The sequence below is a fragment of the Stenotrophomonas sp. SMYL20 genome (assembly GCF_036320045.1).
Lineage (GTDB): Bacteria > Pseudomonadota > Gammaproteobacteria > Xanthomonadales > Xanthomonadaceae > Stenotrophomonas > Stenotrophomonas maltophilia_A.
This window is the reverse complement of record NZ_JAWIRT010000010.1, coordinates 55,622-113,292: the sequence shown is the minus strand read 5'-3', so window position 1 is coordinate 113,292 and position 57,671 is coordinate 55,622. Positions and strand designations below refer to the sequence as shown.

At 67.6% G+C, this 57,671-nt stretch carries 48 protein-coding genes (2 of these 48 running past the window's edge); 14 read left to right on the top strand and 34 right to left on the bottom strand.

The annotated features are described in order from the left end of the window. The 4 genes from V3B48_RS09690 to V3B48_RS09675 all read right to left on the bottom strand — a co-directional run. Positions 1 to 1,857, bottom strand: the 5' portion of a protein-coding gene (locus V3B48_RS09690) for a TonB-dependent receptor (RefSeq protein ID WP_329893630.1). 1,266 nt of this gene lie to the left of the window's left edge; 1,857 of the gene's 3,123 nt are visible here — the first part of the coding sequence; it begins with the start codon at positions 1,855 to 1,857; its stop codon lies off the left edge, out of view. 182 nt (positions 1,858 to 2,039) lie between these two features. Beyond that, positions 2,040 to 2,996 (bottom strand): FecR domain-containing protein, encoded by a 957-nt coding sequence (locus V3B48_RS09685; RefSeq protein WP_329893629.1) that lies wholly within the window; start codon positions 2,994 to 2,996, stop codon positions 2,040 to 2,042. Positions 2,997 to 3,078: 82 nt separating this feature from the next. After that, positions 3,079 to 3,582 carry an RNA polymerase sigma factor gene (locus V3B48_RS09680; RefSeq protein WP_049462496.1) on the bottom strand — a complete coding sequence of 168 codons (504 nt, stop codon included), beginning with the start codon at positions 3,580 to 3,582 and terminating at the stop codon, positions 3,079 to 3,081. Positions 3,583 to 3,773: 191 nt separating this feature from the next. Next, complete coding sequence (locus V3B48_RS09675) at positions 3,774 to 4,700, bottom strand: LysR family transcriptional regulator (protein WP_071227968.1); 927 nt, start codon at positions 4,698 to 4,700, stop codon at positions 3,774 to 3,776. A gap of 151 nt (positions 4,701 to 4,851) precedes the next feature. Here V3B48_RS09675 and V3B48_RS09670 point away from each other — a divergent pair, with 151 nt between their 5' ends. The 5 genes from V3B48_RS09670 (at position 4,852) to V3B48_RS09650 (ending at position 9,222) form a co-directional block, all read left to right on the top strand. Beyond that, positions 4,852 to 5,718: a pirin family protein gene (locus tag V3B48_RS09670; protein WP_329893628.1), complete on the top strand. Its 867-nt coding sequence runs from the start codon at positions 4,852 to 4,854 to the stop codon at positions 5,716 to 5,718. A 71-nt stretch (positions 5,719 to 5,789) separates the two neighbouring features. After that, on the top strand, positions 5,790 to 6,470 hold the full coding sequence (locus tag V3B48_RS09665) for a hydrolase (protein WP_071227966.1): 681 nt from the start codon (positions 5,790 to 5,792) through the stop codon (positions 6,468 to 6,470). A 53-nt stretch (positions 6,471 to 6,523) separates the two neighbouring features. Then, on the top strand, positions 6,524 to 7,165 hold the full coding sequence (locus V3B48_RS09660; protein WP_329893627.1) for a hydrolase: 642 nt from the start codon (positions 6,524 to 6,526) through the stop codon (positions 7,163 to 7,165). Positions 7,166 to 7,311: 146 nt separating this feature from the next. Continuing rightward, positions 7,312 to 7,701 carry an OsmC family protein gene (locus tag V3B48_RS09655; RefSeq protein ID WP_032129425.1) on the top strand — a complete coding sequence of 130 codons (390 nt, stop codon included), beginning with the start codon at positions 7,312 to 7,314 and terminating at the stop codon, positions 7,699 to 7,701. A 126-nt stretch (positions 7,702 to 7,827) separates the two neighbouring features. Beyond that, on the top strand, positions 7,828 to 9,222 hold the full coding sequence (locus V3B48_RS09650) for an ATP-binding cassette domain-containing protein (protein WP_329893626.1): 1,395 nt from the start codon (positions 7,828 to 7,830) through the stop codon (positions 9,220 to 9,222). A 131-nt stretch (positions 9,223 to 9,353) separates the two neighbouring features. Here V3B48_RS09650 and V3B48_RS09645 read toward each other — a convergent pair whose 3' ends face one another. The 6 genes from V3B48_RS09645 to V3B48_RS09620 form a co-directional block, all read right to left on the bottom strand. Beyond that, positions 9,354 to 9,683 (bottom strand): hypothetical protein, encoded by a 330-nt coding sequence (locus V3B48_RS09645; protein ID WP_005409871.1) that lies wholly within the window; start codon positions 9,681 to 9,683, stop codon positions 9,354 to 9,356. 97 nt (positions 9,684 to 9,780) lie between these two features. Continuing rightward, positions 9,781 to 11,526, bottom strand: coding sequence for a putative porin (locus V3B48_RS09640; RefSeq protein WP_049462487.1), 1,746 nt, complete (start codon positions 11,524 to 11,526; stop codon positions 9,781 to 9,783). 41 nt (positions 11,527 to 11,567) lie between these two features. After that, a complete protein-coding gene (locus V3B48_RS09635) occupies positions 11,568 to 12,233 on the bottom strand; it encodes a cell envelope integrity protein TolA (protein WP_329893625.1) in 666 nt (221 codons plus the stop codon). A 39-nt stretch (positions 12,234 to 12,272) separates the two neighbouring features. Next, a complete protein-coding gene (locus V3B48_RS09630; protein ID WP_005409874.1) occupies positions 12,273 to 12,686 on the bottom strand; it encodes a biopolymer transporter ExbD in 414 nt (137 codons plus the stop codon). Positions 12,687 to 12,696: 10 nt separating this feature from the next. Then, positions 12,697 to 14,481, bottom strand: a complete 1,785-nt coding sequence (locus tag V3B48_RS09625) for a MotA/TolQ/ExbB proton channel family protein (RefSeq protein ID WP_201116339.1) — start codon at positions 14,479 to 14,481, stop codon at positions 12,697 to 12,699. A 38-nt stretch (positions 14,482 to 14,519) separates the two neighbouring features. Further along, positions 14,520 to 16,136 (bottom strand): ShlB/FhaC/HecB family hemolysin secretion/activation protein, encoded by a 1,617-nt coding sequence (locus V3B48_RS09620; RefSeq protein ID WP_329893623.1) that lies wholly within the window; start codon positions 16,134 to 16,136, stop codon positions 14,520 to 14,522. Positions 16,137 to 16,337: 201 nt separating this feature from the next. Between V3B48_RS09620 and V3B48_RS09615 the strand changes: the two genes are divergently transcribed. Then, positions 16,338 to 16,673 carry a hypothetical protein gene (locus V3B48_RS09615; RefSeq protein ID WP_329893622.1) on the top strand — a complete coding sequence of 112 codons (336 nt, stop codon included), beginning with the start codon at positions 16,338 to 16,340 and terminating at the stop codon, positions 16,671 to 16,673. Between the two features lie 130 nt (positions 16,674 to 16,803). Here V3B48_RS09615 and V3B48_RS09610 read toward each other — a convergent pair whose 3' ends face one another. Next, positions 16,804 to 17,268 (bottom strand): general secretion pathway protein, encoded by a 465-nt coding sequence (locus tag V3B48_RS09610; protein ID WP_183080173.1) that lies wholly within the window; start codon positions 17,266 to 17,268, stop codon positions 16,804 to 16,806. A 104-nt stretch (positions 17,269 to 17,372) separates the two neighbouring features. Here V3B48_RS09610 and gspH point away from each other — a divergent pair, with 104 nt between their 5' ends. Genes gspH through V3B48_RS09595 form a run of 3 tightly spaced genes read left to right on the top strand, consistent with a single transcriptional unit; the run spans position 17,373 to position 18,789 of the window. Continuing rightward, positions 17,373 to 17,819: a type II secretion system minor pseudopilin GspH gene (gene gspH / locus V3B48_RS09605; RefSeq protein WP_121503635.1), complete on the top strand. Its 447-nt coding sequence runs from the start codon at positions 17,373 to 17,375 to the stop codon at positions 17,817 to 17,819. Between the two features lie 8 nt (positions 17,820 to 17,827). Beyond that, positions 17,828 to 18,178: a type II secretion system minor pseudopilin GspI gene (gene gspI, locus V3B48_RS09600; protein ID WP_285303020.1), complete on the top strand. Its 351-nt coding sequence runs from the start codon at positions 17,828 to 17,830 to the stop codon at positions 18,176 to 18,178. After that, entirely contained in the window at positions 18,175 to 18,789 is a 615-nt protein-coding gene (locus V3B48_RS09595; protein WP_329893621.1) for a prepilin-type N-terminal cleavage/methylation domain-containing protein, read from the top strand. Before gspI ends, V3B48_RS09595 begins: the two co-directional genes overlap by 4 nt. 380 nt (positions 18,790 to 19,169) lie before the next feature. Here the strand turns inward: V3B48_RS09595 and V3B48_RS09590 are convergent, their stop codons facing one another. The 15 genes from V3B48_RS09590 to V3B48_RS09520 form a co-directional block, all read right to left on the bottom strand. Continuing rightward, complete coding sequence (locus tag V3B48_RS09590) at positions 19,170 to 31,568, bottom strand: filamentous haemagglutinin family protein (RefSeq protein WP_329893620.1); 12,399 nt, start codon at positions 31,566 to 31,568, stop codon at positions 19,170 to 19,172. 204 nt (positions 31,569 to 31,772) lie between these two features. After that, complete coding sequence (locus V3B48_RS09585) at positions 31,773 to 32,966, bottom strand: substrate-binding domain-containing protein (RefSeq protein WP_329893619.1); 1,194 nt, start codon at positions 32,964 to 32,966, stop codon at positions 31,773 to 31,775. A gap of 217 nt (positions 32,967 to 33,183) precedes the next feature. Further along, complete coding sequence (gene gspF, locus V3B48_RS09580; RefSeq protein ID WP_180838029.1) at positions 33,184 to 34,383, bottom strand: type II secretion system inner membrane protein GspF; 1,200 nt, start codon at positions 34,381 to 34,383, stop codon at positions 33,184 to 33,186. A gap of 7 nt (positions 34,384 to 34,390) precedes the next feature. Further along, positions 34,391 to 35,824, bottom strand: coding sequence for a type II secretion system ATPase GspE (gene gspE, locus V3B48_RS09575; protein ID WP_329893618.1), 1,434 nt, complete (start codon positions 35,822 to 35,824; stop codon positions 34,391 to 34,393). Continuing rightward, positions 35,821 to 38,202, bottom strand: a complete 2,382-nt coding sequence (gene gspD, locus V3B48_RS09570) for a type II secretion system secretin GspD (RefSeq protein ID WP_329893617.1) — start codon at positions 38,200 to 38,202, stop codon at positions 35,821 to 35,823. The genes gspE and gspD overlap by 4 nt, the downstream gene beginning before the upstream one ends. After that, positions 38,199 to 38,726, bottom strand: a complete 528-nt coding sequence (gene gspM / locus V3B48_RS09565) for a type II secretion system protein GspM (protein ID WP_329893616.1) — start codon at positions 38,724 to 38,726, stop codon at positions 38,199 to 38,201. The genes gspD and gspM overlap by 4 nt, the downstream gene beginning before the upstream one ends. After that, a complete protein-coding gene (gene gspL / locus V3B48_RS09560; RefSeq protein WP_329893615.1) occupies positions 38,723 to 39,886 on the bottom strand; it encodes a type II secretion system protein GspL in 1,164 nt (387 codons plus the stop codon). The genes gspM and gspL overlap by 4 nt, the downstream gene beginning before the upstream one ends. Continuing rightward, complete coding sequence (gspK, locus tag V3B48_RS09555; protein ID WP_329893614.1) at positions 39,883 to 40,788, bottom strand: type II secretion system minor pseudopilin GspK; 906 nt, start codon at positions 40,786 to 40,788, stop codon at positions 39,883 to 39,885. Before gspK ends, gspL begins: the two co-directional genes overlap by 4 nt. A gap of 9 nt (positions 40,789 to 40,797) precedes the next feature. Next, positions 40,798 to 41,235 (bottom strand): type II secretion system major pseudopilin GspG, encoded by a 438-nt coding sequence (gspG, locus tag V3B48_RS09550; RefSeq protein WP_110712520.1) that lies wholly within the window; start codon positions 41,233 to 41,235, stop codon positions 40,798 to 40,800. A gap of 57 nt (positions 41,236 to 41,292) precedes the next feature. After that, a complete protein-coding gene (locus V3B48_RS09545) occupies positions 41,293 to 41,853 on the bottom strand; it encodes a hypothetical protein (RefSeq protein WP_329893613.1) in 561 nt (186 codons plus the stop codon). A 144-nt stretch (positions 41,854 to 41,997) separates the two neighbouring features. After that, a complete protein-coding gene (locus tag V3B48_RS09540) occupies positions 41,998 to 42,549 on the bottom strand; it encodes a hypothetical protein (RefSeq protein ID WP_329893612.1) in 552 nt (183 codons plus the stop codon). A 58-nt stretch (positions 42,550 to 42,607) separates the two neighbouring features. Then, positions 42,608 to 43,588 (bottom strand): DUF4880 domain-containing protein, encoded by a 981-nt coding sequence (locus V3B48_RS09535; protein WP_107433708.1) that lies wholly within the window; start codon positions 43,586 to 43,588, stop codon positions 42,608 to 42,610. A 69-nt stretch (positions 43,589 to 43,657) separates the two neighbouring features. Continuing rightward, positions 43,658 to 44,188, bottom strand: a complete 531-nt coding sequence (locus tag V3B48_RS09530; RefSeq protein ID WP_032128154.1) for a sigma-70 family RNA polymerase sigma factor — start codon at positions 44,186 to 44,188, stop codon at positions 43,658 to 43,660. Between the two features lie 16 nt (positions 44,189 to 44,204). Then, a complete protein-coding gene (locus tag V3B48_RS09525) occupies positions 44,205 to 44,885 on the bottom strand; it encodes an STN domain-containing protein (protein WP_125893671.1) in 681 nt (226 codons plus the stop codon). A gap of 480 nt (positions 44,886 to 45,365) precedes the next feature. Further along, on the bottom strand, positions 45,366 to 45,830 hold the full coding sequence (locus V3B48_RS09520) for an Lrp/AsnC family transcriptional regulator (protein ID WP_005413654.1): 465 nt from the start codon (positions 45,828 to 45,830) through the stop codon (positions 45,366 to 45,368). Between the two features lie 127 nt (positions 45,831 to 45,957). On the opposite strand from V3B48_RS09520, the gene V3B48_RS09515 reads away from it, so the two are divergent. The 5 genes from V3B48_RS09515 (at position 45,958) to V3B48_RS09495 (ending at position 50,236) form a co-directional block, all read left to right on the top strand. Beyond that, positions 45,958 to 46,689 carry an AzlC family ABC transporter permease gene (locus tag V3B48_RS09515; protein WP_049400393.1) on the top strand — a complete coding sequence of 244 codons (732 nt, stop codon included), beginning with the start codon at positions 45,958 to 45,960 and terminating at the stop codon, positions 46,687 to 46,689. Next, the gene (locus tag V3B48_RS09510) at positions 46,686 to 47,000 is read left to right on the top strand and encodes an AzlD family protein (protein ID WP_065723444.1); all 315 of its coding nucleotides are present in this window, start codon (positions 46,686 to 46,688) and stop codon (positions 46,998 to 47,000) included. Before V3B48_RS09515 ends, V3B48_RS09510 begins: the two co-directional genes overlap by 4 nt. 673 nt (positions 47,001 to 47,673) lie before the next feature. Next, positions 47,674 to 48,147, top strand: a complete 474-nt coding sequence (locus V3B48_RS09505) for a hypothetical protein (protein WP_329893611.1) — start codon at positions 47,674 to 47,676, stop codon at positions 48,145 to 48,147. A gap of 134 nt (positions 48,148 to 48,281) precedes the next feature. After that, positions 48,282 to 48,710, top strand: coding sequence for a PAS domain-containing protein (locus tag V3B48_RS09500; protein WP_125893679.1), 429 nt, complete (start codon positions 48,282 to 48,284; stop codon positions 48,708 to 48,710). Further along, a complete protein-coding gene (locus V3B48_RS09495; RefSeq protein WP_329893610.1) occupies positions 48,707 to 50,236 on the top strand; it encodes a sulfite reductase flavoprotein subunit alpha in 1,530 nt (509 codons plus the stop codon). The genes V3B48_RS09500 and V3B48_RS09495 overlap by 4 nt, the downstream gene beginning before the upstream one ends. 361 nt (positions 50,237 to 50,597) lie before the next feature. Here the strand turns inward: V3B48_RS09495 and V3B48_RS09490 are convergent, their stop codons facing one another. The 8 genes from V3B48_RS09490 to narI form a co-directional block, all read right to left on the bottom strand. After that, positions 50,598 to 51,266 (bottom strand): ATP-binding cassette domain-containing protein, encoded by a 669-nt coding sequence (locus V3B48_RS09490; RefSeq protein ID WP_329893609.1) that lies wholly within the window; start codon positions 51,264 to 51,266, stop codon positions 50,598 to 50,600. Beyond that, entirely contained in the window at positions 51,256 to 51,939 is a 684-nt protein-coding gene (gene modB / locus V3B48_RS09485) for a molybdate ABC transporter permease subunit (protein ID WP_049459011.1), read from the bottom strand. The genes V3B48_RS09490 and modB overlap by 11 nt, the downstream gene beginning before the upstream one ends. Positions 51,940 to 51,942: 3 nt before the next feature. Further along, a complete protein-coding gene (modA, locus tag V3B48_RS09480; protein ID WP_329893608.1) occupies positions 51,943 to 52,686 on the bottom strand; it encodes a molybdate ABC transporter substrate-binding protein in 744 nt (247 codons plus the stop codon). 19 nt (positions 52,687 to 52,705) lie between these two features. Then, the gene (locus tag V3B48_RS09475) at positions 52,706 to 53,482 is read right to left on the bottom strand and encodes a helix-turn-helix domain-containing protein (RefSeq protein WP_049401325.1); all 777 of its coding nucleotides are present in this window, start codon (positions 53,480 to 53,482) and stop codon (positions 52,706 to 52,708) included. An 11-nt stretch (positions 53,483 to 53,493) separates the two neighbouring features. After that, entirely contained in the window at positions 53,494 to 54,708 is a 1,215-nt protein-coding gene (locus V3B48_RS09470; protein ID WP_329893607.1) for a coproporphyrinogen III oxidase, read from the bottom strand. 244 nt (positions 54,709 to 54,952) lie between these two features. Then, complete coding sequence (locus V3B48_RS09465; RefSeq protein WP_014037437.1) at positions 54,953 to 56,284, bottom strand: nitrate/nitrite transporter; 1,332 nt, start codon at positions 56,282 to 56,284, stop codon at positions 54,953 to 54,955. Between the two features lie 23 nt (positions 56,285 to 56,307). Further along, positions 56,308 to 57,207, bottom strand: a complete 900-nt coding sequence (locus V3B48_RS09460) for a peptidylprolyl isomerase (protein ID WP_329893606.1) — start codon at positions 57,205 to 57,207, stop codon at positions 56,308 to 56,310. Between the two features lie 3 nt (positions 57,208 to 57,210). After that, a protein-coding gene (gene narI, locus V3B48_RS09455) for a respiratory nitrate reductase subunit gamma (protein WP_329893605.1) crosses the window boundary here: on the bottom strand, positions 57,211 to 57,671 show its 3' portion. 247 nt of this gene lie beyond the right edge of the window; the window shows 461 of its 708 coding nt (coding positions 248-708); its start codon lies off the right edge, out of view; its stop codon occupies positions 57,211 to 57,213.

Here is a 57,671-nt window from a genome sequence, read left to right as displayed (position 1 = left end):
CCAGTAGCGGCTGTAGCGCACGCCTGCATTGAGGGTAAGGAAGTCGACCGGCCGCCACTCCAGGGTGAGGTAGCCCTCGCCCTCCTGTCGGCGCCCGGCACGCGGGAACATACGCCAGCCATCGGTGGTACCGAAGTACGGATCGCTCGAGCCGAGCTTCTCGTATTGCCAGTTGCCGCCCACGGTCAGGTCCAGGGTCGAATGCAGCGCGAAACGGTTGCTCAGGATCAGGCCGGTGCGGTCGTTGCGCGCGTTGGCCAGCGCGGTGTTGCGCAGGATCGGGCTGGCGTCCGGGTTCCATGCCGGATTACCCACTGCGAAGTTCGGGAAGCCGCCAGCACTGTAGGTATCGCTGTCCGTCTCCGTGCGCCACAGGTTGGCGTAGAGGTCCAGCCAGCGGCTGCCGGCCGGTTGGGAGCGGTATTCCAGGTTCCAGGCATCGGACGCAACCCGGCTGAGCGGCCACTGGATGCGCCCGTAGTCGGGCGCGGACAGGATGCGCGACGGCATGATCTCGCCGTAGTGCGACAGCGTGCGCCGCCAGGTGGCCTTCAGCTGCTGGTCGTCGTTGATCTGCCAGGTTCCCTTGACCAGCCAGGACTCCTGTTCGCTGGAGGTGTTGGGCACCTCATCGCCGGGCTTGAAATAGCGCGCCAGCGTGGTGATGTAGTCGATGCCCTGGTACTCGTACTGCTCGCGCCGGTCCTGGTCGTAGTACGCGCTTCCCTTGCTGCCGGAGAAGTAGTTGCCGCGCTTGCGCCAGGCGTAGGCGGCCATCAGGTCGACGTTGTCGCCGCGTACGCCCAGTGCCAACCGCCAGGCCTGGTCTTCGCCATCGAAGGGGTTGTTGCCGCTGCGCGACTTCACCGGCACCACCAGGGTGCGGTCGTCATAGGGTGAGTTCGGCGAGCCCTGCGGGAACCCCGGCACAGTGCGGTAATCCTCGCCGGTGTGCAGGCGCGGCAGGCGCGGTGCCACCGCATTGCTGCTGCCTTCGATCTTCAGCTCCCCGCCGAAGCGCTCGCCGGCAGCAACAATGTCGTCAACGTCGATGGTCTTGATCACCAGCGCACCGCCGATCCCGCTGTGCACATCGCGCACCAGCCCTGGCCCCTTGATGACCTGGATGCCACCAATCAGGTTGGGATCGATGTAGTTGCGGTTGCTGACGCCGTTGTAGCCGCGCCAGACCGTGAGCGCCTGTTCGCCACCGTCGATGCTGACCGGCACCCGCCCGGGCCCCTGGATGCCACGGATGTTGACGTCCAGCGCGCCGCTGTTGCGCGCATCGCCGCTGAACACGCCGACCAGATCCTTGACCACGTCGGCCGGATTGGAACCACGATAGCGCTCCACCCGGTCGCGCCCCGAATACGCCGTGGTCAGGTCCAGCGCGAACACATCATCGTAGCCGCGCCGATCGCGCGCCTCACCCCCTTCCGACTGAAGGCGACCGGCCACGTCCAGTGTTTCGGTCACCCGCACCCCTTCCCCTTCGCCCGCCTCCGCTGCGGCCCGCAGGCTCCAGGTACCGTCCATGCCGCGCTGTGCGCGCACGCCGCTGCCGCGCAGCAGCTGCTGCAGGGCCTGCATCTGGCTGTACTCGCCACTCACCGCACTGGAGCGGCGGCCCTCCACCAGGTCACTGCGGAACACCACCTGCACATCGGCCTGGCGGCCAAAGGCACGTACGGCATCAGCCAGTGGCTGCTCCGGGATGGCGTACTGGCGCACCGGCGCGACGATCGCCGGTTGTGCCTGCACGGCCGGCACCCAGGCCAGCGGCAGCAATGCGGTGGAAACGGCCAGGGCCAGAACGGTGGCGCGACGATGACAGGCGGATGCCGTGGACGGCATGGACAGGAACTCCTCAAGCGTGGCTGGACCACGGGCACATCCGGTGCCGGTGGTGTGTCTGGCTTGAGGAAAAACGGTGTTTCGCTCTGGCTATACCTCTATAGACAGCGGGACACTGCAGGTGCCCACGGTTTTTTCATGTTTTTTTCATGCGGCCCGTTCATCCAGGTGCTGCGCGGGCCTCACCACACCACCAGCGCGCCGCCGGGCAAGCGCTGTACGCGCAGTCCTGCCTGCGCGGCCACCGCAGCGATGGCCGTCTCCGGCTGCTGCAGGTGGAACAAGCCACTGACCCGTACGCCTGCACCCTGCCCACCCAGTACCCAGACCGGTGCACGCCGATAGCGGGCTAGACCGGCGATGGCCTGCGCGGCCGGCCGATCATCGATCACTACCTCGCCACGCCGCCACGGCGCCACGGCCTCGGGATCTTCCAGCTGCACCGGCTGCAGCCAGCGGCCGTCACGGAACGCCCGTGACTGCCCGGCATGCAGGCGCTGCACACTGCCATCGCCCGGCCGCACTTCGACCACACCCTCACTGACCTGGGTGGTGACCGTGGCGTCCTGCATCGACACACTGAAGGCGGTGCCGATATCACGGACCCGGCCGCCCGCGGCCTCGACCTGGAACGGGCGAGCTTCGTGCGCCACCTGGAACCAGGCCTGCCCGCGCAGAAGGCGCAGGCGACGCTGCTGGCCGTCGAACTCGAGCGCCAGCGCGGTTCCCGCATCGAGCACGGCGGTGCTGCCGTCTTCCAGTTGCACCACGCGTGGCGCATCGCTGCTGCGCAGGTCACTGCGTGCCAGCAGCAGCGCGTGCGGTGCCGCCGTCACCATCAGTGCGACGGCGGCGGCACTGGCCAGCAGCCATGGCAGGCGACGGCGCGGCGCGATCGGGCGCAGGCCCTCGCGATCGGTGGTGAGCTCGGGCAGCGCCGCCAGCACGTCGGGCCCGGCGGCATCCAACCCCTGCCAGAAGGCCTGCTGCTGGCGCCAGGCCAGCGCATGGCGCGGATCGGCCCGCAGCCAGCGCTGCAGGGCTCGTTGCTGGCGTTCCGGCAGCGGGCCTGCACTGCACTGGATCACCCAGCGCAACGCCTGCCTGGCCTGACGCGGCGAGGGTTCGGACGTGGTCATGGTTGTGGCCTGCCGCACCACGAACGGGTGCGCTTTCCTGTTGTGACAACGGCGGGCGCGATCTGCCCACGGCAATCGCCGCTCATCGATGCATTCCCTGCTGGTGCTGCTGGATCAACAGTGCCGCGCGCAGCACATGCTTGCCGACCAGGCTCTTGGAAATACCCAGCCGTGTGGCGATCTCGCGCTCGCTCAGGCCCAGGTAGCGGTTGAGCACGAAGCACTCGCGGACCTGCGCTGGCAGCGCGAGGATGGTCTGGGTGATCTCGCGCAGCTGTGCCTGGTCCAGTGCCTGCGCCTCGCCGTCGTGGCCCGCCTCGGCCATGTCGGCGGCGTACTCGGCCATCGCGCGCCGCTCGCGGGCGTCGGCCTGGCTGCGGTTGAGCGCATGGTGATAGGCCATCCGGTACAGATAGCCGCGCGGCTCCAGGATCGGTGGATCACCGGGCACGCTGCTGGCCTTCAGGTACAGGTTCTGCAGGGTATCCTCGGTACTGGCCGGGTCGAGATAGCGCGCGATGAAGCGAGACAACGCACGGCGCTCGCGGATCAGCAGCTCGACCAGCGCCAGGGCATTGGGAGACATAGGTGCCAAGGCCGGACCGGGGAATGATGGGCGTGATGGCGACGGTCCGGACATGGATTGTGGGCTGCGCGGCCGCAGGCGGCAAGCGAAGGCCCGTCGCGCGGCACCAGGATCATCCACGCATGGCGTGGATCTCCCAGGCGGCGCCGGATCCAGTAGATCCACGCCATGCGTGGATGTGGATGCGGAGCCTACGGTTCGTCCAACGCCTCGAAACGCTCGGCGAGGTAATCGATCAACGCGCGTACCGCCGGCAGCAGCCCACGCCGCGAAGGGAACACCGCATGCACGATGCCGTGTTTCGGCACCCACTCGGGGAGCACCGGCAGCAGCGCCCCGCTCTCCAGCTCATCGGTGATCATCATCCGCGGCAGCATCAACAGCCCGACCCCGGCCACCGCGGCTGCGCGCAACGCGATCATGTCATCACTGACCAGGCGCGGGCGGTGATGCACGCTGGCCTGGATCTCGCCGGGCCCACTGTATTCCCACACATGCTGCTGACTGGGCGAGGCCAGATCGACGGTCGGCATCATCGCCAGGTCGGCCGGCACCTGCGGCGTGCCCAACCGTTGCAGCAGCGCCGGGCTGGCACTGGTGCACCAGACCCGGCGTGCCAGCACGCGCACCACCAGGTCGCTGTCTTCCAATGGCGGCGGCCGTACCCGGATCGCCACGTCCACACCCTCGCCCACCACGTCCACGCGGCGGTTGGTGGCGTCCAGCTGCACCGTCACCTGGGGGTGCAGGGCCAGGAAGTCGGCCAGCATCGGGCCGATGCGCGCGTGCAGGATCGCGATCGGGCACGCCAGGCGGATGGTGCCGCGCGGCTCAGCGCGTGACATCGCAATCGCTTCTTCGGCCGCCTCGGCCTCGACCAGCATTGCCTTGCAATGGCGGTAGTAGTCCTGGCCGACCTCGGTGACCGAGAAACGCCGGGTCGAGCGCTGGATCAGGCGCACGCCCAACCGTTCTTCCAGCAGCGCGATGCGCCGGCTCAGTTTCGACTTCGGCATGGCCAGCGCCCGCCCGGCCTGCGAGAAGCCGCCGTGCTCGACCACCATGGCGAAATAGAACAGGTCGTTGAGGTCACAACGGCGGATATCTGCGATGAACACGGGGCGATCTCCTGCGGCCCACGGCCTGCCGCCATTGTTCACCAGATAGGACTATGACGGCAAATGTTGGCGTCTACCGGCCAAATTGTCGCGGCGATATCGTCTCCTGCAACGAAGAACAGCGGCCGGCAGCCCCGGCCAGGAGATCGCCATGAAGCGTGTCACCGGTACCTACAGCGCCCCCCGCCCGCACTGGGTGGGAGATGGATTCCCCGCCCGCTCGATGTTTTCCTACAACACCCACGGCCAGCACCTGAGCCCGTTCCTGCTGCTGGACTATGCCGGCCCGTACAGCTTCGCCCCCAGCGATGCCCCGCGTGGGGTCGGCCAGCATCCGCACCGCGGTTTCGAGACGGTCACCATCGTCTATGAGGGCGAGGTCGCCCACCGCGATTCGACCGGGGCCGGCGGCACCATCGGCCCGGGTGACGTGCAGTGGATGACGGCTGCCTCCGGCATCCTCCACGAGGAATTCCACACGCCGGAATTCAGCAAGCGCGGCGGCACGCTGGACATGGTGCAGCTGTGGGTCAACCTGCCGGCGCGGGACAAGATGGGCGCACCGGGCTACCAGACCCTGCTTGACGCAGAGATCCCCTCGGTGGATCTGCCTGAGGGCGCCGGCCGCGTGCGTGTCATCGCGGGCCGCTTCGACGGCCACGCCGGTCCGGCACGTACCCACACGCCGATGGATGTCTGGGACATCCGCCTGCAGCAGGGCCACAACGCCGAACTGCCGGTGGCCGATGGCCGCACGCTGGCGCTGGTGGTGTTGAAGGGCTCGGTCCGGATCAACGGCGGCCAGCCGGTCGGCGAGGCGCAGCTGGTCACCTTCGATCGCAGCGGCGAGGACGTGTTCGTCGACGCCGACAGCGACGCCACTGTGCTGCTGCTCAGCGGCGAGCCGATCGACGAGCCGGTGGTGGGCTACGGCCCGTTCGTGATGAACAGCCAGGCCGAGATCAGCCAGGCGGTCAACGATTTCAACAGCGGCCGCTTCGGCCAGATCGCGCACTGAGCGCTTCCGCGCGGCGGGCGATGACCCGCCGCGCCAATGGGCCATCGCCCACCTTCCCCAGGAGACTGACCATGAGTACCCCCGCCAACTTCAACGGTGCCCGCCCGGTGATCGATCCGGACAACGCCGCGATGCTGCTGATCGACCACCAGAGCGGCCTGTTCCAGACCATCGGTGACATGCCATTCACCAGCGTGCGCGCCCACGCCACTGCGCTGGCGAAGATGGCCACGCTGGCAAAGATGCCGGTGATCACCACCGCCTCGGTCCCGCAGGGCCCGAACGGCCCGCTGATCCCGGAGATCCACGACGCGGCCCCGCATGCTCAGTACGTGGCGCGCAAGGGTGAGATCAACGCTTGGGACAACCCGGAATTCGTTGCTGCAGTGAAGGCCACCGGCCGCAAGCAGCTGATCATTGCCGGCACCATCACCAGCGTGTGCATGGCCTTCCCGTCGATCGCCGCCGTGGCCGATGGCTACCAGGTGTTCGCGGTGATCGATGCGTCGGGTACCTATTCGAAGATGGCCGAAGAGATCACCCTGGCCCGCGTGGTGCAGGCCGGCGTGGTGCCGATGGACACCGCCGCGGTGGCCTCGGAAATCCAGCGCAGCTGGAACCGCGACGATGCCCAGCAGTGGGCCGAGGTCTACACGAAGATCTTCCCGAACTACCAGCTGCTGATCGAAAGCTACCTGAAGGCGCAGGACGTGCAGAAGAACCAGGAGCAGCTGGATTCGCAGCGCAGCTGAGCTGCCCCCGGGGTGCCGGCAGCCGCCGGCCCCCTCCCAACCGGAGACCCACCATGTCCAGTGAACCGATCCGCGACCCGGCCAGCGACCACCTGCTGACCCCGCAGAATTCCGCCTTCATCATCATCGACTACCAGCCGGTGCAGGTGAACTCCATCGCCTCGATGGACCGCCAGCTGCTGGTCAACAACATCGTCGGCACCGCCAAGGCCGCTGTGGCTTACGGTCTTCCGATCGTGCATTCGACGGTCAACGTCAAGACCGGCCTGAACAAGCCGCCGATTCCGCAGCTGCGCAAGGTGCTGGGCGACTACCCCACCTACGACCGCACCACCATCAATTCCTGGGAAGACGTCGAGTTCCGCAAGGCAGTGGAGGCCACCGGCCGCCGCAAGCTGATCATGACCGCACTGTGGACCGAAGCCTGCCTGACTTTCCCGGCCCTGGATGCGTTGAAGGAAGGCTATGAGGTGTACGTGGTGGTCGATGCCGTTGGCGGCACTTCGCTGGCGGCGCATGATGCCGCGTTGCGCCGCATCGAACAGGCCGGGGGCCAGCTGATCAGCGTGCCGCAGTTGTTCTGCGAGCTGCAGCGCGACTGGGTCCGTTCGGAAACGGTGCCGGCGTTCATGAACCTCTTCATCGAAACCGGTGGTACCGCCGGCATCCAGTTCTCGTACGATCGCACCGAGTGATTTCGTGGCGGCGCTGGCCTTGGCTGGCGCCGCCTTTTGGAGCAGTCGAGCACGGCTCGACGCTACAGTGGGTTGGTCGAGCATGGCTCGACGCTACAGTGGGTTGGTCGAGCATGGCTCGACGCTATAGACAGATGGAGACTCCGATGGCCTACGCACGCATTGTTTCGACCGGCGACAACTACCTGCACCACATCAGCAATGGAAGCTTTGATGTGGATGCGGACGAGCCCGCCTCGCTGGGCGGCCAGGGCAAGGGCTTCGCGCCCTTCGATCTGTACCTGGCCTCGCTGGCGGCCTGCACCGCCATCACTCTGCGCATGTATGCGCAGCGCAAGGGCTGGGAACTGGGCGAGTTCCATGCCGAGCTGCGCTCGGAACGCGACGAAGATGGACGCTTCCACGTGCACCGCGTGCTGCATGCCAGCGCCGAGCTGAGCGATGCGCAGTGGCAGCGGTTGCTGGAGGTGGTGGAAAAGACCCCGGTGACGCTGGTGATGCGCGAAGGTGCGCGCATCACCAGTGAGCGCGGCTGAAGGAGGTCTGGCCCACCTGCGGCGGATCTTGGCCGGTTCCTCGCTTGTTCCGGCCTCGCCCCTGTTCCAAGCTGCGCGTCCGCGTTCGGATGCAGTGAGCGCGCAGCAACAGGAGGACCGCACGCGATGTTACGTGCCCATGCTTTGGATCTGGATTTCAACGGCCGCGCCCTGCTGGCCGACGTCAACCTGCACCTGCCCTCAGGTGCCCGCATCGCCCTGATCGGCGACAACGGCAGCGGCAAGAGCTGCCTGTTGCAGATGTTGGCCGGTACTCTGGTGCCCAGTGGCGGGACCATCATCCGGCGCGATGGCGCACGCATCGCCTACGTGCCGCAGCACGTACTGGATGACTCCTCTCGCAGCGGCGGCGAGCAGATGCGCCATGCGCTCGCCCGCGCGCTCGATGCCGTCCCCGACGTACTGCTGCTCGATGAACCCAGCAATCACCTGGACCGCAGTGCTCGCCGCTCGCTGATCGCGCGCCTGCGCCAGTTCCATGGCGCGCTGTTGGTGGCCACCCACGATGAAGCCCTGATCGATGCGCTCTGTAATGAGCTCTGGCACATACGTTGCGGGCGCGTGAGCCACTTCGGCGGTCGCTACCGCGACTATCAGGCGGACCTGCAGCAGCGACGCGAGGCCAGCGACCGGCAGCTGCGCCAGCTGGATCAGGAGCGCGGCCAGGCCCATGAGGCGTTGATGCGCGAACAGCAGCGCGCCGCGAGCTCGCGGGAACGCGGCGTGCGCAAGGTCGAACAGCGCAAGTGGGGCGGCGTCCGTTCAGCCACCAAGCTCGGCCGTGGCAATACCACCGCCGGCAGCAAGCAACTGCAGATCCGTGAGCAGCAGGAAGACATCGAGGCTCGTCGCAATGACCTGCAGCGCGAGACCATCATCGAGCCTGCCTTCGCCTTGCCGGCCGGCTGGCGACGTGAGGGAGTGGTGGTGCAGCTGACCGACGCCAGCGTGGCGCATGCCACGGAAACGGTGCTGGGTGGACTGCATCTGCGCCTGGATGTCGGCGATCGCCTGGCGATCACCGGTGACAACGGCAGCGGCAAGTCCACGCTGGCCCGCGCGCTGTGCGGCGACCCAAGCATCCACCGTGATGGTGACTGGTTGCTGCCGCCAGCTGCTCAGATCGCCCTGCTTGACCAGCACTACCGGGACCTGCCGATGCAGGTCACGCCTCTCCAGGCGCTGTCTGCCCAGATGCCGGACTGGAGCCAGACCCAGTGCCGGCTGCACCTGGCCGACTTCCTGTTCCGCGGCGACGCCACGGCGCAGACGCACGTGTCCGCATTGTCCGGTGGCGAACGGGCGCGGCTTTCATTGGCATTGATGGCGGCCAAACCCCCGACGCTGCTGGTTCTGGACGAACCCACCAACAACCTGGACATGACGCTGCGGATGCACTTGCTGCAGGTGCTGCGGGTGTTCCCGGGCACTTTGGTGGTGGTGTCGCATGACGACGCATTTCTGCAGGCGCTGGAACCGGGACAGGTGCTGGCGTTGTAGCTGCGGCCGGGCGTGTGCAATCCACGCATGGCGTGGATCTACTGTAGAGGCGAAGACAACGACAGGGGCTGTTGCCAACGTCGCGTGCAACCGCCCGAAAAGCCGAGCATGGGCCCGGCTCTACGGAAGGCTCAGCGCCGTGAATGCAGCACGGTGCGCTGGCGCATCGCGTTGAATTCCTGTTCGACCTGCTGGATGTCCTCGGCCTGGAAACCGGCCGCATCCAGCAGCTGGTCGGCGGCAGCCGCCGCCAGCGGATCATCGTCACGCTGGCGCCAGCAGCGCGCCGGCAGGAAGTAGCCCACTTCGCTGCGCCCGCGCATGATCACCACCGGCCGGCCTGCGTACAGCAGGAACTCGGCCAGGTGCTGGCGCAGGCCCTCCACTGAAACATAGGCCGGTCCAACACCCAGCATCTGGCTGGACGGTTCGGGACTTTCGAACAGCTTGCGACGGCTCATCCATTCCTCCTTTGTGCAACGCGTGGTCTCCTTTCCTTAGACGGGTGCATCGCTGCGCCCCCGCCACGCACTACGTGATCCGCATCACGCCCGCCACTCAGAACCCGGTGTTGAACTCCAGCTGGAACACGTCGATCGACAGCGGCGCGCCGGACACTTCCTTGGCCGCCATCCACTTGCCGCTGATCCAGCTGCGTGCATCCAGCGCGTAAGCGCCGCCCACGTAGTAGCCGCGGGCGTTGGTGCCGCCCAGGTGGAAGTTCGGATCGTTGTAGGCATCGGGCAGTGCGTCGGCCTCGATGTGCTTGTAGCCCAGCAGCGCCTGCCACTGGCCCTTCTCCTTCAGCTCGGTAGCACCGAAGGTGGCCTGCAGCATCCAGGCGGTGTCGCCGCTGCGGAAGGTATCGATGCCGACAGTATCGCCGGCGCCGTAGTTGTTGACGATGCCGTTCTGGGCACGACTGAACATGGCCTGCTTGTCGTAGGCCAGGTTGCGGATGTAGTCGCCATCCAGGCGCAGACCGATGCCCTGCGCCAGCTGTGTATCCCAGCGCAGGTTCAGCGTGGCCAGGCGGAAGGCCGAGGCCAGGCCGACATACTGCGGGGTCGGCGTACCGGCCGGATCCACCGGATTGCGCGCGATGTTGCGGATCAGCATCAGGGTGTTGCCCTTCTGCATGAACGCCGGGCGCGACCAGTCGGTGTCGCAGCCTACCGCGCCCGAATACAGCGAGCACGTTGAGGACAGGCGGCCGCTGATGTTCTTGAAGTCGTAGTAGCCCAGCGCGGCACGCAGCGCGTTGTCATCGTTGAAGCGCCAGTTCACGCCTACCTGGGCACCGGACAGCCACTTGTTCTCGTTCGGAGTCTTGACCTTGCTCTGGCTCGGCGAGCTGTCGGAGGTGTACTCCAGCGGCACCACCGCGAGGTTGCCGAACAGGTCGAGGTCGCCACCATCGAAGTCATACTTCAGGTTCGCGGCCAGGCCATCGAAGTTGAGATCGCTGGAGAACAGCGTGTCGCTGGTCCAGAACGGATTGCCGAAGCGGCCGCCACGCACCGTCACCCAGTCCGCCGGGCTGTAGGCCAGCCAGGCCTGGTCCAGCCACACGTCCTTCTTGCTCAGGCCGCCCCCCAGCTGCTCGGTGGTCGACACCGGGCCATTGCTGCTGCCGCTGGCCAGGCGCACGCCCGCCGTGGTGTGCTGGCCAATGGTTGCCTCGATGCCCAGGCGGGCACGGATGCGCCACAGGTTACGGCGGTCCTGGCGGGTGTTCAGCAGCGGCGGCAACTGCAGGTTGGTATTGGTGTTGGTGTCGAAGCCGTTGCCGGCGTTGATCGACGACCAGTTGCTCACGATGTCGCTGTTGCGCTCGGAGTAGAAGCGCGACTCGCTGCGCACACGCATGTCACCGGTGACCTTGATGCGCTTGGTCCACTCGGCCACTTCGTTGGGTGCCGCCCAGCCTTCCGACTTCGCCTGCGCCATCACGTCCTGGCGCACTTCGTCACGGATACCGTCGCGCACGCTCTGCGGTACGTACGGCACGCGCACGTCACCGGCCTCCAGGGCCACGCCACCGCTCGCCGCGGTGCTGCCCGTGGCTGCAGTGCGCTGTGCGGCCGCCGCTTCGGCTTCGGCCTGTACCAGCAGTGCCTGGCCGTCTTCGGGTTTCAATGCACCGCTGGCGATCAGGCCTTTGATCAGCTTGACCATGGTGGTTTCGGCCGCCATCGCACCGGCCGGGGCGGCCAGGCTGAGCAGCACGGCGCAGCACAGCAGCGCCCGTCGGGCCGGCCGCGGGCGGCGGGAGTCGGTTCGTGCGCGGACGTGGTCGTTCATCACGGTTCTCATCGAAAGAAGGGAAATCACGGAAGTCGGAGTCAGGCCCCGGGCCGGCGGCCCTGGATCAGGACGCGGGCGGGGAAATCGAGTGACGGCGGCGGTGCCTGGTCAACCTTGCCGATGCGACGCAGGGCATCGAGCACGGCCGCGTCGGCCTCCTCGTTGCCACTGCCGCGTACCAGTTCGACCTTTTCCAGGCGGCCGTCGTTGGCCAGCCACACATTCACCTGCAGCTGGAACGCCAGGCGCTTGACCTTGTCGTCGCGCGAGATCGCCTGCTGCATCAGGTAGCCCAGGTAGCGGCCGTAGGTAGCGTTGCCGGCGCCACCACGGCCAACGCCGGACGAACCGCCACCACTGCCGGACTGGATACCGAAGTTGTCACCACCGGCCTGCGCGTCGGCATTCATCGTCACCGGATCGCTGTTATCCGGCGTCGGCGTCGGCTCTTCAGCGGGCGTCGGCTGATCCAGCGGCTCCGGTTCGGGCATCGTCTCTTCCGGCGGTATCTCCGGCTCCGGTGGTTTTTCCGGGGGCGGCGGCGGCGGCGGCGGAGGGGGTGGCAGCGCCAGCATCGGCGGCTGCACCACCGGCCGACGGGTGCTGGCGGTGTCCTTGAACAACAGCCACCACACCGCGATGCCGAGCACCAGCAACGCGGCCAGCACCAGTGCCACGGTCACCAGCAACTGGCGACCGCGCATGCCGGGCTCCGGCCGAGGGGGTTGATGGGCCGTCATGCCTCAGCCCTGCGCCTTGCCGGTGACCAGGCCGACCTGGGCCAGCTCCAGGCGCCGCAGCAGGTCCAGCACCTCGACCACGCGGGCGTACTGCACCTGCGCATCACCGCGCACGATCACCGGGAAATCCGGCGTGGTCGCGCGTTCGGTACGCAGCCGGTCTTCCAGCTCGGCCATCGTCACCGGGTAGGCATCCAGGAACACCTGGCCACTGGGGTCGATGGTGATCGCCTTGGTCTTCGGCTTTTCCAGGGCCACGCTGTTGCTGGCCTTCGGCAGGTTGACCTCGATGCCGGGGATGGAGGCGTTGCTGGTCAGGATGAAGATCACCAGCACCACCAGCAGCACGTCGACGAAGGGCGTTACGTTGATGCCCTTCTCGCGCTTCTTGATGCCGAACTTCGCCTTCTGGCCCATGGCGCGCCCCTCAGCCCTGGACCGCGGCCGGGCCGCGCCCGTCCTGCTCTTCGGCCAGGCGCGCGGCGAACTCGTCGATGAACACCGCCATGTCCGCGCCGATCGCTTCGGCACGCGCACCCAGGTAGTTGTAGCCGAACAGTGCCGGGATGGCGACGCCGAGGCCGGCAGCGGTACACAGCAGCGCCGCGGCCATGCCCGGCGCCACCGAGTTGATGTCCACTGCGCCGGCCATCGCCGCCACCACGAACACCAGCATGATGCCGATCACGGTGCCGAACAGGCCCACGTAGGGCGCACCTTCGATGGTGGTCGACAGCCAGTTCATGCGCCGCGCCATCGCCTCCTGCTCGCGCACCATCACCGCATCCATCGAGGCACGGATCGCGGCGATGGTGGCGCCACTCAGGTAGCCACTGTTGCCGTCGCGCTGGTGGCGCTGCTGCATTTCATCGATGGCCACCTGGTAGATGCGCCACAACGAGCCATCGTGCATCGCAGTCGGCGCCTTGCCCTGGCGGTCCATCTCGGACAGAGTGCGCAGCGGCACACCGGACAACTTGCCGAAGCTCTCGGTGAATACCGCGTTGGCCTTGCTGGTGCGGCCGAAGTGGCGGCTCTTGGCAATCATGATCGCCCATGACATCAGCATCATCAGGCCGAGGATGGCGACCACCACCCAGGCATCGAACGGCATCGCCTTGAGAATGAAGCCGAAGTGGCTCTGCCCGGCGGATTGCTCGTCGGCGCCGTAGCTGATCAGGCGCGAGTCGGCGCCCTGAGCGGTGGCATCGGCCAGCAGCAGCGCCGCCGGACGTGCAACCCGCGAGATGCGCAGCTCATCCAGAGCGCCTTCGAAGTTGGCCAAAGGCTGTGCAGCACCCGGGGCATCGGCGCCCACCACCGGCGCGGTACCCAGCGCCGGCAGCTCGCCGCTCAGCTGGGCCACTACACGGCCGTTGAGGTACAGCTGCAGCGCACCCTTCTCCGCGGTCAGTGCCACGTGCGCCCACTGCCCTTCCGGAATCGGCTGTGCCGGCGTACTGCGCTGGCCATTGAGTTGCACGAACGGCACCCGGTTCTCGATACCGACCACCAGCTCGGAGGCGCCATCGCGACGGGCATAGATTGCCTGCGCCGCATTGTTGCTGCCCGGCTTGATCCAGGCCGAGAGGGTCAACGGCGCCCCCGCTTCCTGTGCCAGCGAGGCGCTGGCCGGCAACGGCAGCGGGCCTGCGCCCAACTGCACGCCACGGCCGATCACCGAACCTTCGGACGGCGGCACCACAGCACCGGCATTGTTGCCGTAGGCGGTGGTGTCGCGTGCAGGCGCATTGGCTTCGGCGAAGTGGTAGACCAGCGTGTAGTCCGGGTCGAACACCTGCTGGCCGTTGCCGCTGGCCGGTGCCTTCTCATTGCCGTAGTACATCCAGATCGTCTGCGGCGCGGCGGCGCTGACTGCCGGCACGTCCACCCAGACCAGGGCCAGGCCCAGCTTGGGATCGAACTGTTCGATCTGATGGGCCAGCACGGTGCGGCCATCGCCCGACACGAAGCGCAGGTCGTTGCCCGCGTCCTGGGTACCGTCGAAACCGAAGTTGCCGGTATGCAGGCGCAGCAGCAGCGGCGTGCGGCCCGGGTCACCGGCCAGGCCCGCGCCCTGCGGACCGGCGTCGACGGTGATCGGCTTGCGGTACTTCCATTCGGCCTGCCACCAATTGGCATCGGCCGCAGCAGCAGGCAGCGCAACCAGCGCGGCCAGCAGCAACAACACTCGGGAAAGCAAACGGTCCATGCGAAGGGTCTCCGGAGAACGCATGTTCAAGGGAAGGGTCAGTAACTGGTGCTGATGTTGAAATGCAGGCGCGGGTCGTCCTTGCGCGTGACCGGGCCATCGGCATAAGGCCAGGCGTAGTCCAGGCGCAGCTGCAGGTGCTCACCCAGGCGCAGCTGCGCGCCCAGGCCGACCGAGGCCAGGTTGTACTTGTCACGCTGCTCGGGCAGCGGCTGGCGCAGGCGCAGGTAGGCGGCGTCGGCAAAGCTGTAGACGCGCAGATCCGTGCCGCTCCACAGCGACCACGCCGGGGTACGCCATTCCAGGCTGGCCAGGCCGCCGTAGTCGCCGATCGCCTCGGCCGACAGATAGCCGCGCACGGTGTACATGCCACCGGCGGCGAACTGCTCGGCCGACACCAGCGGTGCGTCGGTCACCTGCAGCGAGCCGCGCGCGTACCACTGCCAATCGCTGCCGAAGGTGTGGGTGTTGGCCACATCGGCCTTGAACGCGATGAAACTGGGGTCCGCCCAGTAGCGCTTCTGCCCGAATCCGATGGCATCGCTGCCATAGCCGAACAGGCGGCGGGTACCGGCCACCAGCTGGGTATTGATGCTCAACTGATCCTGCTCGCCCTGGCGCACACCGACAAACGCCAGGGTGATCGGCGCGTACTTCAGCGGCGTCTTCAGGCTCTCCTTGCCCATCTGCGTGTCTTCCTCGGTGTCCTTGAAGTCCACGCCGAGGCTGAGCTGGCGCCACCACTGGCTGCTGCCGGCCAGTCGATAGTTGAGCTTGAGACCGATCGAATGGCCGTTGCCGATTACATTGGTTCCGGTGCCGGTACCCACCTGCCCACCCGCGTTCAGCACGCGGCTGTCGGACTTGTAGCCGGACGCTTCCAGGCTCCACGGCGTGCCTTCGAACGGCATCATGTACGAGGCCGAGAACACCTTGGCCTGCTTTGTATCTTCCGGCGCCAGGTACACGCCGATGTTGGCGCTGTGCCCGCGCTTCCACAGGTTGTCGTAGGCCAGCGATGCACTCAGGCGCAGCTTCTCGGTGTCGGCGCTGTGGTCGTTGTTGAGTGACGCGCTGGCACGCCACGGCGACTTCTCTTCGACCTGCAGGTCCACATCCATCGTGCCCGGCACCTGGCCCTCGCGCACCAGCGGCATCACCTGGCGACGTCCGCCTTCATTCAGCGCGGTCAGTTCCTTCTGCGCCTGGTCGAAGTCCGGCACCTTGCCCTCGGCAAGTGCCGGCACGCGTTCGCGGATGCGTTCGGGCGATTCGTGCTTCGTGCCTACGACCCGCAGCTTCCCGATCGGCGTCTGCTGCACCTTCAGCAGCACGACGCCGCCACTGACCTGCTGCTCGGGCAGCTCGACGTAGACCGACTGGTAGCCTGCCTGTTGGTACAGCGCATTGACGGCATCGCGCGCCTTCTCGACATCGGCCAGGGTCTTGCCCGGGCCGAGGAACGGCTCCACCGCACGTTCGATCTGGCGCGGATCGAGCACGGTGTTGCCGCGCACGATGTATTCATTGATGTTCACGCTGGGCGCAGGCGCCGCGTCCTGCGCGAACAATGGCAGCGGCATCGCGGCCAGAGCCAGCACCAGCGGATGCAGGCGCAGCGGAAGGCGGACGGCTCGGCACGGAACAGGAGTCATCGAAGGCATCGCGTCGTATCGAAGGGAGTGGCCAGGGAGCGGCGCGTGGGTCTACCAACAGGACGTGTACGTCGCGTCAAAACCGCCAATAGTTTTGTGACAGCACTGTCATCTTTTGACAGCGCCGGAACAGTTGCAGGCGGACACTGTCTTCGCCATACGTCTTCATTGCTGAGCGTCGGTTTTCGCAGGAGATTCAAGATGAGTGAGTCGTTGGAGGCGGGCCTTCGCCCTGCCCTCGCCCTTACCTTGTTGCTGGCGTTGCCATCGGCCTGGGCCGGAGAGGCGAAGAAACAGGACGATGCCGCACCCTGCATCGAAGTACAGGTCAACGGCGAGCGCATTCCCGCCTGGGAGTGCCTGCAACGCAAACTGGCCCCGGCGCCGAAATCGGCGAAGTCACCGGCGCTGCCTGAAGCCGAACGCCTGATGCGGCAGCCGGGCAACCAGCTGATGCAGTACAACCTGGAAGGCACACGACAGCGCATGGGCGATGCCTTTGGTCGTTCGGTGGAACCGCAGCGTCCGGCGCGCTGAGCCTGCGCAGCTGTGGAGCCGGGCCCGCGCTCGGCAGGATTTTGTGGAGTCGAGCCATGCTCCACTGGATTTTGTAGAGTCGAGCCTTGCTCGACTGTTCTTCCAGACGCAGCCGAGCGCGGGCTCGGCTCTACAGGGACCCGCCCGGCACGATGCCATCGGTCGGCACCGGCGGCAGCTCAGGCACCGGCAGGCTGCGCGTTTGCCCGGCCTGGTTCAGTTCCACAGCGCTGGCGCTGATGCTGGCCAGTACCGTACAGGGTCCGAGTCGTTGGCCGGGCGCATACGCTTCCGCTGGGCGTCCATCTACCGAGAGCAGGGCCAATGGCGCATGGTCACCCGCCATCACGCCCAGCACGACCACCTCGGTCTGCACCGCACCGGGCGACAGTAGTCGCACCAGTGGCAGGCTGGCCACTGCATCGAACATCGGCCGTACCGGCGCCTCGGCATGCGCTTCGCTCGCGGCCGCCGCTGGTGCCACCGCAGACAAGGTGACGCTCCAATAAGCCACCACGGCCAGCAGCAGCGTCGCCGCCAGCAGGGTCAACATCCGATTCCGATCCCAGCGCCTGCCGTCCATGTTCCACATCATCGCCACGTTCGTGTCCGCCTACGCTAGCAGGTGCGGCTGACGCTTTTGTTTCATCATGCGGGCCTACGCTGGCACGCATCGGCAAGGGACAGGAGGCAATGTCGATGCGACGCATCCCGCGTGGTTTCACCCTGCTGGAACTGATGGTGGTGCTGGTGATCATCGGCATCTGCACGGCAGGCATCGGCCTGGGCCTGGGCAGTCTGCTAGACCCCGCGCGCCAGCTGCGGCAGGAAGGCGAACGACTGGCGCAGCGCCTGCAGGTGGCGCGCGACGAGGCCCGCATCGATGGCCGCCCCCTGCGTTGGCAGGCCGACGCAGCCGGCTATCGTTTCAGCCGCCTCGAAGGCAGCCGCTGGGTCACCGTTGAACGCGATGATCTGCTGCGTCCACAGAAGTGGCAGGCTGCAGGCATCGTGGTGCAGCCCACCAACGCCATCGAGCTGAGCCCGGAGTGGATCGGTACCGCCTGGGAGCTTGGACTGTCGCTGGACGGCCGCGCACTGCGTCTTCGTGATGATGGCAGCGGACAGTTGCAGGTCGTGCAGTGAAGCGGAATATGCGCGGATTCACCCTGATCGAAGTGCTGATCGCACTGGCGATCGTTTCGATTGCGCTGGCTGCGGTGATGCGCTCGGTGGCAGTGGCGACCGACGATCAGTCACGGCTGCGCGACCGTCGCCTGGCGCTGTTGTGCGCGCAGGACCGCTGGCAGGAGCTGCGCCTCGCCGGGCAGCCACCGCAGGATGCGCGGCAGCGCTGTGTGCAGGGACGCGGCAGCTTCCTGGTCCTGCAGCATCTGGGCACTGGCAGCGACGGGCAGCCGCAACTGGAATTGACCGTGGTGGCCGAAGATGCACCGCGACAGTCGCTGGCGCGGATGCAGCTGCCGTGGACGGCGGCGCAATGAGGCGCGCCGCACGCGGCTTCACCCTGATCGAGGTGATGATCGCGATCACCATCATGGGCGTGCTGGCGCTGATCTGCTGGCGTGCGCTGGACAGCGTGGCCAACAGCGACCAGCGCCTGCGCCAGGCCGATGCCGGGACCACGACGGCGCTGCGCGTGCTGCAGCAGTTCCAGCGCGATATTGAAATGCGTGCCGACGATGCGCTGATGAATGGCGCGGTGCGCCCGGCAGATCGTCCGCAGCGATTGGTGCCCCCGTCGCTGGTGAGCGAGCGGCACCCGGATGGCAGCTTCGCGCTGGAGATCACCCGCAGTGTCGGCAGTGATGGGCTGCACTGGCAGCGGGTGCGCTGGTGGCGGCAGGGCAGCACGCTGTGGCGGGCCAGTGGTGCGGCTACGGACCGGTATCCCCTGCCCGCACCGGATCCGTCGAAGGGCATTGCGGTGGCGCGCGATGTGCAGCGGTTCGAGGTGCGGGCGTGGCAGCCTGGAACGGGATGGGCCGTGTTGCCGAGCGAGGGCGAGGTATTGCCGGCCACCGGACTTGAACTGCGGTTGGGACTGCGCGATGGGCGTGGGCCGTTGAGTTACCGGCGGGTGCTGGAGTTGTAGGATTCGGTCGTGGTAGCGCATCCACGCATGGCGTGGACCTACGGCCGGGCGGCTCCTGCTGCCACGCCTGCTCTGGTGGGTGCCGACCTTTGGTCGGCACTGAGGCTGTCCGGGCATCCACGCATGGCGAGGATCTACTGCCGACCAAGGTCGGCATCTACCGTGACACATGCGCGCGTCCCTCCTGCCGCCGGGTGCTCTCCTGCACCCGGCGGCGCTGTGTCGGTGGTCCTCACCGCTGATGGCCGCTCCCTGCCCTCCGTGCCGTCCTGGCTGGGGCCGCCACCGTTCCCTGGCGGCTGGCCCGATGCTGCAGCCCGATGCGCTGCATCGGGCAATGCGTGCCGACCAAGGTCGGCACCTACCGGGGCGTGCTATGCCTATCGGCGCTGCGTGCCTTCGTCGCGGCTTGCCTGCGGGAACTGGAAGGCGCTGTTGGCGTCGTAGCCGCTGTTGGCGGTCGTGCCGCGCGCCGGCGGCGCAATGCTGCTGGTGCCGCTGCCGAAGCCGAGAATCTGCACGCTGATCACTGACGGCTGGTTGCGCCGTGCGTCGTCCTGGCTCTTGCGCATCACGTCCTGTGCGGCCTGGCTGGCACTGTTCGCTGCAGCACTGGCCGACGCCAGCGCATTGACGTTCACCGTGGCCAACACCGGCAGGCCCTTGCTCTCGCCCTGCACCTGGATGTTGGCCGCGTTGAGCACCTGCAGCGCGGCAAGGTTGATGTTGCCCGAAACACGGATGCCCGCTTCGCCCGCATCGATGGTGCCCAGCGGCGCGATCAGGTCGACGTCGCCCGGCGGCACTTCGGCGATGGGGTTCAAGGTGGCGATGCCTGCGCCACTGGCGGGAGCCTGCGGCGACAGGATCACATTGCCCCAGCCGTCATAGACGCGACGCGGTGGCGTGTACAACAAGGTGGTCTGCGAACCGCGACCGGCATTGATGTCGCCCTGCTCCGACCAGGCGAGGATGTCACCGCCGAACGTCGTCATCACCCGCGACAGGCCCAGCAGCACGCTGTCCTGGCTGAACAGCCGGATGTCACCCTGCCCCTGGGTCACCAGCCCGGCACTGGCCGGTGGCACCACGCCCTGCACGCCCACCACGATCTGTCCGCCCGGTGCCATCAGCTCGATATTGCCACCGGCTTCGGTACGTACGCCGGCGCCGCCATACATCAGGATATCGCCAGTACGGTTGATCGTTGCGCCATTGGCATCCTTGTCCGGCATCAGCGTGGCGATCGCTTCGCGCCCGCGCAGATAGGATCCGAAACGCGGCCCTTCTACATTGGTGTACTCACGACCACCTTCGCGCAGCTCGGCGTAGTAGACCTGGCGCAGGAAGATCCGTTGCTGTTCGCTCGGCAACCGGTCGAACGCAGCCAGCGCCTCGGCGCCGTCGACGGCCAGGCCGAAGCGCTGCTGCAGCCACTGCTTCAACTCCTTGTCATAGATCTTCACCGCCTTGCCGGGCTGCGATGCCAGCGACTGCGCCGGATCGGCCAGGTTGGACGGGTCCAGGTAGCGCGTGCGCAGTGCATCGAAGTCAATGCCCTGATTGCCGGCAGTCACTGCGATGCTGGCACCGGGACGGGCATCGCCCTGGACGACGCCACCCAGGCTCACGATGCTTCCGGCCTCTTCCTGGCGCAGCTGCCGGCCCGCACTCACTTCAACGTTGCCGGGGCCGGCCACCGTCAGGTTGCTGCGGATGATGTCCCGGCCCGCCTCGATCCCGCTGAAATCGGTACCGCTGGTGTTGAGCGCGGTGACGTTCGCATTGATCACGTCGCGACCGGCGCGCAGCTGTACGGCCGAGCCCGCTTCGTACCAGTCGAACAGTGTCCGGCTCTCCTCGCCGATGTTCCGCCTCAATTGCCTGCGCCCGCCGCTGCCCAACCCGATGATGTCACCGGCAACGGCATAGAAGCGGCTGGGCGACGTGGGCCGGGACGTCAGCGCACCCGTGGTCGGAGTACTGGGGCCGAACGCGAACAAGGGCAGGTTCGCCGACGGATCCGCTCCCTGCACCCCATCGTCGGAGAGATTGTGGCCGACCCGGGTCAGGCTGGCGCCCCGCTGGGCCATGAATGCAGGATCAAACGGGCCAGGCAGGCGGGCGTCGCTACCGGAACGTGCAATGCCGGTGGCGTTGATCGCGGCATGGATCGAGCCTCCGGCCAGAACATCGAGCTGGCCGCTGGCCGAAGGCGCGAGCAGGATCACATCGCCCGTAGTCGCCCCTGGTCCGAGACCTCGAAGCGGGGCGCTGATGATGTCACCACTCGCTGCCACCGCGCTGAACCTGGACGGATACAGCCAGTAATTGATGCTGGCGGGAACGGATTGCTCGCGCAGCGCGATGCCTTCAGCGAACATGTTGCTACCGGTTGCGTGCAGACTTCCGGCCAGGCTGGGTGCGAGATTTCCGCCTGCCGAGAACAGGTCCAGCGCAGTGCCTCGGGTCCAGAGCGAGAACCACGTCGTGCCAGCTGCATGCTGGCCATCGCCCAGAACCACGTCGTTGTAGTTGGCCGTCGGTACACGCCCTGCATCTGCGGCGCCACCGAGAACAATGTCACCACGGGCCTGCAGGCGGGCAGTGGAATCACCCAGAGTGAGCAGGGGCCCCGCCATCGCCACCGGGGCGTCCGCCACGAACGGATCCATCAGGCCCAGCGTTCCGTAGCTGCTCTGTATCGCGCTGAGGCCACCGATGCGTGCCGCCTGCAGCAGGGTGCTGCCGCGCAGGTTGGTCACCGCGCCATTGAGATCCAGATCCTGCAGGAAACTCTCCGGCTGCTGCGCGCTGGCGCGCAGGCCAGGATTCAACGCACCGCCACTGCGCAGGGTCAGGTCGCCGCCACCGGTCAGATGCAGCTCACCATTGCTGACGCGCCCGGTCGACCCGACCGCAGCAACAATCGCGCTGGAATGAGGCGCGGTCAACAGACCCAGGGCATTGCCCATCGGGTCGAGCACGCCCGCGTGGCGGCCCGCTTCCAGTGACAGATTGCCGCCTCCCAGCGTGCCGAAGCCGGTGAACCCGACCATGCGGGGAGCTGCGTCCGCTTCGGCGCCCACGGTGCTGTACGTGCCGAAGTTGATCCACCAGCTCGTCGGTGTTGCCTGGACGCCTTCGGTGGTGCCCGTACCCTGCCGCCACAACCAGCCGCCCACGGCTGCGCTTGAATGCCCGGCCTGGTCGCGCTGCGCCGTACCGGATTCGGACCGGGCGGTCCAGGCGTCGCCGATGATGTCGCGCCCGGCTTCAACCCTGACATCGCCGCCATGGTCGGGATACCACGCACGGTAACTGGCCAGCGCCGCATCATAGTTGCCCGAGACCTGGTTCCTGCCCAGCAGCGAGGTGTGCCAGGGCGCAGCCGTACGCACCGGATTGAACTGGGGATCGCTGCCATCGCCCAGCAGCGTCGGCGCACCTGCGGTGTACACGCCGAAGCCGGACTTCATGCGCACGTCCTGCGCGGCCAGCAGTGCCAGATCACCCTTGCCGGTACGCAGCACGCTCCAAGCCGGCGAGCCCAGGCGCTTGCCGTAGGTGGTGACTTCGGTAAGCGTGCCGCCGCCGTAGCAGTAGCCCATTGCCGCGCAGATCTCTTCCTCCGACATGCCCATCTCGGCGCCCAGTTCCGTAGCCGGGCGGCCGACCCAGGATTCATCGCCCCACCATGCCAGCGAGCCTTCCTTGTCCACCAGGCGCGGGGCCGGGCCGCAGAAGGCGCCTGCGCCACAGATCTCCGCCTCGGTGGTCCCGATGATCGCGGCCACCTCGGCAGGTGACTTTCCGGCCAGACTCTCATCGCCCCACCAGTACAGAGAACCTTCCAAATTGACGATTCGATCACCCTTCCATTCCGTCGTCTTGGTCACCGTCCCGATGGTGCTGTAGTGGCTGTCGGCCAGCACGATGCTGCCGTCACTTCCCCAGCTGCGGGTACGCGGATCGGCAGCGGTCGTATCGGCTCCGGCCACTGCAGTCAGATCCCACGAGGTGGTGCCTTCGGGCAGCATCGCCGCCAGCGCCCAGTTGCGTCCCTGGCGCCCGCTGGCGTCGGCAGGCCGCAGTTTCACCGGCGCATCGCCGGCCAGCTCCACCTTGGTCATCGACGGGATGATCGCGCCGGCATGCAGGTCCACCGCGTCTGACAGCTTCATCGCCATCGGCAGCGCGACGCCGGCCGGCCACACCTGTGCGGCCACCGGCGCCGGCGCGCGCAGCCGGAAGCCGGCCCCCAGGCGCGCACCCGCCTGCAACGTCAATGCCTGGGCCAGCACGGTTCCAGCCGCTACCACCTCGCCACCCGCCGTCGTCACTGCCGCGCCCAGCACAGTGCCGGCCGGCAGCAGCAGCGGTCCCGACAACCGCATTTCCGCGGGCAGCACGGTTCCGGCCGGCAGGGTCACGGCCTCGAAGGGCAGTGCATAGTTCAGCGTCGCGCCAGCACGGAATTCGGTGCCGCGCTGCAGCTGTACACCTTCGCCGGGCACGATCAGGTCGCCACCGAACGCCGTGTTGGGCGTACCGGCACTGCGCCCCTCCAGCAGCACCCAGCCGTCCTCATCGGGATTGGCAGGCGGCGGCGCGAATCCATCGTTGATGCTGCCGTAGACGTTGATATCGCCTTCGGCGCGCAGCACCAGCGCTGCCGATTCACCGAAGCCTCGGCGCGCTGGATCGGTCCGGTTCGACTGCGGTCCGTAGCGGTAGCCGGACAGATCGATATCGCCGGCCACGACCAGATCGCCACGCGGGTTGTCACTGCTGGTCCGCGCCACGATCTGCACGCCGGGACGCAGGCGATAGCTGCCCAGTGCGGCAGTGCGCTGCTGCAATCCCGCATTGGCCAGTGCGGCATTCATCCACTGGCTGTTGTCCGGGTCCACAACCGTGTCCAGCCAATGCTGGTTGATCACCTGCGGACGATGGCCATGCACGTCCGGAGCGCTTGTCAACGGCGCCGAATCATAGCTGCGGAAGGCGTTGACCTGGAGATCGGCGGCACCGGCGATGCGGAGTCCGCTGGCCACGTCAATCGCAGCGTCGTTGCTGCCCACGCGTGGCACGTTGAGCTTGACGCTGCCGCGTGCGCGGCCATCGTTCTGACCCGGGCTGCTACCCGTGGCCACCGAGGTGCCGGCGCGCAGGTCCATCGATGAGGTCGCGCCCAGCTGCAGGCTGCCACTGGCCGAGGTCAGTTCGATCATCGCCCGGTTCGGGCTGTCGATGATCTTGCCGTAACTATCGACGCGCAAGGCGCTGCCATGCGCGTCCAATGTGCCGTCGATACGCAACACATCGCGGGCGGACAGGCGGATGCTGCCGACCTGTTCGCCACTGGCATCAATGCGGCCATTGACGAGCAGGCTGCCGCCATCGACGCTGATATCCACGTTGCGTGCCTTCACTTCATCGCCAATCACCAGGCCGCCTTCGCTCAACTGGAACGTCCGGCCACCGGTAATGCCACCGGCGGTAAGCCGGGTGTTCAGCCCGGAGAAGTCCTGCAACTGGCGTGCACGTACCACCAGTTCGCCGCCGTCGTAGGGCACTTCAGTGCCACCGGCGTCGTAGCGGCCGCTGGCTCCGCCAAGCAACGTACCTGCCAGATCTATACGGCCGCCCTGCGCGCCCAGCGCAGCGACCGTCAAGCGGCCGCCGCGGTTGTTGCGGGCAGAAAGATCGATGCGCGACGCCGCGTCGGCAACGATGTCACCGTCACGGCTCGACAGCGCTACGTCGCCGCCCCAACTGTACTTGTCCACGTCGAACAGGCTGACCTTCCGCCCCGCCATGTCCAGCACTGCATTGCTGCCAAGCGCCACGCCCTGGCGGGCATTGGCTTCGAACCGGCCGGACGCCAGCGCCACCCGGCTGTCGATCACAACGCGTTCGGCCGTGATGGACAACTCCGCACCCAACGCATCGCTGCCCGCGGTTGCCGCAGCACCGCGCACCTGCACCGTACCGCCATTGCGGATTGCCAGCTGAGCGCCCGCACTGCCGGTCAGCAGCGGGGTAACGATATCCAGCGCGCCGCCGCTGAACTGCCAGCCGCTGCCTGCCACGTAATCGCCCTGCCGCTGGAAGACATCCAGACTGCCCTTGCCGGAGAACAACATGCGATCCGATGCTGCCAGGGTAACGCCGGCGAAGCCGAGCACCTGGCGATCCGCGGCCACCGACGAACTGGGCCGGGTAAAGGGCGCACGCCCCAGCTCCAGCACCCGTGCATTGATTTCCAGCTGCCCTTGGCCAAGCCGGCCCACCATCGCCTCGCCGGCCGGCTGGGTCTGCTCACCGCCGGGCAACGTGGTGCCGGCCAGCGTACCGTCCCAGACCAGCGTATCGGCGAAGATGCGCGCGTGGTCGGCCGCAGAGCCGTAGCCATGAATGGCAGGGGCGCCCAGCACCAGGCTGCGCAGGCTGCTGCGTCCGGTTGCGCCCTCACGGGTGTCCAGGTCCACGCTGCCGAAGACATTGATGGCATCGCGCGCGGTCAGGCTGAGGGCCTCCAGCGCCGGCGCGCCGGTGGCGGTGTTTCCCCGCAGCAATCGCTGCAACACCTCCTGGTTCATGGTCATGCCCGCCGGCAGGGCGCCGGCCGCCGCTGCCGCCGCAATGGCCTCGGCGCTGCCGAGATTGAGCGCCGACATGCCCAGGCCGAGCTGGCGCGTGCCGTAGCTCACCGCGTCGCCAATGCTCAGCGCGCCGTCGGTGACCACGTTGATGCTGCCTGCCGACAGCAACCGGGTCTGGCCATTGCAGTCCACCACGCATCCGCCGATGTCGATCGCCACCGGACCGCCGGCACTGCCGCCCTGCGCACTGAGCGCCGTCAAGCGCTGGTTGGACACGGCAAGCAGGCCGCCCGACACCAGGTAGGGCGCCGTGGGCTGTGCCACGCGCGAGGTATTTGCCCCGGTCAAGGTATCGATCGAAGCGCCCTGCTCCACCAGGATTCCCTTGCCTCCGAACGCGGCCGACAGAAGCACTTCCTGCGCCGTCAGGTTGACGCCGTTGCGCACCACGATGTGCTGCGCCCTGCCCTCCAGCGAATGGGTCGTCGCGTCACGCCGCAGCACGCCGCCGATCAGCATCGTCTCCGGGCGGAACGCATTGAGCGCCGAATCGAAGAGGGTGGCGCCGCTGCCGCTGCCGGCACTACCGCCTTCGGTGGCAATCTCCAACGTCGCCTCATTGGAGGCGAGCAGATTGACCGAAAGCGTGCCGCCCCGCCCGTCATTGCTGCCGGCGTTGAAGCGCGACACGCCTTGGAAGATCGCGGCTGGCACGCTCGAACGTCCGGCGCCCTCACCCAGTGCCAGGCTGAGGTTGCCGGCGTCCGTAGGCCGCCAGCGCAGCGCTTCACCACGCCGCTCAGCCACGCCCTGTACGAACGCGCTGTAGGGGGTCTCGTTGTAGCTGGCATGGCGGCGCACCACATCCGCCGGCGTCAGCACCAGATCGGTGAGCAGCGATGAAACTCCACCGCCCAGGCTCTGCGCCTGGTGTCCACTGACGCGCCAGGAACCCGTGCCGGTCGCCACTGCCTGGCGGCTGCCGACTGCGCTTTCGGCGCCAATTTCGACGCGGAATGCGCCCTTCTGCAGTGCGTAGCTGGCCGGCAGCAGCATGTAGGTTCCCGCCGGGAGGCCGGGAACCCCGGCAGGTATGACGATCTGCTGGCCGATGCGCGGATCGGTGCTGCCATCAGCAATCGCCTGCGGCGCCTGCGTGTCCGAGCGTCCCGGCATGATCGCGTAGACCGCATTGTCGCTGCCGCTGAAGCGGTAGCGCGGGTTCGCATCCACCAACGCATGCCGCAGGATGTCCACCGAGCCACCGCGCCCGGCCACGAATGCAGCACCGGACAGCTCGCCCCCGCCGGACACATCCAGCACGCTGCCCGCCACGCCATCGAAGGCGTTGGCGACGATGTCGATACCGATCGGGATGTTGGTCGAGCCGGGGCCCAGCACATCGAAGTCGGCACCGTTGCGGCGCCAGCCCACACCATCCACGGTACCGCCAAACGGCAGCTGCAGGCCGGCACCGCTCACCGACGTCACGCTGCCTGCAAGCAGGTCGACGCGGCTGGCCACATCGGCGCCGAATTCTCTGCCACCCAGCTGCACACGGCCCCACGGCGCCTGCACATTGCCGCCCTGCACCACCGTCGCCGCCACCAGCTCCAGGCTTCCGAACGCAGAGTCCGGTGCCGGTTGCGCGCCGCCTGCAATGCCATGGATGCGCAGTACGGCGTCGGGGTTCTGCCAGGACGGCAGGCCTGAAGGCCCGATGTCGGGTACGCCCGCCACGATGCGTCCCTTGGCCCGGGCCGCCGGATACATGCGTGCGGCGCTGATATCGATCGAACCCGGGCTTGCAAGCGTGGATTCCCGTGAACTACTGGCGACCGCGGCCAGCATGCGAATGTCACCGCGGCTGCGCAGCGCGACCTGATCAAATCCCGCCAGCCAGGTGACGTCGCGCAGGTCGATCAGATCGGCGCTCACGTCCAGGCGATGCTGGCGGCCGCTGTCGAACGCTGCCTCCAGTGGGCGCAACGTGCCTTCCCCGGCCGGCTGCCACCAGCGCCCCTGCGCAAGGCGGACATATGGCGCGCCCAGTTGCAGGCGGCCACCCTCGCTGTTGCTCGGGACGAGGCCGAGGTAACGCTCATTCAAGCCCTGAATGCGCAGGCTCTGGTCTATGCGCAGATTGACATCTCCCTGGGCGCGGATGTCGCCGAACAGGGCCAGATGATCGAAACCACCGGCCTCGATCTGCTCCACCGACAGTGCCGCATGGCCGTACTCAAGGCGTGCAGGCAGGTCGGTCGTCTGCGCGGCGTGCTGGGTCAGCGAGATCACCCTCGGCGCCAGCACTTCCTTGTTCATTGCCGTTCTGCCGTAGGTTCCGCCACCGAAGGCAACGCCGAGGGTGCCACCGCGCGCGCCGTCGCCGCCCGCTGCTGCCTCCAGGTCGCCCTGCAGGTACAGCGCATTGCCGGCGCGCAGCACGATACTGCCGCCGTCGCTGTCCACCCGGGTGCGCCCGCTGCCATCAATGTCCAGCAGCGCCGAAGCACCGGACGCGTCCAGCCGCGCACCGCGCTCCACCACCACGAAGGTATCGGGCGGCAAGTGGCGTACGTTGTCCTGGTCTTCCCAGTCCAACGCCCCCCCGATCTCGATCGTTCCGCCCTTGCGCACCTGTCCGCGCAATGTCCCGCGCGCGTCGGGCAGGGAAACGCTGTCGCCGCTCACGTCCAGCAGGGCGCCCTCGGCAATCGTCCAGCGACGTTCGCGGCGTTGATCGCCACGCACACCGGTCGGATCGAATGCCTCGTCCAGGCGGATACGGCCGCCGGCCGCCTTCAGACTGCCAGCCACGTCCAGGTTGCCGGCGCTGAACAGTTCGATCGTCTGGCCGGCATCGACCTCGATCCTTGCGCCCTTGCCAACGCGCAGATCGGCCGTGGACAGCAGATGCCCCGCGCGCAGTGCCAGGCTCGCGCCGCCGCGCTGCGATACGCGTCCACTTGTCGGATCGGCCTCATACAACGATGGCATCCAAGCCTGCACGCCCTGCTCGCGGGCCAGTGCCTGTTGTGCGCCCTCGGCCAGGCGCAGCGCCGGTCGTTCCACCGTTAGCTGAGTACCGTCTTCAACTGTCAAACCGTTGTGACCGGCGATGTCATAGCGGGCAAAGCCACTCCTGAACAGTGCTGACTGCAATCGCAACGACGCCGCCGATGCATCCGTGCCAGGCGCGCCGATAGACACCGCACCGCCTGTTGCCAGCGTGAAATTGCCGCTTCCATTGCCGAGCGCGCTGAAGCCTGCGCCATCGCCGATACGGATCCGCCCGCTGCCGTCGGTGGCAACCTCGGTGCTGGCCGCGAGCAGGCTGACACTGCCGCCCTTGCCTACGCGCCCTTTGCCACTGCCATCGATCGCGCCGCCGGCATCGACAAGAATCGCTGCCCCTTCACCCACACGGATGTCGTGACTGCTGTTGAAGCGCATCTGTCCACCGTCGATCCACGCCTGCGCGGGGTCGCCATCCGGCGCAGCAAGCGCGTTACTCCAACTGCCGCCAAGATCGATCCGTGCGCCCGCCGCAACATCCACCGCGCCGCGTCCGGACCTCAGCAGGGCCGTGGGCCCGCCGAGCGCCGGAAGCAGGTTGCCGGCCTCCACCTGCCCGCCGGCAATCTGCACCGTTCCACCGAAGCTGACGCGGCTTGCAGTGAGCCCAAGCCGGCCGCCCTCCTGCAACCTGAGCGTGCCATCCAGGTCGATGCGGCCCGCCGAAGCGAGGTCCACCTGCCCCCAACGCTGGGCGCTCAGGACCTCACTGTCCAACCACACGGTATTGCGCTGTGTTTCCCCGATCGGCACCTGCAACGTCCATGACCGGGTGTCGGCCTCGAGCGCTCCGATGCGGATCTGCGAATCGAACACTGCACTTCGGCCAGTGTTGTCGAAACGCCCGAGCCAGAGCTGGGCGTTTCGGGCCGCGGCCGTCTGTGCCTGCACGTACCCGTCCTGCGCCTGGTCCGGGCGGCGGGTCTGCTGCAGGCCCTGGAAGGCCACCGTATCCACCTGGCCCTGCAGGACAGCCGTGGGCGCCGAGATCAGCAGACGGCCAGCATCGCGTCCCACGGTATAGCCATTGTCGAAACGCTGGGTGGGTGCCACCAGCGGATTGCGGAACGATTCGGTCACCCCCCACCGTTCCTGCTTCACTTCATAGCCCTGGTACAGACCGTCGTACAGCATCTCGGCCGGTGCATCATCAAGCCGGTACAACTGCCCGTCGCGGCCACGCAGCCAGCTCTGCTGCACCACGCCGGACTGCACATCCAGGCTGCCACCGGCCAGATTGATGCGCGAACCGGCGTGGCTGACGACTTCCTTGCCTGCCAGCTGGACGGTTCCACCCTGTGCTGCCCATTCGCTGATCGAATGCCCCTGATTGTCCAGGTAGCCCCCCACTTCCAGCAGGCCGCCGCCGGCATACCAGCGCGTACCTTCATAGCCGCCGGTACCGGCGGCGACTTCGGTCAACTGGCGGCGGTCGATCCACACCTCGCTGCTGATCAGCTTGCCGCTGTCACGGTTGTCTGGCGAATCGCGCAACTCATTGCCCTGCACCTTCACCTTGACGTTGTTGCTTTCCATCGCCACCTGCACGCCCACCGCACCGGAGACGTCCACGCGCGCGCCATCATCCAGATAGCTGCGCCGGCTGGCGTCGGCGATCACCTGGCCGCCGGTGGCCACTGCCAGTGCGCCGGCCTGGAAGTTCACATCGCCGCCGGAGACGACTTCGATGCGCGATTGCTCGCGGCGATCCTGCAGGCGCGAAAGATTGTCGAAGGTGCCGCTGCTGCTGGAACCGCGCAGCTTGTCCTGCTCGGTGGATTCCTTGATGAGCGCGTCGCGCTGGCTGTCCAGCGCCGTGCTCTTGCCATCGTCTTCCAGCAGTACTGCAGTGGTCGAGCCGGAGGCCAGGGTCACACTGCCCGCCGCATCGGACGCCGAGTTCAACAGGTGCACCGTACCGCGCTGATTCAGCGTGGTGGACGCGACTGCAACGCCAGCCTGTTCGACCCGGCGTCCAGCCAGGGTGATGTCGCCCTCGCGTGCCTGGATCAGACCGCTGTTGCGAACGCTGCCGGCCGTGCTGTCAGCGACGAAGCGCGGTGCGATCTCGTTGCCACGGGTGGTCGATGCAGTATTCTGCGCCGTGCCCACGCCACGGCGGATCACGAAACTGTCGCCGGCGGCAAGCTGGGTCTGGCCTTTGCGCGTCTCGATCTGGCCCGCGTTCTCCACGCTGTGCCCAGCCAGCAGCACGTAACCACCGCCCCGCGTTGCCGTGGTCGGCTCGTGCGTGGTGATGCGCGCACCGCGTTCGACCATGACTTTGCCTACGGCGTCGGTCAGCGCCGAGGTGTTCGCGTCGGCACTGTACAGACCCTGCTCACGGAACTGCGCGTCGCTGATGCGCGCTGCCGCCGCCACCAGGTTGCGGACATTGACCTGGCTGTTGTTGCCGAACACCACGCCATTGCGGTTGGCAACGAACACCGTGCCATTGGCCTTCAGCTGGCCAAGAATCTGGCTGGGCCGTGCGGCGGGATCATTGACCCGGTTCAACACGGCCCAGTCGGGGTTCTGCAGGAAATTCAGTGTGGTGTTGCCACCAACGTTGAAGGTTTCCCAGTTCAGGATCGCTTGGTCGGCTGTCTGCTCAATGTTGACCAGCACCCGCCCGTCGGCGGCCTGCGACTGGATCGCCTCGCGGGCGTTGATCCAGCCGCGGGTCAGCGGATTCTCGTCGACCTTCAGGCCATCCTTGCCCAGGCCATCGGCGATCACGAAGCCCGCCTCGCGGCGCGCCTGCCGTGCCTGTTCCTGCAGGCGCTGCTGCAGGGCGATGGCCTGCGCGGCTGTGCCGAGGTTGTCGATGGACTGCTGCAGTTTCTGCCGCGCTGCATCCTGCTGCTGTGCGGGCAGCTGGAACTGGATCGGCACGCCGTTGGGCATGCGCCCGCTCTGTGCCGCCGCGCCCTGCGCCGCACCGCGCTCGGCGAACCAGCCGGGGCTGAATGCCTGCTGGGCCTGGCTGGCCGGGGCCACCATGCTGCCAAGGGCCACGGCGACGGCCCAGGCCATCGGGTGGCTGCGCCACAGGGCGGCAGGGAAACGGGCGGTGGGCGAATGCGGGTGCGACATCGGGGACCTCGTCAACCTGATGGGCCGCGTCGGCGGCGGCGTGTACGGATGGGCCTGCGCCAGGCACGCCCTGCACCTCATAGACGGTGGTAGCGGTGTGAAGGCGACACGCCCATCACTGTCATGCAGCGGACAGACGCAGAAGGCGCCGGCATTGCTGCCGGCGCCCTTGTACGTCTCCTGCAACTACAGAAGCAATCGCAGTTACAGCGGACGACCGATGCCCGAGCAGGTGCTCGGATTGTTCACCGCACCGGCGTTGGTGGCGGTGGCAAAGCGAGCACGGACCGCATCACGCCATGCCTTGGTCAGCGGGATGAACTTGTGCGCGCGGATGGCGTCGTCGTTCGGGCCCTGCTCCACACCGTTGACCACGGTGCTGCCGTAATGGCGGGTCAGGAAGCCGCGCACATTGGCGCCCACGGTGGCGTTCTTGTAGCACTGGCCGAACACGAAGTTGGTGTAGCCAGCGATCGGATAGCCCGCGCTCGGGTTGCCGAACACCGGAACCCAGTTCGCGGGGTTCTCTGCAGCGGTGCCGGTCGGCGGCGCAGCGGTTTCCAGCGTGGCCTGCACGCTCACTTCATCCGGCGAGAAGCTCTTGACCTTGGCGACCTTGGTGGCATCGGTCAGGCTCGGGATGACGTCCGGGCCGACGTAGCCGACGCGGCCGTCAACGGCATAGACAGCGTTGTACAGCGCGGTGCCACCGGTGGCCGGGGCAGCGACGAAGTTCGACGGCACGGTGGTGAACAGGTTGGCGAAGGTCGACTGCACCGAGAACGCCGGCACGCCGTTGGCCAGCTTCAGGTTGGTGCCCGACACGTCAGCCGGCTGGCAGGCGCTGGTCAGGAAGCGGGTCAGCAGTTCGCTGGTGCCGCTGCTCTCGCCACGGTAGACAACCTGGATGGCACCGGTACGGCCCAGGCCCGCCAGCTGGCTCCAGTTGTTGATCTTGCCGGAGAAGATGCCGCAGATCTGGGTCACCGACAGGTCAACGGCCGAACCGGCCTTGTTGAACGGAATCGTGACCGAGGTGGCCACCGACGGGATCTGCACCAGGGCGCCGTAGCGGTTGGCATCGCCGGACACGTTGTAGGTGCTGTTGTAGGTGTTCAGCTCGGTGCTGCTCAGCACCGAATCGCTACCGGCGAAGTGCACGGTACCGGTGGTGGAGAACAGCGCCGAGTTGTTTTCCAGGAAGGCCTTCTTGCCGGTACCCGAGCCGGTCACGGCGTAGCTGAAGTTGGCCGGCAGGATGCTGTCAGCCGAACCCTTGTAGAGGTCGGCCGGCAGCGAGGCGCCGCCACCGGTGACGGCAGTCTGCGCCGAAGCGGCACCGGCGGTGGCGAGCAGCGCGGTGGCAACCAGCGCGGCCAGGGTCTTGTACTTGTTCATGATCTTCTCCTGAAGGGTTTACTGCGAAGGGAAACGCCAAGGGAGGAACGGTCACTACACGCCTGCTGCCGCCGAGGGCCTCCCAGCCCACTCTGCGGCGACGTGGCTATGCTGGTCCGCGCCGATGACAGGCCGCTTAAGAAACCTGTGGAAGATCGAAAAAAGGTGTGGAGGATTGTGTGGAGAATCGAAAGCGTGCCGTGATGCGCGTTGCGCATCACTGGACCAATTGATTCATTTCCATGATCGGCATCAGCACGGCCAGCACGATCGTCAGCACCACGCCGCCCATCACCAGGATCATGGTCGGTTCCAGCAGCGCGGTCAGTGCCATCGCGCGACGTTCGATCTCGCGCGAGATCGTCTGTGCAGCACGATCCAGCAGCGGCGCCAGCGATCCGGTCTTCTCACCACTGGCCACCAAGTGCACCAGGATAGGCGGATACACCTTCTGCACCTTCAACGCAGCACCCAGTGCCGCACCTTCGCGCACGCGCGCGGACACGTCATCGGCACAGCGTGCCAGCAGCGCATTGCCAAGCGTCTGCCGCGCCGCCTCCAAGGCACGCAGCAGTGGCACACCGGCATCCAGCAGGATCGCCAGCGTCGAGGCAAAGCGCGCACTGTTCACGCCCAGCACGAAACGCCCGACCATCGGCACCCGCAGCAGCATCGCGTCCCATCGCAGGCGCAGTTCGGGCCGGCGCAACGCCAACCGCCATGCCACCACCAGCGCAGCGATGCCCAGCCCCACCCACACGCCCCAGCTGCGCACGAACGCGCTGGCGGCCAGCATCACCTGGGTCAGCATCGGCAGCGTCTGCCGCGCCTGCACGAACGCGGTCACCACCTGCGGAACTACGTAGCTGAGCAGGAAGATCACGATCGCCACCGACACCAGGCTGATCGCCGCTGGGTAGATGAAGGCGGTCAGTACTTTGGCCTGCAGCGCGTTGCGTTCTTCGATGTAGTCGGCAAGGCGCTCCATCACCCGCGCCAGGTCACCGGAGTCTTCACCTGCGCCCACCAGCGCCCGATAGATCGGCGGGAAATCGCGCGGCCGCGCGGCCAGCGCCACGGTCAGGCGCTGGCCGGCACGCACGTCGGCGCGTACGGCGGTGAGTGCCTGGGCCACATGCGGGCGCTCGGCCTGTTCGATCACCGCAGTCAATGCGGCTTCCAACGGCAGGCTCGCGGCCAGCAGGCTGGCCAGCTGGCGCGTGGCCCAGGCCAGCTCGCTGGCAGACAGCCGGCGGGCGCCCCAGCCACTGCCCGCACCGCGCGCCGCGCTGACCTGCACGGGTGTCAGCCCGCGACCGCGCAGCAGCTGGCGTGCGCCGCGCGGGCTGTCGGCGTCCAGCTGACCCTTCTCGATGCGGCCCTGCGCGTTGGCAGCCTGGTAGTCGAACAGTGCCATGCAGGCCTCAGTCGTCGCCCGTGACGCGCAGGATCTCTTCCAGCGTGGTCACCCCGCTGTCGACCCAACGCTGGCCGTCCTGGCGCAAGGTCCGCATGCCGGCACGCCGCGCCGCCTCGCGCAGCGCAGGTTCACCCTGCCCTTCATGGATCAGCGCACGCACGCGATCGTCCACCACGAACAGCTCGTGGATGCCGGTACGCCCCCGGTAGCCGCTGTTGGCACAGGCCGCGCAGCCCACCGCGCGCCACACGGTACGGCCGTCGCCATCCACCTCGGCACGCCGGCATTGCGTGCACAGCCGCCGCACCAGCCGCTGCGCCAGTACGCCGCGCAGCGACGAGGCCAGCAGGAATGGCTCCACGCCCATGTCGGCAAGGCGGGTCACTGCCGAGATCGCGTCGTTGGTGTGCAGGGACGCCAGCACGCCATGGCCGGTCAGCGACGACTGCACCGCAATCTGCGCGGTCTCCAGGTCGCGGATCTCACCGATCATGATGGTGTCCGGATCCTGGCGCAGGATCGCGCGCAGCGCCGTGCCGAAGCTCATGCCGATACGCGCGTTGACCTGGATCTGGCCGATGCCGGCGAAGTCATACTCCACCGGGTCTTCCACGGTGAGGATGTTGCTGGTGCTGCTGTCGAGCTGGCCCAGCGCCGCGTACAGCGAGGTGGTCTTGCCGCTGCCGGTCGGCCCGGTGACCAGCACGATGCCATGCGGCTGCCGGATCAGGCCGGTGAATGTGGCCAGGGTGTCATCGGCCATGCCCAGCCGCTGCAGCTGCAGGCGGCCGGCATCCTTTTCCAGCAGGCGCAGCACGGCGCGTTCGCCATGCCCAGTCGGCACCGTGGAGACGCGGATGTCCAGCGGCCGACCGCCCACGCGGATCGCAATGCGCCCGTCCTGCGGCAGGCGCTTCTCGGCGATATCCAGGTGCGCCATGATCTTGATGCGCGATACCAGCGCCGCGTGCAGTGCGCGCCGCGGCTGCACCATGTCGCGCAGGGTGCCGTCCACCCGGTAGCGCACCACCGAATGGGTCTCGAATGGTTCGATGTGCAGATCGCTGGCGCCATCGCGTGCGGCCTGTGCCAGCAGCGCGTTGATCATGCGGATCACCGGCGCATCGTCCTGCGCGTCCAGCAGGTCGGTGACTTCCGGCATGTCCTGCATCAGCCGGTCCAGATCGACTTCGCTTTCAGCGGCACCGACCACGGCAGCGGCATCGCCGCCGTCACGGTACTGCTCACCCAGCCGCTGCTGCCAGGCCGCTGCATCCAGCGCCTGGAACGGCAGCGGGCCATGCCGTCGGCGCAGTTCGGCCACGGCCCACGCGGCGGTTTCGGCGGTACCCAGCAGCACCGACTCGCCGCCAACTTCGGACAGCATCACGCCATGGCTGCGCACCCAGGCGTACGGCAGTGGCGCGGCGGTGCTCACGGCCCGATCACCAGTTCCGGCGTGTAGCCCAGCCCGCGCAGCTGCTGCAGTGCCGGGTCCAGCGTCGCCGGATCGCGTGGCAATCGCACGCGCAGGCGTTGCCCGCTCTCGCCGGGCGTCGCTTCGGCATACGCCTGCAGGCCCAGTGCCCGCACCTGCGCCACGCCCTGGCTGGCACGCGCCGGGTCCAGCCCCTGCGCGAACTGCACCAGCTGCGCATCGCCGTCACCGGACGGGTACAGCGCCGCCAGGCTGCTGTTCTGCAGCGGCTGGCCCTGGCCATCGCGTGCATTGCCCTGGCCGAGTACAGACAGGTCCTGCGGTGGCAGCTGCGGTGCCGACAGCGCCGGCAGCGCCCAGCTCTGCACCGGCTGCGCACCGGCCTGCGCGTTGCGCATGTAGTCGTAGCGGTCTCGGGTCAGGCGCTGGCCGGCGGCCGGATCACGCACCACGTGCGGGCGCAGGAACACCATCAGGTTGGTCTTGGCGCGCTTGCGGGTATCACTGCGGAACAAGGCGCCCAGCACCGGGATCTTTCCCAGCCCCGGCACCGCATCACGGCCGTGGCTCACACTGTCTTCCAGCAGGCCACCCAACACCATGATCTGGCCATCGTCCAGCAGCACGCTGGTATCCAGGGCGCGCTTGTTGGTGATGATGCCGGCCGTGCTGTTCGCGCTCTGCGCGTCGATGCTGCTGACTTCCTGGTAGATGTCCAGCTTCACCGTGCCGCCCTCGGAGATCTGCGGGCGCACCCGCAGCTTCAGGCCCACGTCCTCGCGCACGATGGTCTGGAACGGGTTGTTGCTGCCGCCACCACCGTCGGTCACGTAGCGGCCGCTGACGAACGGCACGGTCTGCCCGACCATGATGCTGGCCGCTTCGTTGTCCAGCGTCATCAGGTTCGGCGTGGACAGGATGTTGGCACCGCCCTTGCTCTGCAGCGCGTTGGCCAACGCCTTCATGTTGAGGATCTGGCCGACGCCGGGCAGGTTGATGGTGCCGTCGATGACGCCGATCTTCAGGCCATCCTTGGGCAGCACGTCCAGGGTGGTGCGTGCGGTGGTGTTCAGCCCGCTGCCACCGGTGGTGCCGCCGAAGTGGGTGCCGCCGAAGGTGCGGCCATTGCCCAGCATCCACTGCACGCCCAGTTCGGCCGCGTCGGTCTGGTTGACCTCCACGATCAGGCTTTCCACCAGCACCTGTGCACGGCGCTGGTCGAGCTGGTCGATCACCCGCCGCAGGTTGCGGTACACCGGTTCCGGTGCCGAGATCAGCAGCGTGTTGGTGGCCACGTCCGCCTGCACCGAAATGCCGTTCTGACTGAAACCGGTGCTGCCGGCATCGATCGGGTCGCGGCGGTTCGGGTCCAGCCGCTGCGATTCCAGCGCATTGCCACCGGTCTTGGCCTGCTGCGGCTGCGACGGCTGCGACGGTGTGGCGCGGTTGGCGTCACCCGGCAGTGGCGTGATGCCTTCGTTGCTGCCCATTGCCGGTGCATCGCTCTGCCCGGCCACCACGCCGCGCAGCACGCCGGCGAGCTGATTGGCCTGGGCGTTGCGCAGGTAGACCACATGCAGGTTGCCGGACTCGTCCTGCGCGCGGTCCAGCTTCTCCACCAACTGCCGCGCCAGGCGCGTTCGGCCCGGGCTGCTGGAACGCAGCAGCACGCTGTTGCTGCGGGGGTCGGCCATCACCACCACCTTCTGGCTGGGCTCGGCGCCCTGCGCATCCAGCAGCGGCGCGACCATCGCTGCCACGTCAACGGCAATGCCCTGCTGCAGCTTCACCACATCGGTGTCCATGCCGGCCGGTGTATCGACGCTGGCGATCACCCGCGCGATGCGCTCCAGGTTGTCGGCATAGTCGGTGATCACCAGGGTGTTGTTGCCCGGGTTGGCGGTGATCGGATTGTCCGGGCTGATCATCGGCCGCAGCACCGCCACCAGCGCGGCTGCGTTCTCGTAGCGCAGCGCGAAGGTGCGCGTGGCCACCTCGCCGCCGGCCCCGCCCGCGCCCACACGGCCACCGAGCAGCTTGGCCTCGGCCTGCGGCACCACCCGGCTGACACCGCCGTTCTCGACCACGGCAAAGCCACGCATGCGCAGTGCGCCCAGCAGCAACTGGTACGCCTGGGTACGGCTGACCGGGCCATCAGAGACCACGGTCATCTTGCCGGTCACCCGCGGGTCGACCAGGAACTGGCGACCGGTGAAGCGCGCCGCCATGCGCAGTACGCCGCCGATATCGGTATCCACCAGGTTCAACTGCACCGGTTCATCGGGGGCGTCCTGCGCCTGTGCCGGTGCAACAACGTGAGCGCCACCCACGATCAGGGCCAGTACAGTGCTGCAGGCAAGGCTGCGCAACGCCCTCATGAATGGCCACCCGCAGTGAGTGCCATCACGATGTTTCCGGATATCCGTGCCGCCGGCATGTTCGCATCCCCTGTGCGTGTCAGTTGCAGTTGCTGCAGTTCGATGGCCGGATCGGCCAGCACGGGCAGCAGCCAGTTCCACAGTGCGTCAGCAGGTACGGCCTGCACCTGCAGGTGCCAACGCCCGTCGCGTGCTTCGACATGCAGTCCATCGGCGAGGCCGGCGGACTTGATTCCATTACGCAGCGCGGCCAGCGTCGGGCGCTGCCCCTGCACCTGCTGCTGGCGTTCTCGTGCACGCAGCAGCGGCGCCAGTGCGCGCGCCTGCGCCTGCAGCCGCGGCAGCTCAGCCTGCCAGTGCGCACGCTGTTTCAGCAGCGGCTCCAGCCTGAAGGACCACAGCCCCGCTGCCAGCAGCGCCAGCACCATCACCCACAGCATCCAGCGGTCGCGCGGCGGCAGGTGCTGCCAGCGTCGCTGCAGACCGGCCACACCCTCGCCCAGGCGCATGGCTCTGGCGGTCACTGTCCGCCCCCGCTCACGCGCAGGCGTCCACCGGCCTCACGCGCCAGCTGCAGGCCCTGCGCCTGCGCCGCCTGCTGCCACTTCTCCAGCCGCTGTGCGTCATCGGCTACCGCCTGCGCATCGGCGTCCAGCTCCAGTTCCAACTGGCCGGGTTGATAGTGCAGGCCGCGCACCTGGCCGCCCAACTCCGGAATCGCCTGCAGCGTCGTTGCGACCTGCCGCTGCACCGGTGGCAACGGCGGCGCCGGCAACGGCACGGCCAGCGCACGCCGCGCCTGCAGCACCGGGTCCACCACATCGGTGATCTCCGGAAAGTGCGAGCTGAACTGCCGCGCCATGTCCTGCTGCAACGCCTCGCCCTCGCTGCGCCAGCGCGAGACCTGCAGCTGCAGCCCAAGCGCAGCCAGCAACACCGCCGCCAATGCGAGGCCGATCGCCACGCGTGGTGCCTGCCTGCTGCGACCCGGCAGTGGCAACGACCACGCTGGCACGGGTCCGCACGCCTGCCGTTCATGCGCGACCACGGTGGCCGGCAGGTTCTCCGGCCACGCCGACGGCACGCTGTCGATCCACTGCACGGCCTGCACCCCGGATTGCTGAAGACGCGTCGCGAGCGACTGCAGCACCGCCGCTGTGTCGCGCCCACCGCACCACTGCACAAAACCCCGATCGCGCCCGCAGCGCACCAGTAGATGCTCGCCGGCAGCCTGCAGCGTTGCCTGGCCGTTCTGCCATGGCAGCAGCAGCGGGGTCGGGTACAGTGCCTGCAGCTGCAGTGCACATGAGGCCAGCAGCTGTTGCGCTTGCAGGACTGCCTGCTGGCCAAGCCACGCCACAGGAACCGTGCCGTCCGCCGCCTGCGCACCGTGTGCCAACGCGACCTCCTGCAGGTCATCCAGCAGCATCGCCTCTACTTCGCCCTGCAGTGCGGCCTGCAGCCTGCGGCCCGACAGTGGCGGCAGCTGCAGTTCCAGCAGGATCAGGTCCTGCGGATCGAGACAGGCCAGCACCTCGGCCTGCGGATGACGTTGCCCGAGCACGGCCAAGCCCTCGCGGCCATGGGCCAGCACCCCACCCTTGTGCAACTGCGCCCACTCGACCGTACTGTCGGCGCGCAGGTGTTCCAGCGCCGGCAGGCGCACCCTCAGCTGCACGCTCATGCTCCAATCCTCGTCCACACACGCTGCACGCGCACACTGTCATCGCGATACTCGCGCCAGATCAGGGCCCTGAAGTCGACCGCATTGCCATCGGCCTGTACCTGGCCGACGGCAAGGAACCACTCGCTATGAATGCCAAGCGGTACCACGGCCATCTGCGCGTTGCTCAGTTGCAGTCGATTGGCGATATCGCCGCGGTTGAGCAGCCAATGGCCACCGTCGCGCTCACCGAGCAGCGCCTGCAGGCGCCCCGGCTCCACGCCGGGAGTGACCGCCTGCAACACGCTGATGTCACTGGTGTTGGCATTGATCAGGGTCTGGGCCGGCAGCACCACGGTGCGCCGTGCCAGTGCCTGCACCGCCACTGGGTCGGCGCCCGCCAGGGCCTGCTCGATCACCGATTCACGCGGCAACGGCGCCTGCGCCTGCAGGTCGCCATCACGCAGCCGCGCCTGGATGTGATCGGCAGCAGATGCACAGGCACCCTGCCCCAGCCCCTGCCCGGCACACAGCGCGATGAACGCGCGCCGTGCCTCCGGGTCCGGCTTGCCATAGGCCAGCAGGTTGCGCAGGTTGAACATGGACTGTGCATCGACCAGCTGCAACTGCACCGGCAGCGGCGCCTGCAGCGTCAGTGGACGCGCCCAACGGCCGCTGCGCACCGTGGTCAACTGCTCCTTCACATCGTCACGCAGCTGCTGCGCCGCGCGCTCCAGGGTGGCATCGACCGCCATGCGCACCTGCGCACGCAGCTGGTCGCCACGCAGCGCACGCAGCTGTGCCGACTGCCGGGTCAGCAGTGCAGTGGCAATCACCGCCACCAATGCCACCACCAGCAGGGCGACGATCACCGCCATGCCGCGCTGGCGGGTGCACGGGACCGAACGCGTCCGGGCTGTCATCTGCACGCCTCACAGCTGCCAGGAGCCGATGTCCGCGTTCCCGGCGTCGCCACCGGGCTTGCTGTCCGCACCCAGCGAGAACACATCGATGTCGCCATGGGTTCCGGGAATCTGGTACTGGTACGGATGGCCCCATGGGTCATTCGGCAGGCGATCCAGATACGGTGTCACCGGCATCGCACCGCCGCCCTGCGGCGGCTTCACCAGCGCCTGCAGGCCCTGTTCGGCGCTGGGATAGCGACCGTTGTCCAGCTTGAACAACTTCAATGCCTGCATCAGCGCCGCGATGTCCTGGCGCGCCGCCACCACGCGCGCCTGGTCGGGACGGTCCATCAACCGCGGCACGATCAATGCCGCGAGAATGCCGATGATCACCACCACCACCATGATCTCGATCAGGCTGAAGCCCTGCTGCCGAGCCCTGCGACCACCCACCTGCCTTGCCATTGTTCCGCCCTCGTCATCCTGGAAGAGACCGCTGTGCCATGGTCAGCGGTGCATGTGTCAGTACGATAAACATCCGCCTGCTATTCGCTGCGCGTGTGCCTGTGCAGGCGCAGCACGTGCCGCAGGTACACATGCAGACTCGAACAAGTGCTGCGGCACGCTGGCCAGCGCATCGTCGATGCAGCCGCGCAGCAACGGGTGCGCGCAGGCCTGCAGCAGGCGCACGCACTGCATCGGCGACCACGCGGTGCCATGGTCGAGGCCGATGAACATCCGGTAGGCCTGGTGGTAGCGCAGATCGTCGTACACGCGCTGCGCACTGGTGAGATCACGCACGACCACCAGCAACGCCGCACGTTGCAGCTGCCGCACATCGCCCGCGTCAAGCGGCAGCGCGTTCATGGCCGCTTCGGGCCAGGGCCGCAGCTGCAGATCGAGGGCGCGCCGCAACGCCGCCAGCGGATGCGCGCTGCTGTCCAGTGCCGCCCAGCGCGCCGCATCGGCCCAGGAATCACTGGACAGCACCCAGACCCACGAGTGCCCATAGCGCTGCACGTTCACGGGCGTATGCCGTGCCTGTTCCAGCGACTGGCTCAGGTGACGATCCAGCTCCAGCATGCTGATCCTGCGACTGTCTGCCATCGGCGCCGCCCGTGCTCCGCGACGCGTGGTGCGTCGTACTCTGGAGAAGACGTCAGCAAGGCAGGTGAAGCGACAACGCGAATGCGTCTCTGTGCGCTGCGTGGCGCTTCATCAGCAACGTCATCGCAGCGTCATCTGCCTGCAGGCTTCGCGCTCCAGCCGCGGCGCTTCGCCCCCGCAACGGCGCGCCAGTATCGCCACATCGCTGCGTGCGGCGAACGTTGCCAGTGCATTGGACATATCCACGTCATCGCACCATGACGCCATCGCAACACGCAGCGCCGGCAGCTGCCAGCCGTCCATCACGCCATGGGTGCCGGCCACGAACCAGTGCCAAAGACGATGATGCTGTACCTGCTCGTGCAGTTGCACCAGATCGTCGATGCCGTGCATGCCCATCAGCAGCAGCACGCGCGCCATCGCCGCAGGCGGCAACGTGCCGGCCTCAGCGAGGGGCAGCACCTGCTGCTGCAGCCGTAGCAGCATCGCCAACGGGTGCGATTGCGGATCGAAGTCCAGCAGAACGGCCTGTTGCTGCCATTGCGCATCGGATACCACGCACACCCACGGCGATCCATAGCGATGCACCATCAAAGGCCGTCGCTGCGTGGTTTCCAGCAGCGCCGACAGGTTGCGGCGCAGATCCAGCACACCGATGGTCTCGTTGCGCATCCTTGGCGTCTCCTTGCTTGCAACAGCCCTGCGCGGCGCGCACGGCCAGCGTCTTCACCTAACCAAGGACGGCAATGCCACCCGGAAAGCGACGCAGATCCAGCGACATCGTCAGTCGCAGCTGCTCCAGCGCCGCGTCCGGATCATCGATGCGGAAGCGACCGCTGACCGGGGCCCGCGCCAACGCCGATTCGCCCAGCAGCACCTTGCCGCGGCGGTAGCGGTTGATTTCATCCACCACCTCGCGCAAGGGAGCGCGACGGAACACCAGCATGCCCTCGGTCCAGGCGCTCACTTCCGAGGCCAGGGCTTCGGCCACCACGCCACTGAGGCGCTCGTCGTATTGGGTCTGCTGGCCCGCCTGCAGCTGCAGGCGGCCCTGCGGGTGCTCGATGCGGGCGCTGCCCTGCAGGCAGGTCACCCGTACCTGGCCGTGGGTGTTGCGGACGTCCAGGCGCACCGCACCTTCATCGGCAATCACGCAGCCCGGCCCCGCGAACAGGGCGAGGCGCAGGCCTGCCTGGGTTTCGATCGCGGCCTGGCCCTGCACCAGCTCGAAGCCTTCGCCCTGCGTGTCCGAACGACGGCGCAGGCTGCTCTGCGTATCCAGTTCGATCTTCAGCTGCGGCAAGGGCGCGATCTGCAGCCGCTCACCGGTGCCGGTGTGGAAATCGGCCGCCATCGCCGTCACCGAGGGCCACAGCCCCAGCGGCGGGCGGATCGCCGCCACCACCACCAGACTGGCCGGTGCGGCAATCGCGGCGCCCAGGAAGGCGCGCCGGCTCCAGCGCTGGGCCGGCGTCGGCGCGACCGGCTGGCGCGCAGCGGCGGGCAGCTGTTCGCCGGCCAGGCGTACCTGCTCCCATTGCCGGCGCGCACGGCCGAATGCTTCGCGATGACGCGGATCAGCCTCGCACCACTCACGGAACCTGCGCCCATCGGCGGCGGTGGCCTCGCCCGAGGTCAGCCGCACCACCCACGCGTGGGCCTGACGCTCGACGGCATCCAGCGGGCGTTGCGGGCGATCGTCAGGATCCATGGGGGCTCATGCCGGACCCGCACGCTGCGGGGTTCTGCTCGGCGTCAAAGTGTAGACGGATGCCGCCGATCAGAACCGCACCTGACGCCCCTGTCCGCTGCGCTCGGCCAGGTAATCCTGGGCCGCCTTCAACTCACGCTGCACCAGCCGTAGCGACACGCCCAACTGGTCGGCGACGTCGCGCTGCTGCAGGCCATCGACGCGGATCGCCAGCAGGATGCGGCGTCGGCGCTCGGGCATGCGCTGCAGCAGGCCGACCATGTCTTCCAGCGCGAAATCCAGTTCGGCCGCCTGCGCCGGGCCCGGTGCCGGGTCGGCCATCTCCATCAGCGTATCCACCTCTTCCAGGCTCAGCAGGCGGTGGTCGGCACGCTGGCGGTCGATCACCGTGTTCATCGCCATGCGCAACAGGTAGGCCGCGGGGTTCTGCACGGCATCCAGGCGGTCACGGCGCGCACTCAGGCGCATCCAGGTGTCCTGCAGCGCATCGCCGGCCAGCTCCTCCGAGCCCAGCTTGCGCACCAGGCGGCGCTTCAGCTCGTCGTAGGCCCCCAGAAGGTGGTCCATCAGGTCAACTGCCCCAGCCGTACCGTTGCTCATGTTCGAATCCTTGAAGTCATGGAAGGGGCGCGCGCCGGCCACAGTCGTGGTCGGTGCCGGAAGGTCGGATCTGCAGGGTCACCGGCTGCGGCAGCGCGGCGGCATCGGGCGCAAGCACCAGGCCCTGCAGCGCCTGCAGCAGGCGTGCATCGCGGCGGGCGCTGCCACTGCCTGAGAGCAGCTCGGGCGCATGCACCTGGCCTTCGCCGTCGACGTGGAAGCGCAGCGTCGCGGCATAGCGGCCGGGCGCGATCTCGGGGTCGTCACAGAACACCGCACGCAGGCGCTGCTGCAGCCCGCCATAGCGACGCCGACGCTCGGCCTCGGGAAGTTCGGCACCAGTACCGGGTTCGGCGACCGAGGGCGTGCCCCGGCGCAGCACCACGCGCTGCTCACCGATCATCTCGGCCTCGATGCCGGTGTCCTGCAGCAGCATCTGCAAGGCAGGCAGCGGCGCAAGGCTGGCGCGCAGCGCATGGCTGCTACGGCCGGCGGCAAGATCGCCCGGGTACATCACCGACCACCCGCTGATGACGCTGAAGCGCTCGACCGCCTGCTCCAGCGGCTGCGCAGGGATGTCGTAGGCATGAACACCGTCCCGCGCCACAGCGGCAAAGGACAGCAGCAGCCATGCGGCGATGGCCACCTTCCAAGTTCTGACCGCATGGTGTCCATTCAGCCCCCTGACGTAGAACACATGACCCTCGGCAGCGACAGCAGCTGCAGTGGACGCGCGCCACGACCGGAACCCCGGCCCGCGCGCGACCAGCAAGCGGGCTCAAACCGTACCGGGGGCACATGTCATTGCGATGACCGCCGCCCACGGCCGACCGTCGGGCCAGCCTTCCTGGAGCCAGTCACGGATCAGGCATCAACGAGTCGAACAGACCATGTCCTCCAGGCGTGGGGTCAGAGCCCGTTGCACAGCAACGGGATCCGACCCCGACAGGTCGCGGGGAACTGTCAGGCGCGGGGCGGTGTGGGCAGGCAGGACCGTTGGCGCCATGGATGGCGCCATCGAGCCCCCATGGATGGGTCTACGGCGTGTCCTGCCTGGCCACACCGCCCCGCCGCCCTGGGAACATCGCCGTTGCAGTTGCTGTTGCTCCTGAGGTTGCCGGCCAGCGGCCGGCACTACCGCGGGTGCCGGGTGCAACCCGGCCGGAACCACCCATCCTCAAAGCGGCAACTGGGTCGTCTGCTTGATCCGCTGCATCGGGATCTCGGTCTTGGTGTTCTGCACCCCGGCAATCCGGTTCAGGTGCTGCATCTGGAACTGCCGGTAAGCATCCAGGTCCGCCACCGCCACCCGCAGCAGGAAATCGCAGTCACCGGCCATCAGATGGCATTCAAGCACTTCCGGGAACGACTTGATGCTGTTGATGAAGTGGTTGGTGGTGTCCTCGTCCTGCCCGCGCAGCCACACTCGCACGAACACCGTGAAGCCACGACCCACCTTCGCCTCATTCAGCAGGGCCACGTAGCGGTCGATGTAGCCGCCCTCCTCCAGCAGCCGCACCCGCCGCAGGCAGGCCGAGGGAGAAAGGCCCACCAGCCGGGCCAGCTCCAGGTTCTGCAGCCGTCCGTCACGCTGCAGGGCATCGAGGATGCGGCGATCGAGGTTGTCGAGCTGATACTGCACGGGATTTCACCTTTGGCGACCTTGGCCGCATGGAATCTCAATATTCCCGAATTGAATGGCATCAACGCAACCCGATTTCGCGATCGGACCGCTAGGATGGGCCACCCCCACCTCGTTGTGCCGTTCCATGGACGCCCGTACCACCCTCCCCCTGCCCGATACCTGCGATACCGCCCCGCGCGCCGAATTCCTGCGCGGCCTGCGCGCCGCCGTGCCGGTGATGATCGGCTTCATTCCGTTCGCCCTGGTGCTCGGCGCCCAGGCCGCGCAGAAAGGCCTGAGCGCACTGGAAGTGCCGCTGATGACCGGCCTCAACTTCGCCGGCGGCTCGGAGTTCGCCGCCGTCGAACTGTGGACCTCGCCGCCGCATATCGCGCTGATCGTGGCGATCACCGCGCTGGTCAACAGCCGCCACCTGCTGATGGGCGCCAGCCTGGCCCCGCTGCTGCAGCACCTGCCGCGCCGCCGCGTGCTGCCGGCCCTGTTCTTCATGTGCGACGAAAGCTGGGCGATGGGCGTGGCCGACGCGCGCCGCCGTGCGCTCGGCTTCAGCCTTTCCTACTACCTGGGCGTCTCGGCCGGCCTGTACACGGTCTGGGTGGCCTGTACCGCGCTGGGCGCGATCGTCGGCCCGATGCTGGGCGACATCCACGCCTATGGTTTCGACATGGCCTTCCCGGCCGTGTTCCTGGTGCTGCTGCGCGGCATGTGGCAGGGCATGAAAGCAGCGCGTCCGTGGCTGGTCAGCCTGGTGGTGGCCGCGGCCACCTACCTGCTGGTTCCCGGCGCCTGGTACGTGGCCAGCGGCGCGCTGGCCGGCCTGGCCGCAGCCTGGCTGCTGGCGGAGGACGCGGCATGATCTTCAACGGACTGATCCACTGGACCTCGGTGCTGACCATCGTGCTGATGGCCGCTGCCACCTACCTGACCCGCATCATCGGCTTCCTCGCGCTGCGCAACCGCACGCTGAGCAAGCGCGCAGTGACGGTGATGGAAGCCGCGCCGGGCTGCGTGCTGATCTCGGTGATCGCGCCCGACTTCGTCGCCGACAAGCCCGCCGACCTCGCCGCGCTCGCCATCACGCTACTGGTCGCCACGCGCTTTTCAATGTTGCCCACGGTGTTGATCGGCGTGGTGTCGGCCGGTGTGCTGCGCTATCTGATGGGCTGACGCACGCGCGAGGTCCCCACGTGTGTGTGACTGGAGGCGCGACGGTCGCTATCAGCTCGACCTGCACATTTGCGTGCCGCCTCAAACGTGGCCCGGAGCCACCTACTGGAGGTGTTTGAAACAATTCCGATTGCCTGATCGAGCCTGAGCCGGTACGGATCGACTGCCGAATCAGCGGGTTGAGCTGATCGATCAATCGACGTCCAACGTGGAGAGTACCAATGAGCAATCTGCGAGTTGTCGTGGCAGCAATCGGTATCACCCTCACATCTACTCGCGGGCTGCCCCTCTGATGCAGCGCCGTCAGTCCAGGCGTACCCAGCCGGGCCCCGCGCTCGGGCTCTATGCTGGGCTGGCGGCAATCCTTCTGGCCACAAGTGCGTGCCAATCCATCCAGCTGCCTCCCCGGAACCTGGTCAGTCCCGATGGAGGGTATGCCACCCTGCTGCGAGACCCTTCCTCACATCTGAAGATCAGCACAGTGTCGGTGCTACCCGGTCCAGAAAGCTCGGAGTATCCCAATCGATCCATCGAGTGCGGGTGGTCATCCGTCGCAACTCGAGTTCTCTGGGCAGATCGAGCGCTTTCGGCCATGCAGGCGTCACGGCTCTGCGAGGCCGCCGCACGATCCGCTGGACTGCCGCTCCAGGCCAATGGGCAGGAACGGACGCCTATGCGCTATCAGTTGACGATCGTAAGTGACGGAGGCGGCATCTGGCGACAGCTGCCGGAACCAGAGCCGCCGGGTCAGATGGTCAGCTTCTGGTTTCCCTCCGGCCCCGACACCGACTCGCTGCGCAGGCGCCTGATCGCCACCACCGCCCATGAGTTCCAGCATATCGCCACCGCATTGGCAGGACACCCTCGGCGCGGCGGGCAGCGCGAACCAGACGCCTATCTGGCAGGCGCATGTGCCCAGCTGATGATCGAAGGCGCCGTTGCACGTGCGGATCTGCCTGGCGGACACGATCCGCGAGCTGATCCGTTTCTGCCATCGGCAGCCAGGCGCTCCGCGCATGCAGGCAGTACGACCGGGGGAGCGCTGCTGCGGTTCTTCGGTGACGCGGACACCTTGCACATCAATGAGGGAGGCCGCCACCTGATGCGGCATTGCCACGAGACGATCGGCTTTCCCCTGCAGCAGTGAACGCTCCCTGCGACACCCGGTCGCAGGCCATCCCGCCACCCGCTTGATCAATGTCAAACCGCCCGCCGCCGCGCGGGCGTATCTCTATGCAGGAACCCAATACGCCGGTGTCACCGGCATCCAAAGGACCTGCGATGAGCTACACCCCCGACAACGCCCAGCTGCTGAGTGCCATGCAGAACGTCATGGTGATCTCCACCACCGACCTGCAGGGCAACATCACCTACGCCAACGACCTGTTCTGCACGCTCACCGGGTTCGCGCGCGAGGAACTTATCGGCCAGCCGCACAGCATCGTGCGCCATCCTGACGTGCCCAAGGCGGTCTACAAGGACATGTGGGACACCATCAAGGCTGGCAAGACCTGGACCGGCATCGTGCCCAACCTCGGCAAGGGTGGCGTGCTCTACGTGGTCGACACCACCGTGCAACCGCTGTTCGACGCCGACGGCAACATCACCTCGTACATCAGCATCCGCCGCGTGGTGAACGACCTGATGCAGAACTACGACCTGGTGGAGTTCAGCAAGGAAAAGTTCGACGACTTCTACGAGGCCGCGTGAACGCCCTCCCGACAAGCACGCCCTTCAGCCGCCTGCTGGTGGGCTTCGCGTCCGAGTCGGGCAATGCCCGCGCCCTGGCCCAGCGCCTGGGCGCGGACCTGCAGCCGCACGCGCCGCTGGTGGTCCCGTTCAACGACATCGACGTGGCCAGTCTCGGCCACGGCGATGTGCTGCTGGCGATCTCCAGTTCCTTCGGTGACGGCGAACCGCCAGCCAACGGCGAGCAGTTCTTCGAAACACTGCGCCAGACCCCGACGCTGAGCGGCCTGCGCTATGCGGTGTTCGGCCTCGGCGACACCGGCTACCCCAGCTTCTGCGGCTTCACCAAGGCGCTGGATGCCGCGCTGAGCGAGCGCCAGGCGCAACCGCTGCTGCATCGCGTGGATGCCGACCTCGGCTACGAGCAGTTCTTCCAGCAATGGCAGCCGGTGCTGGGCCAGGTGCTGGACGGCGACGTGAACGCTGGCCAGGACCTGCACCTGCAGGTCACCGCCTATGGCGAAGACAATGCGTTTGCCGCCCCCATTCTCGAACGCCGCCGCTTGAACAGCAGCGACCCGGCCGCCTGGCACCTGCAGCTGGACATTGCCGGCAGTGGCATGGCGTACCGCGCGGGCGACACCCTGCACGTAGTACCCGAGAACGACCCTGCCCTGCTGCAGGCATTGGCCACCTGGTATGGCGACACTGCCGCCGTGACCGCCCTGCATGACCGCGAGCTGCGCCTGCTGAGCAAGGGCGTGCTGCGCGAACTGGCCAGGCTCGGCGGCAGCGAGCTGCTGAAGGGCCTGCTGAAGGTCAGCCAGAAACGCGAGCTGGAAGCCTACCTGCACGGGCTGGACCTGCTGGACGTGCTGCAGGACCACGCTACCCCGGACAGCGTGCCGCTGGCCCGCCTGCACGAGCTGCTGTCACCGCGCCTGCCGCGCGCCTATTCGATTGCCTCGCACCCCTGCAACGACCAGCTGAGCCTGTGCGTGCGCGAAGTACGCTACACCCTGCGCGGCCGCGAGCGCTTCGGCACTGCCACCGGCAGCCTGCTGCATGGCGGCGACCACGCCCGCGTGTACTGCCGCTCCAACCCGGGCTTCCACCTGCCCGATACAGGCGAAGCGCCGCTGTTGCTGGTCGGTACCGGCACCGGTATCGCGCCGCTGATGGGCCTGATGCAGGAGCTGCAGGCCAACGCCTGCGAACGCGAAGTGCACCTGGTGTTCGGCGAGAAGCACAGCCAGCACGACTACCTGTATCGCGAGCAGCTGCAGGACTGGCACGCGCGTGGCGTGCTGGCCGGCCTGCATACCGCGTTCTCGCGCGATGGCGCCGACAAGGTCTATGTGCAGCATGTGCTGCAGCAGCGCGGCGATGAAGTGCGCGATGTGCTGGCCCGCGGTGGGCATCTGTACCTGTGCGGCAACAAGAGCCACCTGGAAAGCGCGGTGCGCGAGGCCATCGATGCCATCAGTGGCGAAGGGCACTGGGACGCGCTGCGGGGCGAAGGCCGCACGCACTGCGAGCTGTATTGATCCATTCCACTGGATTGCGCGAACGCTGGACTGGTAGAGCCGGCCGCTGGCCGGCTGCTCCGGAATCCGTGGTTGCCGGCCAGCGGCCGGCACTACCATTAGATGTAGCCATTCATCGCCTGAGCGTCGCGGAACCCCTGAACCGGTAGAGCCGGCCGCTGACCGGCTGCTCCGGATTCCACGGTTGCCGGCCAGCGGCCGGCACTACCACCAGATGCAACCATTCATCACCTGAGCGTCGCGGAACCCCTGAACTGGTAGAGCCGGCCACTGGCCGGCTGCTCCGGATTCCATGGTTGCCGGCCAGCGGCCGGCACTACCATCAGATGTAACCCACCATCGCCAGTGCGCCCAGCACGGGTCAATCGCCGACGATGCGGCCGTCGACGACGCGTGCCACCTGCTGGCCGAACATGGCCACATCCTGCGGGTCGTGGCTGATCAACAGCAACGGAATACCAGTCTTGTCCAGCACGGTCTCAAGCTCCTGGCGCAGGTGCTGGCGCAGATCATGGTCCAGCGCGGAGAACGGCTCATCCAGCAGCAGCGCCTGCGGCTGCGTCACCAGGGCGCGTGCCAGTGCAGTGCGCTGGCGCTGGCCACCGGAGACCTGCGACGGTAGAAGATCACCGACCGTGTCGATGCGGAATGCGTGCAGCCACTGCTCCACCGCATCGAAGCGCTGGCCAGCCCGCGGATTCAACCAGCCCTTCTGCAGACCGAACGCCACGTTCTGGCGCACGCTCAGGTGTGGGAACAACGCATAGTCCTGGAAGACATAGCCCAGCCGACGACGCTGCGGTGGCAGGTCCACGCCGGTCGCCGCGTCAAACAGGGTCTGCCCCTGCAGGCGCACGTGGCCCTGGCCCGGCCTCAGCAGCCCGGCCACTGCCTTCAGGGTCAGGCTCTTGCCGGCGCCCGAGGGCCCGAACAGCACCACCTGCCGCTGCGTGCACTGCAAAGCTACGTCCAGCACGAAACTCTGGCCGGCCGCCTGCAGTCGGCGCTGCACCTGCAGATCAAGCCACATCGCGCAGCTCCCGGCGACGCCCGCCCACCAGCCGTGCGGCCAGCAGCAGGATCACGATGCACACCACCGAGGTCAGGATCACCAGCGCATTGGCCTTGCCGTCCTGACCGGCCTGCACCGCTTCGTAGATGGCGATCGACAGCGTCTGCGTGCGGCCCGGAATGCTGCCGGCCACCATCAAAGTGGCGCCGAACTCGCCCATCGCACGTGCAAACGCCAGCAGCAGGCCGGCGAGGATGCCACGCCAGGCCAGCGGCAACGTGATGCGGAAGAACACCGCCGCTTCGGACACACCAAGCGTGCGTGCGGCCTGCTCCAGCTGTCCGTCCACTTCCTCGAACGCCGCGCGTGCCGGCTTGAACACCAGCGGCAGCGAGGCCACCGCCGCAGCGATCACTGCCGCCTGCCAGGTAAACACCAGGTTGATGCCGAACCACGACTGCAACCACGCACCGATCGGTCCGTTACGGCCGATCAGCACCAGCAGGTAATAGCCCAGCACCGTCGGCGGCAACACCATTGGCAGGGTCAGCAGCGAATCCAGCAGCTCACGGCCGGGAAAGCGCCGCCGCGCCAGTAGTGCGCCCAGCGCCACGCCCACTACAAGATTGATCGCGGTGGCCCAGCCGGCCACCTTCAGCGACAACCCCAGTGCGCTCCAGTCGAGATCCATGCCTCAGGGCTTGCCGAACCCGTGCCTGGCCAGGATCGCCTGGCCCTGTGCCGAACGCACGAAGGCGGTGAAACGCTTGGCTTCAGCCGGTTGCGTACTGGCCTTGGTCACCGCCAGCGGATAGGCAATGCGCCCCGCCACCGGCACCGCGAAAGCGCGGCGCACGCGGTCGGGCATTGCCTGCGCATCGGTGGCATAGACGAAGCCGGCGTCCACTTCACCGCGCGCCACGTAATCCAGCGACTGGCGCACGTTCTGCGTGGTGATGGTCTTTCCCTGCACCGACGGCCACAGGCCCGCCGCTTCCAGCGCGCCCTTGGCGTAGCGGCCGACCGGCACGCTGTCCGGGTTGCCCAGTGCGATGCGCTGCACGCTGCCACCGGCCAGGTCCTTCAGGGTACGCGGCGCGACCTTGGCCTGCGGCGGCACCACCACCCACAGCGCGTTCACCGCGAACACCTCGCGGGTACCGGCCGCCAGCAGGTCCTGCTGCTGGGCCTGGTCCATCGTGGTTTCATCGGCCGAGGCGAACACGTCCACCGGCGCGCCACGACTGATCTGCTGCAGCAGCACGCCTGAGGCGGCGAAGTTGAAATCGACCTTGGTTCCCGGGTGCGCCTTCTCATAGGCGGCGCCGAGTTCGCGGAAGCTCTCGGTCAGGCTCGATGCCGCCGACACCGTCAGGTCGGCCGCCCAGGCTGGCAGCGTGGCCAGCAGTCCCAGCAACAACAGTCCAGCGCGTTTCATCGTCGGCTCCCGGCCAGGTTCAGTTCGAATCGGATTCGTCGGCCACCGCCAGCGCCGCCAGGCGCTCGGGCTGCAGCAGCAGGATCTCGCGCTGCTTCACCGCGATGATCCCATCATCGCTCAGGCGGCGCAGCACGCGGCTGGCGGTTTCCGGCGCCATCCGCAGGTAGTTGGCGATCTCGGTGCGTGCCATCGTCAGGTTGAAGCGCGTGGCAGAAAAACCACGCCGCGCGTAACGCTCGGACATGTCCAGCAGGAACGCGGCCATGCGCTCTTCGGTACGGTGGTTGGCGGCCAGCGTGGCGACTTTGCCGATCTCCGCACTGAGCAGGCTGAACAGCTTGGCCTGCAGCCCCGGCATGCGCGTGGCCAGCAGGCTCAGCTTGGGGAACGAGATGCGGCACAGGTGCACGGTGTCCAGCGCCACTGCATTGCAGGGGAAGCGCGAGCCGTGGATCGCATTCAGGCCGATCACCTCGCCCGGCAGGCTGAAGCCCAGCACCTGCTCGTTGCCCTGGCTGTCATCGACGAAGGTCTTGACCATACCGGCGCGCACCGCAGCAATCGAATCGAACGATTCGCCAGCGCGGAAGATGTAGTCACCCGCATGGAACGGGCCAACGTGGTCGACCAGGACGTGCAGATCGCCCAGCGCGGTCTTGTCATAACCCTGCGACATGCAGGCATCGGAAAATGCACAGGTACTGCAGAAGTGCAGCGCGTCGCCATCATCGGCGGCGGCGGGGTTCGGCGTGGCCCGGCCGAGGCGACCCTGGGAAGGCGGAGTTGAAGACATCGGGGCAGGACTCAAGCGATGGCGGCCGCCGGCCGGAAGCATGCGGCCATCATACGCCACAGCAACCGCCCTTCTTCGGCCAGCCGCAGCACACGTGCATCCCACTGCGCCCAGCCGCGCGCCAGCAACGGTGACAGCGCCGGCAGCTGTTCGGCGAAGCATTCCTCGAAGGGTTCATCATTACGCCACTCGAAGGCGGCCGCATCGAGGGCATGGTCGCAGGCGATGCTCTGTGCCACCTCGGCCGCCATCCGCTCGTCCTCGGACAAGATCAAGCCCGCGGCCACACCCATGTGACCGGACTGCAATCGCGCCCGCCATTCGCCCAACTCATCCTCCAGGCGGTAGAACACCTCGCCGATCTGGCTGCAGGCGGACAGGCCAAGCCCGATGAAATCGCTGCGGTCGCGGCGTGGCACGCCGGCCAGGTCACAATGACGCTGGCCATCGCCCGGGCCATGCGGGTTCGGCAGGTCGCCGCGCTGGTAGTGGTCACCACCGATCGGTTCGTAGCCTGCTGCGCGCAGCAGGCGCCAGGCCTGCAGCCAGTGGGCCGCTGAGGGATCCCGTGGCAATGCGCACGGCGCTGGCAACAGGATGCGCTCGGGTGCTTCGGCCAGCACCTCATGCAGACGCTCGATGAAACCGGTGTCCTCACTGGCGGGAACGCGCAGCTGGTAGTAGCGCGCAGTGAAGCCGACCTGCCGCGCCTGTGCCAGCAGAGTCGGCCCCGGCGCATCGGCACGGTCGATCACGTTCAGGCGGGTGCAACCCACCGCGCGCAGCTGCGCCGGTGACAGCGCGCTGCCGGCGTCCAGCCGCACTTCCACCTGCGGCCGCGCCACCGTGCGCAGGTGCTGCGGCACGGCGTCCAGCAGCTGGCCCAGCTGCGGCGGCGGCAATGTCTCCGCCAATCCCAGCTGCAACACCATCGCCACCACTTCGCGGTCCTCGGCCAGGGCATCGGCCTGCAGCTGCAGGGCCAGCAGCAAGGTGTCCAGATACGCCTGCGGCGGCACATCGCGACCACCCCGACCGGCCTGAAAGCCGAGCGTCAACCCACGCGGAATCAGGTGCTCGTTGCTGGCGCGCACGGCGGCGCGCCAGCCGCTTTCGCCAAAGCCGGTGCTGAACTGGTCAGCCGGCGGAAACAGCACGTGGCGGGGCTGCCGCAGCAATGCCGCCTGCAGCGCAGTGTCCTCACTCTCATCAACGTGGAAGCTCATGGCACACATCTTCGGGCGTTCCTCTTCGCGTGGCCCTGATTGAAATCAAGCGTGGCGCATCGGCAGGTTCATGCCGGCCAGCGGCCGGCACTACCCTTTCGCCCGCTACCCGGTGGCCCCCGCCCCCCCGCCGCGCCCCCCCCCCCGCCCCCCCCCCCCGCCGCCGCCCCGCCCCCCCCCCGCCACCCCCCTCCACCCGCCGCACACCGTCCCGGTAGTGCCGGCCGCTGGCCAGCAACCCCCTTCACCTGCCGCGCACCCGCTCGGCGGCGGCCGCATCGATGGCTTCGGGCAGGTCGGTCTCGCGGTCGATCTGCGGGAAGTGACGGCGTTCCATGCGACGGATCGCAAAGTGCATCCACGCCAGTGCAGCCGCCACCAGCACGAACAGCAGCATGAAGCAGCTGCTCCAGATGCCCACCGCATCGTTCAATGCCCCGAACACGATCGGCAGGATGAAGCCACCCAGGCCGCCGATCATGCCGACCACACCGCCCACCGCACCCACGTGCTGCGGGTAGTACACCGGAATGTGCTTGTAGACCGCGGCCTTGCCCAGCGACATGAAGAAGCCCAGCACGAACACCAGCACGGTGAACATCACCACACCGATGGCCAGATGGAAGTGGATTGGGCCATGGATGCCCTTCACCACGTACTCGGTGTCCGGGTAGGCCAGCAGGAAGGTGCAGATGGCCGACACGCCGAAGGTCCAGTACATCACCCGGCGCGCCCCCATCCGGTCCGACATCCAGCCCCCGACCACGCGGAACAGGCTGGCCGGGATCGAGTAGCACGCCGCCAGCATGCCGGCGTGCCCCACGTCCATGCCGTAGGCGCCCACCAGATAGTGCGGAAGCCACAGCGCCAGCGCCACGAAACCGCCGAACACGAAGAAGTAGTACAGCGAGAACCGCCACACCTGCAGGTTCTTCAGCGGCGCCATCTGCTCGGCGAACGGAACCGGCTTCACGCCCTCGCGGCGGCGCTGCTCCAGCGACGGGTCTTCCTTGCTGAAGAGGAAGAACAGCACCGCAGTGACGGCCAGCGCGACCGCCCAGACCTTGGCAACCATGGTCCAACCCGCGGCCACCATCACCAGCGGCGCCAGCAGCTTGGTCACCGCCGAGCCGATGTTGCCGGCACCGAAGATGCCCAGCGCAGTGCCCTGCTTGCTGGCCGGGAACCACTTGGAGACGTAGGCCACGCCCACCGAGAAGTTGCCGCCGGCAATGCCCACGCACAGCGCGGCGATCAGGAACTGGGTGTAGGTCTGCGCGTAGGTCAGCATCCAGGTGGCCACGGCGCCACACAGCATCACCAGCACCATCACCTTGCGGCCACCGAACTGGTCGGACCAGATGCCGAGGAAGACGCGGCTGACCGAACCGGTCAGTACCGGCGTGGCGATCAACAGGCCGAACTGGGTGTCATTCAAACCAAGCTGTTGGCTGATCTGGATGCCGATGATTGAAAAGATCATCCACACCGCGAAGCACACGGTGAAGGCGAACGTGCTCAGCCACAGCGCACGCTGCTGCTGCCCGGCACTGGCGGGGGCAAGGGCCTGGTTCATGGGGTCTCCTCGTTCAATGGGGGTCAGCCGATATCCGCTTCGGCGTCGATCTCGTCCAGCCCGCGCACCGGGTAGCGTTCCTGCAGCTGCAGCAGGTAGGCCTGCACCTCACGCTGCCGCACCTGCAGCTCCAGGTAATCACGCAGCTGTGGCAGCACCGCCTCGAACGACTGTGGCTGGCCTTCCTCGCGAGCATCGACGCAGACCACGTGGTAGCCCCAGCGCGATTCCACCGGGAAACCGGCCAGGCCCTCGCGCAGGCGGAACACCTGGCGGTCAAACTCCGGCGTGGTCTGCCCGCGCTGCAACCAGCCCAGGTCACCGCCCTCGCTGCTGGAGGGGCAGCGCGAATGACGCAGGGCGAAATCGGCGAACAGGTGCGGCGACTCCTTCAGCAGTCCGACCAGCCGCTCGCCTTCGGTGCGTGCGGCAAATCGCCCGGCCACGTCGTCGGCCGGCGCCGCCAGCAGTATATGGCGCAGGCGCACGCGATCGGGCGAGCGGAAGCGCTCCGGGTTCTGCTCGAAGTAGCGGCGGCAGTCCTCGTCGGTCGGCACGCGGTCTTCGATCGCGTCCTCCAGCAGCTGCTGGATCAGCACTTCCTCGTCGCTGACCCGGTTGCCCTCCGGTGCCTGCAGGCCCAGCCGCTGCGCTTCCAGGCGCAGCAGCTCGCGCACCACCAGTGCACGTGCCGCTTCGGCGCGTGACTGTTCCGGGCGCATCGCCCGGTGGTGCTGCATCTCGCGGGCGATGTCGGCCTCGCTGATCGCGGTCTCGTCCACGAACAGCCGGCACGGTGCCGGCTGCCCGAGCGAGCGCGGCCCCTGCTCTGCCACGTTGTGGTGATGCGAATGCGCCTCGGCAGGCACCGGTGCGGCGGAGTCGATCACGGTGATCGGCAGAGATTTCGGCAGGCTGCCCATGGTCTACTCCCGCGGACCGTAGCGCAGCGTGGCCTGGCGGCGGCGCACCACCTGGTAGGGCCGCCACAGATAACTGACCGGAATGCTCCACACGTGCACCAGGCGGGTGAACGGCGCGACCAGGAACAGGGTCAGGCCCAGGAAGATGTGCATCTTGTAGACCCAGCTGACGCCCTCGATATAGTCGGCGGCACCGGCGCGGAAGGTCACGATGTGCTGTGCCCACTCGGCCAGCTGCACCATCACCCCACCGTCCAGGTGGCCGGACGAGACGCGGATGCTGTAGAGGCCCAGGCACAGCTGGGCGAACAGCAGCACCAGCACCAGGGTGTCACCGAAACTGCCGGTGGCCCGTACCCGCGCATTGAACAAGCGGCGTACCAACAGGATGCTGATGCCGATGAAGCACAGCGCGCCGAACACGCCGCCCACCACCATCGCCAGCATCTGCTTCTGCGACGAGG

Bases quoted from the DNA above. Each gene is read 5' to 3' on its own strand.
- V3B48_RS09685 (WP_329893629.1), bottom strand. From the start codon at position 2,996: ATGACCACGTCCGAACCCTCGCCGCGTCAGGCCAGGCAGGCGTTGCGC.
- V3B48_RS09680 (WP_049462496.1), bottom strand. From the start codon at position 3,582: ATGTCTCCCAATGCCCTGGCGCTGGTCGAGCTGCTGATCCGCGAGCGC.
- V3B48_RS09670 (WP_329893628.1), top strand. From the start codon at position 4,852: ATGAAGCGTGTCACCGGTACCTACAGCGCCCCCCGCCCGCACTGGGTG.
- V3B48_RS09665 (WP_071227966.1), top strand. From the start codon at position 5,790: ATGAGTACCCCCGCCAACTTCAACGGTGCCCGCCCGGTGATCGATCCG.
- V3B48_RS09660 (WP_329893627.1), top strand. From the start codon at position 6,524: ATGTCCAGTGAACCGATCCGCGACCCGGCCAGCGACCACCTGCTGACC.
- V3B48_RS09655 (WP_032129425.1), top strand. From the start codon at position 7,312: ATGGCCTACGCACGCATTGTTTCGACCGGCGACAACTACCTGCACCAC.
- V3B48_RS09650 (WP_329893626.1), top strand. From the start codon at position 7,828: ATGTTACGTGCCCATGCTTTGGATCTGGATTTCAACGGCCGCGCCCTG.
- V3B48_RS09645 (WP_005409871.1), bottom strand. From the start codon at position 9,683: ATGAGCCGTCGCAAGCTGTTCGAAAGTCCCGAACCGTCCAGCCAGATG.
- V3B48_RS09640 (WP_049462487.1), bottom strand. From the start codon at position 11,526: ATGAACGACCACGTCCGCGCACGAACCGACTCCCGCCGCCCGCGGCCG.
- V3B48_RS09635 (WP_329893625.1), bottom strand. From the start codon at position 12,233: ATGCGCGGTCGCCAGTTGCTGGTGACCGTGGCACTGGTGCTGGCCGCG.
- V3B48_RS09630 (WP_005409874.1), bottom strand. From the start codon at position 12,686: ATGGGCCAGAAGGCGAAGTTCGGCATCAAGAAGCGCGAGAAGGGCATC.
- V3B48_RS09625 (WP_201116339.1), bottom strand. From the start codon at position 14,481: ATGGACCGTTTGCTTTCCCGAGTGTTGTTGCTGCTGGCCGCGCTGGTT.
- V3B48_RS09620 (WP_329893623.1), bottom strand. From the start codon at position 16,136: ATGACTCCTGTTCCGTGCCGAGCCGTCCGCCTTCCGCTGCGCCTGCAT.
- V3B48_RS09615 (WP_329893622.1), top strand. From the start codon at position 16,338: ATGAGTGAGTCGTTGGAGGCGGGCCTTCGCCCTGCCCTCGCCCTTACC.
- V3B48_RS09610 (WP_183080173.1), bottom strand. From the start codon at position 17,268: ATGATGTGGAACATGGACGGCAGGCGCTGGGATCGGAATCGGATGTTG.
- gspH (WP_121503635.1), top strand. From the start codon at position 17,373: ATGCGACGCATCCCGCGTGGTTTCACCCTGCTGGAACTGATGGTGGTG.
- gspI (WP_285303020.1), top strand. From the start codon at position 17,828: ATGCGCGGATTCACCCTGATCGAAGTGCTGATCGCACTGGCGATCGTT.
- V3B48_RS09595 (WP_329893621.1), top strand. From the start codon at position 18,175: ATGAGGCGCGCCGCACGCGGCTTCACCCTGATCGAGGTGATGATCGCG.
- V3B48_RS09590 (WP_329893620.1), bottom strand. From the start codon at position 31,568: ATGTCGCACCCGCATTCGCCCACCGCCCGTTTCCCTGCCGCCCTGTGG.
- V3B48_RS09585 (WP_329893619.1), bottom strand. From the start codon at position 32,966: ATGAACAAGTACAAGACCCTGGCCGCGCTGGTTGCCACCGCGCTGCTC.
- gspF (WP_180838029.1), bottom strand. From the start codon at position 34,383: ATGGCACTGTTCGACTACCAGGCTGCCAACGCGCAGGGCCGCATCGAG.
- gspD (WP_329893617.1), bottom strand. From the start codon at position 38,202: ATGAGGGCGTTGCGCAGCCTTGCCTGCAGCACTGTACTGGCCCTGATC.
- gspL (WP_329893615.1), bottom strand. From the start codon at position 39,886: ATGAGCGTGCAGCTGAGGGTGCGCCTGCCGGCGCTGGAACACCTGCGC.
- gspK (WP_329893614.1), bottom strand. From the start codon at position 40,788: ATGACAGCCCGGACGCGTTCGGTCCCGTGCACCCGCCAGCGCGGCATG.
- gspG (WP_110712520.1), bottom strand. From the start codon at position 41,235: ATGGCAAGGCAGGTGGGTGGTCGCAGGGCTCGGCAGCAGGGCTTCAGC.
- V3B48_RS09545 (WP_329893613.1), bottom strand. From the start codon at position 41,853: ATGCTGGAGCTGGATCGTCACCTGAGCCAGTCGCTGGAACAGGCACGG.
- V3B48_RS09540 (WP_329893612.1), bottom strand. From the start codon at position 42,549: ATGCGCAACGAGACCATCGGTGTGCTGGATCTGCGCCGCAACCTGTCG.
- V3B48_RS09535 (WP_107433708.1), bottom strand. From the start codon at position 43,588: ATGGATCCTGACGATCGCCCGCAACGCCCGCTGGATGCCGTCGAGCGT.
- V3B48_RS09530 (WP_032128154.1), bottom strand. From the start codon at position 44,188: ATGAGCAACGGTACGGCTGGGGCAGTTGACCTGATGGACCACCTTCTG.
- V3B48_RS09515 (WP_049400393.1), top strand. From the start codon at position 45,958: ATGGACGCCCGTACCACCCTCCCCCTGCCCGATACCTGCGATACCGCC.
- V3B48_RS09510 (WP_065723444.1), top strand. From the start codon at position 46,686: ATGATCTTCAACGGACTGATCCACTGGACCTCGGTGCTGACCATCGTG.
- V3B48_RS09505 (WP_329893611.1), top strand. From the start codon at position 47,674: ATGCGCTATCAGTTGACGATCGTAAGTGACGGAGGCGGCATCTGGCGA.
- V3B48_RS09500 (WP_125893679.1), top strand. From the start codon at position 48,282: ATGAGCTACACCCCCGACAACGCCCAGCTGCTGAGTGCCATGCAGAAC.
- V3B48_RS09490 (WP_329893609.1), bottom strand. From the start codon at position 51,266: ATGTGGCTTGATCTGCAGGTGCAGCGCCGACTGCAGGCGGCCGGCCAG.
- modB (WP_049459011.1), bottom strand. From the start codon at position 51,939: ATGGATCTCGACTGGAGCGCACTGGGGTTGTCGCTGAAGGTGGCCGGC.
- modA (WP_329893608.1), bottom strand. From the start codon at position 52,686: ATGAAACGCGCTGGACTGTTGTTGCTGGGACTGCTGGCCACGCTGCCA.
- V3B48_RS09475 (WP_049401325.1), bottom strand. From the start codon at position 53,482: ATGTCTTCAACTCCGCCTTCCCAGGGTCGCCTCGGCCGGGCCACGCCG.
- V3B48_RS09470 (WP_329893607.1), bottom strand. From the start codon at position 54,708: ATGAGCTTCCACGTTGATGAGAGTGAGGACACTGCGCTGCAGGCGGCA.
- V3B48_RS09465 (WP_014037437.1), bottom strand. From the start codon at position 56,284: ATGAACCAGGCCCTTGCCCCCGCCAGTGCCGGGCAGCAGCAGCGTGCG.
- V3B48_RS09460 (WP_329893606.1), bottom strand. From the start codon at position 57,207: ATGGGCAGCCTGCCGAAATCTCTGCCGATCACCGTGATCGACTCCGCC.